This window comes from Actinomycetospora sp. NBRC 106378 (assembly GCF_030269685.1).
Classification (GTDB): Bacteria; Actinomycetota; Actinomycetes; order Mycobacteriales; family Pseudonocardiaceae; genus Actinomycetospora.
Map to the genome: position 1 here is coordinate 169,193 of NZ_BSTT01000009.1, position 57,671 is coordinate 226,863.

The window sequence follows — 57,671 nt, forward strand, 5'->3', positions numbered from 1 at the left end:
GCGGCGGGCGACATGATCATGCCGGCCCGGTCGGCGAGTGCCGCGGTGATCGGGGCGAACGGGCGGGCGAAGCGCAGGGTGACCCGGTCCGGCCCGTCGGCGGTGATCGTGCGCAGCGAGCCGAGCTCGGACTTGCGCTGCGACCCGGGGAGCGTGAGGTGCCGCTGCAGGCTGGTCACGACGGCGGCCGCGTCGAAGGGGGTGCCGTCGGCGAAGCGGACGCCGGTGGAGCGGACCGGGAAGGACACGGTGAGCCCGCCGTCGGTGACGGTCGGCAGGGCCGTGGCCAGCTGCGGCACCAGGTTCCCGGCCGCGTCGATGTCGAAGAGCTTCTCGCAGATGCTCGACATGACGTAGCGGGTGTAGAGCGAGCTCGACGTCGTCGGGTCCAGCTTGTCCGGCTCGGCGGACAGCCCCATGACGAGCTCGCCGCCGTGCCGGACCGCGCCGGGCGGCGCCGGGTCGCCGGGGACGTCGGCGGGGTCGACCTGCGCGCGGTTGTCGTACTGCGGCGCGACGCAGGCGGCGAGCAGGACCGCCACGGCCGCGAGCAGCGCGGCGAGGAGCGTCCGGCGCATGACCGCCCCCGATCGTGTACGCGGTATACCGAGTGGTCCGTACCTGAGGGAACCCGATCGGGTGAGTGATCGGAAGGGGCGCGGTGTCACGAGCACGTTTCGTCCTCGGCCCCGGGACTAGCGTGGGGGCGTGACCAGCACGATCGAGCCGCTGTCCGGGACCGTCGAGCAGACCGAGGTGGCGGCCCGCGCCGACGCCTTCGTCGCCGAGCTGTCGGAGTGGCTGCGCATCCCCTCGATCAGCGCCGACCCCGGGCACCACGGCGACGTGGCGCGCTCGGCGGAGTGGCTCGCGTCGACCCTGCGGCGCGACGGGTGGCCGGAGGTCGAGGTCTGGTCGGACACGGCGGCGCTGCCCGCGGTGTACGCGCACTGGCCCGCCGCCGACCCGGCGGCTCCGACCGTCCTGGTCTACGGCCACCACGACGTGCAGCCCGCCGATCTCGACGACGGCTGGTCCTTCGCGCCCTTCGACCCGCAGGTCGTGGGGGAGGAGCTGCGCGGTCGCGGCGCGTCCGACGACAAGGGGCACGTCGCGATGGTGCTGCTCGGGGTCCGGGCCCACCTCGCGGCCACCGGCGCGACCGCCCCGGCCGTGTCGCTGAAGCTGCTGGTCGAGGGCGAGGAGGAGTCGGGCTCCGCCCACCTCGCCGAGCTGCTCGCCGCGCACGGCGACGCCCTCGCGTGCGACGAGATCGTGGTGACCGACACCGGCATGGTCGACCGGGAGACGCCGACGGTCTGCTGCGGGATGCGCGGGCTGGTCGACCTGGAGGTCGTCTACCGCGGCGCCGCCGTCGACCTGCACTCCGGCCAGTTCGGCGGGGCGGTGCCCAACCCGGTCACCGAGCTCGCCCGGCTGGTCGCGACCTTCCACGACGTCGACGGGCGCATCGCGGTGCCCGGGTTCTACGACGACGTGCGTGAGCCGACCGCCGAGGAGCGCGCCGCCTGGGCCGCACTGCCCTTCGACGAGCCGGCGTGGCTCGCGGGCTCCGCCGCCGGGGCGATGGCCACGTCGGGCGAGGCGGGCTGGTCGACCTACGAGCGGCTCTGGGCGCGCCCGACCGCCGAGGTCAACGGTCTGCACGGCGGGTACGCCGGGCCCGGCCACAAGACGATCGTGCCGCACTCGGCGACGCTCAAGATGACGTTCCGGCTCGTCGACGCCCAGGACCCGGCGCGCATCAAGCCGCTGCTCGAGCGGTTCGTGGCCGAGCGGGTGCCGGCGGGCATCGACGCCGACGTGTCGACCGGCGGGCCCGGCGTGCCGCCGCTCATCTGCGACCTCGACTCGCCGCTGGTCGCGTCGATCCGCGAGGCGATGGGCGTCGCGCTGGGCGCCGAGGTGCTGCCGGCGCGCGAGGGCGGCAGCGGGCCGGAGGCGCTCCTGACGACGGCGCTCGACGCCCCGCTGGCCTTCCTCGGCGTCATGCTGCCCGGCGACCGGATCCACGCCCCGGACGAGCGGGCGGTGCTCCCGTTGCTGCTGCGCGGCGCCGAGTCCGTCGCCCACCTGTGGCGGCTGCTGGGGTCGCGCGCTGCTGCCTGACAGGAAAGCGTCGTTGCTGTCGGCCCGTGGCAGCAACGACGTCCTGCCACCGGGAGGTTGCCTTCGAGCGCACTCGAGGACCTAGCGTCGAACGCATGATCACAGCGCAGCAGACCCCGATCGGTTCCGGGTTCGGTGCGAGGACCACCGCGGCGGAGGTCGTGGCGGGCCTTGACCTCTCCGGGCGGCTGGCCCTCGTCACCGGTGGCTACTCCGGCCTCGGGCTCGAGGCCGTCCGGGCCCTCACGGCGGCAGGCGCCCACGTGGTCGTCCCGGCCCGTCGTCGGGACGTGGCGCAGGAGGCCCTGGCCGGTCTCGACGGCGTCACCACCGACGAGCTCGACCTGGCCGACCTCGACTCCGTCGCCGCCTTCGCGGACCGTCGCCTGGCCGCCGGCCACCGCCTCGACGTCGTCATCGACAACGCGGGGGTCATGGCCTGTCCGCTCGAGCGCGTCGGGCCGGGCTGGGAGCGCCAGTTCGCGACCAACCACCTCGGCCACTTCGCCCTGGTCAACCGGCTCGCGCCGCTCCTGGACGGCGACTCGCGGGTGGTCTCGGTGTCCTCCCGCGGCCACCACTTCTCCGACCTGCACCGCGACGACGTGCACTACGAGCACCGGGACTACGACAAGTGGCAGGCCTACGGCCAGTCGAAGACCGCGAACGTGCTGTTCGCCGTCGGGCTCGCCGCCCGCGGCGTCCGCGCGTTCGCCCTGCACCCCGGCGGGATCATGACGCCGCTGCAGCGTCACCTCCCGCTGGCGGAGATGGTCGCGCTGGGCTGGAAGGACGAGCAGGGCAACCCCGGCCCGGCGGCCGCGAACCTCAAGACGCCCGAGCAGGGCGCGGCCACCGAGACCTGGGCGGCCACGAGCCCGCAGCTCGCCGACCTCTCCGGGGTCTACCTCGAGGACTGCGAGGTGGCGATCGCCGTCGACACCTCCGTGCCGCCCGACTCGCGCGGTGGCTACCCGGGGGGTGTCATGCCGTACGCGATCGACGCCGACGCCGCCGAGTGGCTGTGGGCGGCCTCGGTCGAGGCGACCGGCGTGGACGGCTTCCCGCGCTGATCCCGGAGACAGCCGTGGCCCACCGCTGACACCCACCGTCAGTGGTGGGCCACGGCCGACCCGGTGGTGGCTCGGCCGGTCGGGAGCTCGGGACCGTGCCGGGCAGCGGGTCGGTGTACCAGCCGGTCGCGCTGGGTACTGCCCGGGGATCCCTCCATCGGGTGCGGCGCGGCGTGAGCAGAATGTCAGCCGTGTCACTCACGGTCGACGGCCTCCTGCCACGCGCCACCGCCTCCGCGCGTCCCCGGGTCGCCGAGAGTGATCACCGCTCCACCCGCACCCTCGTGCTGCTCGTCGCGCTCGCGCTGGGCGCCCTGGCCGTCGTCGCGCTCGTCGTGCCGAGGGTGCCGGCGCTCGCCCAGGCGGTCGGGCTCGGCCCGGCGCCCGCCGCGACGCCCGTGGCGCCGCCGGTGACGGTGACCGCCGTGGTCACCGCCACCGCGTCGTGCCTGTCCACCGACCCCCACGACCGGGTGGTCCTCGACGTGGCGGGCGCCCGCCGCGAGGCCGCCCTCGACGGCTGCGGGCGCAACGTCGGCTTCCCGGTCCCGGTGCAGGTGCCCGCCGACGGCGCGATCACCGGTCCCCTCGCCGTGGCAGGCATCGGCCAGGAGGGTGCGCGGACCGCCACCGACACCGCGGGCGACGCCGTGTCCCCGCTGGTGGCCCGCCTCGAGCTCGCGCTCGCGGTCGCCGCGGCCCTCGGAGCCGGCTCGCTGGTCGTCGCCCTGAGCCGGCAGCGTCGGCCCGCGCGCCGCCCTGCGGCGCGCGCCGGTGCCCGTCCGGCCGCCCGTGCCGCGGCCCGTCCGTCCCGCGGCCGCGCGTGTGCCGCGACCCGGCGTCCGGGGCACCGACCCGCCCGGGGCGCCGTCCCCGCCGTGCGGAACCGCCCGCGCCGTTAGGGTCGGGGGGTGAGTACGGCCCCCACCTCCGCGCCTCCGGAGCAGCGACAGCGCCTGACGCTCGACAACGGTCTGCGGGTGCTCCTCGCGCCCGACCGTTCCAACCCCGTCGTCGGGGTCGCCGTCCACGTCGACGTCGGGTTCCGCAGCGAGCCGGAGGGGCGCACCGGGTTCGCGCACCTCTTCGAGCACCTGATGTTCCAGGGCTCGGAGAGCCTCGAGAAGCTCGCGCACTTCCGCCACGTGCAGGGCTCCGGCGGCGTGTTCAACGGGTCGACCCACCAGGACTACACCGACTACTTCGAGATCCTCCCCGCGGGTGCGCTCGAGCGCGGCCTGTTCCTCGAGGCCGACCGGCTGCGCGCGCCGAAGCTGACCGAGGAGAACCTCCGCAACCAGATCGACGTGGTGAAGGAGGAGATCCGCCTCAACGTGCTCAACCGGCCCTACGGCGGCTTCCCCTGGATCCTGCTGCCGCCGGTGCTGTACTCGACCTATCCCAACGCCCACAACGGGTACGGCGACTTCCGCGACCTCGAGACCTCCACCCTCGACGACGCCGCGGCGTTCTTCGACGCCTACTACGCGCCGGGCAACGCGGTGCTGACCGTCGTCGGGGACTTCGACCCGGACGACGCCGCCGAGCTCGTCGGCCGCCACTTCGGGGACATCCCCGCCCGCCCGGTGCCCGCACGGCCCTCCTTCGGCGAGCCCGCGCCCGACGGCGAGCGGCACGAGTCGGTCGTCGACGCCCACGCACCGCTACCCGCGCTGGCCATGGGCTACCGCCTGCCCGACCCCGGCACGGACCTCCAGGGCTACCTCGCCCACGCGGTGCTGGGCAGCCTGCTCACCGACGGCGAGGCGGCCCGCCTCACGCAGCGCCTCGTCTACGGCGAGGGGCTCGTCACCGACGTGTCCGCCTCGGCCGGCCTGATGGGCGCGCCGCTGGACGCGCGGGATCCCGACACCTTCACGATCACCGCCGTCCACCCGGACACCGTCGACCCGCGCCGGGTCGTCGACGCGGTCGACGCCGAGCTCCTCGTCCTCGGCGAGCGCGGCCCCGACCCCGAGGAGCTGCGCCGGGTCACCGCCCGGTGGGCGGGCGCCCTGCACCGCGAGCACGACCGGCTGATGAACCGGATGCTCGCCCTCGGTTCGGCCGAGCTGGTCCACGGCCGGGCGGAGCTCTCCGACGAGCTGCCCGGCGCGATCGCGGCCGTGACCCCCGAGGCGGTGGCCGCCGCCGCGAACGCGCTGCGCCCCGACGCCCGCGCCCTGCTCGTCCTCACCCCGGGAGCCTCCGCATGACCGCCCCCACGGCTCCGTCGCCCGCCGAGCGCCGCTCCGCCGCGGAGATCGGCCGCACCCCGGCCGGCCCCCGCGAGCTGCCCCCGCTGCGACCCCAGCCGCAGGTCCCGGCCCCGGAGGAGGTCGACACCGTCCTGACGACGGGTCTGCGCGTCATCGCGGTGCGCCGTCCCGGCGTGCCGATGGTCGAGCTCCGCCTGCGCATCCCGTTCTCCGGCGAGGACGCCCGGCGCCCGATGCACGCGGCGGTCGCCGAGGTGCTCGCCTCCACCGTGCTCTCCGGCACCAACCGCCGCAGCCGGGTCTCCCTCGACGACGACCTCGCGGGTGTCGGCGGCGAGATCGGCTTCTCGGTCGACCCGGAGCGGCTCGCCGCCGCCGGGCACTCCCTGGCGGAGGGGCTGCCGACGCTGCTCGACGTCGTCGCCGACGTCCTCACCGGGGCGACCTATCCCGACGACGAGGTGGGCCGGGAGCGCGAGCGCCTCGCCGAGCGCATCCAGGTGGCCTCCGCCCAGCCGTCGGTGATCGCGCGCCGCGCGCTGCAGCGCCACCGCTACGGCGACCACCCGGTCACCCGGGAGATGCCCGACGTCGCCGACGTCGCGGCGGTCACCCGCGACGACCTGCTCGTCATGCACCGCCGTCAGGTGGTGCCGCGGGGCTCGGTGCTCGTGCTCGTCGGCGACCTCGACCCGGCCGGTGCCGTCGCCGCCACCGAGGCGGCCCTGGCCGCCTGGGACACGCCCGGCGAGGCCGGCCTGCTGCCGCCGCTGCCCGAGCTGCACGGCTCGGACCTGCTGCTCGTCGACCGCCCGGGCGCCGTGCAGTCGCAGCTGCGGCTCTCCGCGGCCGCGGTCCCGCGCACCGATGCGCGCTATCCGGCGCTGCAGCTGGCCAACCTGGCGTTCGGCGGCTACTTCTCCTCGCGACTCGTGGAGAACCTGCGCGAGGACAAGGGCTACACCTACCACGCGTCGTCGTCGCTGGAGTTCGACCCGTACGGTGCCGCGCTGCTCGTCGAGACCGACTGCGCCTCCGAGGTCACCGCGCCCGCACTGCTCGAGATGCGCTACGAGCTGGGCCGCGTCGCCGTGGTCCCGCCGACCGCGGCCGAGCTGGAGTCGGCCCGTCGCTACGCGGTGGGGTCGCTGCTCATCTCGATGAACACCCAGGCGGGGCTCGCCTCGACGCTGGCCGGGCTGGCCGGGGTGGGACTGGATCCGGAGTGGGTGCGGGAGCACCCGCAGCGCCTGGAGGCCGTGACGCTCGAGCAGGTGCACGCCGCGGCCGCCGAGTTCCTCGCCCCGTCGCGTTTCACCGGGGTGGTGGTGGCCGACGCCGCGACGTCGTCGGAGTCGTTGCGGGCGCTGGGTGGTATCAGGATCCCGTGACCACTGCACCCACGGCGGGCCCCGACATGCGGGCGGCGTTCCACCTCGACACCCTGCCGCGGCTCTCGCGGTCCACCGTCGACCGCCGGGAGCAGGTGCGCGACGACCCGGAGCACGTGACGTCGACCTGGCCGCTGGCCCGGGTGGTGCGGGTCGACCCGCAGGGGCGCACGCCGGTCGAGGAGCAGCCCGACGGGTCGCTGCGCGTCGCCGACGTCCCGTCCCGCGAGTTCGGCACGTCGATCCCGGACGGTGCGGTCCTGCTCGGCGAGGAGGACGGCACCGTCTACTGGGGCGTGCGGGTGCCCGACGCCGACGCCTCGAACGACGCCGGGTCGGGGTTCTCCTCGACCGAGCTGTGGCGGGACCTGCGGGTGTCCGGGGGTGACCTGGACGCGCACTCGGCCGGGTTGCTGACGACGGCGGTGGCCCTGCTGTCGTGGCAGGAGCGCGCCCGCTTCTGCACCCGCGACGGCTCCCCGATGCGCGCGATCAAGGCGGGCTGGGCGCAGCTGTGCGAGGCGAACGACCACGAGGAGTACCCCCGCACCGACCCGTCGATGATCTGCCTGGTGCACGACGGCGCCGACCGCGTGCTGCTCGCCCGCCAGCCGATCTGGCCCGCCGGCCGGTACTCCGTGCTCGCCGGGTTCGTGGAGGCCGGCGAGTCGCTCGAGGCGTGCGTGGCCCGCGAGTGCGCCGAGGAGGTCGGCGTCACCGTCTCGACCATCACCTACCTCGGCTCCCAGCCCTGGCCGTTCCCGCGCTCGCTGATGATCGGCTTCTCCGCGGTGGCCGACCCGGAGCAGCCGCTGCGCCTGCAGGAGGGCGAGATCGAGAACGCCCGCTGGGTCACCCGCGACGAGCTGCGCGCGGCGCTGGAGGCCGGCGACTGGATGACCCGCGAGGGCGAGGGCCCCCGGGGCGCCCACGGTGTCGGCGGCACGGCGTTCGAGGCCGGCGAGGACCGCGAGCTCATCCTGCCCGGCGGGGTGTCGATCGCCCGCGCGATGCTGGAGGCGTGGGCCGCCGCAGGCTGACCCTCCCCGTGGCAGGAAAGCGTCGTTGCTGTCACCCGGTGACAGCAACGACGCTTTCCTGCCACGGGGGAACGTCCGTCAGCGCGCGGCGTACACCGTGTCCGCGGCCTTGACGGTGCGGATCACGGGTGCCGACTCGACCTCCGTGACGCCGGGCAGCTCGGCCACCGTCGTCGTCAGGTAGCGGTAGAAGGCGGCGGGACCGGCGCTGGCGATCGACGCGTAGACGTTCGTCCGGCCCGTCGTGGCGGCGGCGAACGGCACCTCCGGGTGGGCCGCCAACGCGCGGCCCACCTCGTCGAGGTGCCGCGGGAGCACGGTGAGGTGGAGCATCGTGCGCATCGGCTGGTCGTGGACGGCCGGCGCCACGTCGACGTCGAGGTAGAGCACCCCGCCGGCCCGGAGGTCGGCGAGCCGGCGTCGCACGGTCGAGGCGGACGTGCCGCACGCGCGGGCCACGTCCTCGACCGGCGCCCGCCCGTCGACCCGGAGCAGCCGCAGGATGCGGCGGTCCAGGTCGTCGAGCGTCGGCGGCTCCCCCGGGGGCGGCACCGCGACGGAGAGAGCGGCGACCTGCTCGGCGGCGAGCGGGCCGACCTTGGCGTACGGCTCGCGCGCCCCGCCGTAGAACACGTGCAGCACCTGCTGGGCACTCACGTCGAGGATCCGCGGGGTCCTGGGCAGGCGTCCGAGCAGCAGGTCCCCGGCCGCGGCGGTGTCCGGCGCGCGCAGCGAGCACGTGATCTCCGTGCCGCCGGAGGTCAGGCTCACCCACGAGGTGTCCGGCCGCCGGGCGAGTGCGTCGGCGATCTCGGGGGCGGCGTCGGGAGCGCAGCGCGCGCGGACCATCCACTGGTCCTCCCCGAGCAGCACCGGGTCGCTCGCCCCGATCACGCGGAGGGCCTGGACCGAGCGCAGCCGGGCGTACCGCCGGGCCACCGTCTGGTCCGAGACCCCCAACACCTCCGCGACCCGGCGGAACGGGGCCCGGCCGTCGATCTGCAGCGCCTGGATGAGGGCGCGGTCCAGGACGTCGAGTTCCACCGCCCCGAGCCTGGCAGATGTCGAGGACCGCCGGAAGTGTGCGATCCGCTCGTCCTGACCGACGCGCCGTGTCGAGGATCGTCGGGAGTCGACGGCACCGGCCGTCGTGGAGACCGAGGAGAACCGACATGCGTCGCTGGTGGCCCCTGGTGGCGATCTGCCTGGGCACCTTCATGTTGCTCGTGGACGTGACGATCGTGAACGTCGCCCTGCCCGCCATGTCCGGGTCCCTGGGCTCGTCCTTCGCGGGCCTGCAGTGGGTGATCGACGGGTACGCGCTGGCCCTCGCCGCGCTGCTCATGCTCGCGGGCTCGGCGGCCGACCGCTTCGGGCGGCGCCGCCTCTACCTGGCGGGGCTCGTCGTCTTCGCCGTCGCGTCGCTGGCCTGCGGTCTCGCACCGACCGCGGGCGTCCTCGTCGCTGCGCGGGTGGTGCAGGGCGCGGGCGGTGCGGCGATGTTCGCGACCACGGCCGCCCTGCTCGCCGGCACCTATCACGGCCGCGACCGGGGGACCGCCTTCGGCGTGTGGGGCGCCGTCAACGGGCTCGCCGCGGCCTGCGGCCCCCTCGTCGGCGGCGTGCTCACCGAGGTCTGGGGATGGCGGGCGATCTTCCTCGTCAACCTGCCGGTCGCCGCTCTCGCCGTCGCCCTGACCCTCGCGGTCGTCGCGCGGGACACCCGCACCGACGGCACCGCCCGCATCGACCTCGGCGGCGCCGCGGCGTTCACCGTCGCCTCGACCGCTCTGGTCTACGGCCTGATCGAGGCGGGCGCCGCCGGCTGGTCGGCCGCCACGACGGTCGTCCCGCTGCTCGTCGCCGCCGTCGCGGTCGTGGTGTTCGTCGCGGTCGAGGGGCGGGTCGCACACCCGATGCTCGACCTCGCCCTGTTCCGCAACCGGTCGTTCACCGCCCTCATGGTCGCCGCGGCGGTCCTCTCCGGGGCGGCCTTCGCCCACCTCGCGCTGGTCTCCCTCTGGCTGCAGGAGGTGCTGCGACTGTCGCCGATCCGGGCCGGCCTCGCGGTGGTCCCGCTCTCGATCGCCGCCTTCGTGGTGTCCGCGGTGGCCGGTCGCTTCCTCCACGGCGGGTCGCCGGCTCGGCCGGTCGCCGGGGGACTCGCCCTGATCGGGCTCGGGGTGCTGCTCCTGACGGTCGTCGACGCCGGGTCGGGGCCGTGGGCCCTCCTGCCCGGTCTCGTCGTGAGCGGGCTCGGTGTCGGCCTCGCGACCCCGGTCCTCGTCTCGGCGACCCTCGCGGTGCTGCCGCCGGCGAAGGCGGGGGTCGGTAGCGCCGCGGTCAACACGTTCCGCCAGCTCGGGCTGGCCGTGGGCCTCGCGGTGCTCGGCACCGTGTTCACGGGCCACGCGGACCCGACGGCCCCCGGCGCGACGGGCTACGCCGACGGCCTCGACGCGGTCTTCCTGACGGCGGGTGTCGCCGCGCTGGCGGCGGCCGCGCTCGTCGTCGTGCTGGTGCGCCGCCCGGCTCCGGCGCCGGCCGCTGCCCCGACTGAGCGAAGGGCCCCGTCGGTCGGATAGGCGGGCCGCGGGCGCCCTTCGCCCACCGCCGCGAGGTACACGTGAGGCAGCGTGCGGGACGTCCGAGCGTGCCTGGTGTGCACCTCGTGGCGGCCCCGGAACGAGCGAAGGGCCCCTCCGGTCGATCTACTCGACCGGAGGGGCCCTTCGCTCGGAACGGGGTGGGCTCACGCGCCCGACGCGGCCTCCGCCTTCGCCAGCGCGGACTTGACCTCGGCGAAGCTCGGGTTCGTGGCGGCCGAGCCGTCGGGGTAGACGACGGTCGGCACCGTCCGGTTCCCGCCGTTGATGCGGGTCACGATGTCGGCGGCGTCCGGCGTGCGCTCGATGTCGACCTCGGAGTAGCCGATCCCCTCGCGGTCCAGCTGGCTCTTCAGCCGCCGGCAGAAGCCGCACCAGCTGGTCGTGTACATCGTCATCTGCGCCATGTGAGGCACAACGCGCGGAGGCGCGTCAGGCTTCCACGTGTCCGAAGCGGTGACGGGTCACACTCACGGCCTGCTCGCGCAGCACGGAGAGCAGTTCGCGGCGTCCGTCGGCGAGCACCGGGCCCTCGACGAGGGTCGCGCCCACCTCACCCGCCCGCCGGCGCAGCGCCTCCGTCGGCGCCTCGACCACCCGCAGGCGCTCGCCGGGCTCCGGGACGACCTCGGGCGTCACGTCGGCCACCGGGACCCCGGCACACGCCCCGGCGAGGCGCAGCCGCACGACGTCCCGGTCCGCCGCGCCGTCCCCGAGCACGACCCGCAGGCCCGGCAGCGGCCGGTAGCGGAACACGTTGGCCTCCGCGGCGATGCCGGTCGGGTCGTGCTCCACGCCGAACTCCTCGCGCCACCAGAACGCGTCCGACGCCGCCGCCGCGCGCAACCACGCGAGGTCGTCCGCCGGGACCGACGAGGCCACTGACGCCAGCAGCGCCGCGGCCTCGCGGCCCAGGGGCGCCGACTCCGGGACCGACGCGTCCGCCCACGTCCCGAACTGCGCCACGTAGTTCGGCCCCCCGGGCTTCGCACCGGGACCCACCACCGAGCCCTTCCAGCCCCCGAACGACTGGCGCTGCACGATCGCCCCGGTGATGTGCCGGTTGACGTAGGCGTTCCCGACCTCGACCCGCTCCATCCAGTGCTCGACCTCGTCCCGGTCGAGCGAGTGCAGCCCACCGGTGAGCCCGAAGCCGGTCGCGTTCTGCCACGCGATCGCCTCGTCCAGCGACCCGGCCGCCATCAGCCCGAGCACCGGGCCGAAGCACTCCGTGAGGTGGAACCACGACCCGGGGGACACACCCTCACGCACCCCCGGAGTCCACTGCGCGTCACCCGTCCGGCGGGGCTCGACGAGCCACGTCTCGCCGTCGGAGAGGGTGGTCAGGGCCCGCTCCAGCTTGGGCGAGAGGTCACCGACGAGCGGGCCCATCGTCGACGACAGGTCCGTCCCGGGCCCCACGCGCAGCGTCCGCACCGCGTCGACCAGCTGCCGGCGGAACCGGCGGCCGACCGGCGTGCGCGGGTCGCCGACCGGGCCCACCAGGACGGCCAGCGAGGCGGCCGAGCACTTCTGCCCGGCGTGCCCGAACGCGGAGCGCACGAGGTCGGCGACCGCCAGGTCGGGGTCGGCCGCCGGGGTGATCACGAGCGCGTTCTTGCCGCTGGTCTCGGCGAGGACCCCCAGGTCCGGGCGCCACGAGCGGAACAGGGCCGCGGTCTCGCTCGCCCCCGTGAGGACGACCCGGTCCACCGCGGGATGCGTGATCACCCGGCGTCCGGCGTCGCTCTCGTCGGTGTGGACGAGCTGCAGGGCGTCCGCCGGGATCCCCGCCCGGTGCAGGGCCGCGACCCCGACCTCGGCGCACGCCCGGACCTGCGGCGCGGGCTTGATGACGACGGCCGCCCCGGCCGCCAGCGCGGCCAGACACCCACCCAGCGGGATCGCCACCGGGAAGTTCCACGGCGGCGTCACGACGACGACCCGGTCCGGCGTGAACCGGGCGGGGTCGAGCTCCTCCGCGCGGTCGGCGTAGTAGGCCGCGAAGTCGACGGCCTCCGAGATCTCGGGGTCGGCCTCGGCGACCGTCTTGCCCGCCTCGTGCACCATCGTCGTCAGCAGCTCGGTCCGCGCCGCGGCCAGCGCCCGGGCCGCCCCGCGCAGCCGCCGCGCCCGTTCGCTCGGCGTCGCGGTCCGCCACGACGACGCCGCCGCGCGCTCCACCACGGCGTCGACCGCGGCCGGGTCGGTCAGCTCGGGTTCCCGGACGACGGCGGGTGCGGCGGCCACCGCGCGGCGCGCCCACTCCCGGTTCGCGCCGAGCGAGGGATCGGTGTCGGGCTCGTTGCGGAACCGCAGCGGGAACTCCCCGACCACCTCGGTCGTCCGGTCCTGCGTGCGCCGCGGGGTGTCGGCGACGGCGTCGCGCTCGGCCACCGAGGCGCGGAAACGGTCGAGGTAGGACTCCGGCCCCTCCGCGGAGAACATCGCGTACAGGTAGTTCTCCCGCCCGGCGTTCTCCTCCAGGCGCCGGACGAGGTAGCTGACGGCGGCGTCGAAGTCCTCCGCGTGCACCACCGGGGTGTAGAGCACGAGCCCGCTCTCCGGGAGGTCCGCGGCCACCGCCCGGGCCTGGGCGGGCGCCATGCCCTGCAGCATCTCGACGTCCATCTGCGCCGGGACCCCGCGGGCGGCCGCCAGCTCCACGGCGAGCGCCACGTGGTGCAGGTGGTGGCTCGCCACCCCGATCCGCAGGGCGTCCGCGAGGCCCGGCCGCAGCGCGTGCTCGAGCAGCCGCACGTAGTTGGCGTCGACCTCGGCCTTCGTCGCGTAGGGCGCCTGCGGCCAGTCGTGCACGGCCGCGTCGACCCGTTCCATCGCGAGGTTCGCGCCCTTGACCAGCCGGACCTTGACCGGCGCACCGCCGGCGTCGACCCGTCGTCGGGAAAAGGCGGCGAGGTGCTCCAGCGCCGCGACCGAGTCCGGCAGGTAGGCCTGCAGGACGATGCCCGCGGAGTAGCCGCGCAGCGACGGCCGGTCGAGCAGGGCGGTGAAGAGGGCGACCGTGAGGTCGAGGTCCTTGTACTCCTCCATGTCGAGGTTGAGGAAGACGCCGTGGTCGCGTGCGGTCTCGAACAGCGGCGTCAGGCGCCGCACGAGCCGGTCCCGGCTGCCCTCGAGGTCCCACGGCACGAGCTGGCTCGCCACCGAGGAGGCCTTCACCGAGACGTAGTCGACGTCGTCGCGGCGGATCAGCTCGAGGGTGCGCGCGAGCCGGCGGTCGGCCTCGTCCTCGCCGAGCACCGCCTCGCCGAGCAGGTTGAGGTTCAGCCGGAAGCCGTCGGCCCGGGCGGCGGCGAGGCGGCGGCCCAGGACGCGGCCGGACGCGTCCACCACGAGGTGCCCGACCAGCTGCTGCAGCCGGCGGCGGGCGAGCGGGACCACGACCCGCGGGAGCCGCGGGGCGAGCGCGGCGCCCGCCCGCAGCATCAGCCGGTCCAGGGCCGTGGCGAAGCCGGGCAGCGTCGCCCCGCGGCCCGCGAGCCGGGCGAGCTCCCGGGCGGCCACCGCGTCGTCCTCCGGGCGCGCGACCCGGTCGACGAAGTGCATCGCGAAGTCGACGCCCGCGGGGTCGTGCACGAGCGAGGCGAGCCGTCGGGTCGCCGCGTCGTGCCCCGCCTCGTCGCTCGCCGCGGCCCAGCGCGCCGCGCGGGCGACCGCCCGCTCGACCAGCGCCTCGTCGAGGCCCACCCCCGTCAGCTGCTCGCTCATGGGTCCACTGTGCACCCGGGGTCCGACAGTCCTCTTGTCCGAATCCGGCGCTCCCGGCGCCGCGCCCCGCCAACGAGGATGGGACCCGTGGACCTGCCCGCCGACGCCCTCGTCGCGCTCTTCGCCGAGCTCACCGGCGTCATGTTCTGCGCGAAGGACGCCGAGGGCCGCTACACCGAGGTCAACGACGCGTTCGTCCGGCGCGCCGGCCGCCGCGACCGCGCCGCGGTCGTGGGGCGCCGCGCCGGCGAGCTGTTCGTCCCCGCCCTCGCCGAGCGCTACGAGGAACAGGACGCGCGGGTCCTCGCCGAGGGCCGCACGCTGCGCCACGAGCTGGAGCTGATCCGTCGCGCGGGCGGCGTGCCCGGCTGGTTCCTCACGACCAAGGTGCCGGTCCACGCGGACGGGCGCGTGGTCGGCGTGGTCAGTGTGTCCGAGGACCTGCGCTCGGCCGACGAGGGCGATCCCGCGCTGCCCGCCCTCTCCCGCGTCGTCGACCTCGTGGCCGCCCGGGTCGACGACCCGCCCCGCGTCGAGGAGATGGCGGCGACCGCGGGGATGTCGAGCTCCGCCCTGGAACGGCGGATGCGCGCGGTCTTCGGGCTCGCCCCGACCCAGTTCGTGCTGCGCGCCCGCATCGACCGCGCCCGCTCCCTGCTCACCACCACCGGGCTCCCGCTCGCCGAGGTGGCGCTGGCCTGCGGGTTCTACGACCAGCCCGCCTTCACCCGGCAGTTCGCGCGCCTCGCGGGGGAGACGCCGGGGCAGTTCCGACGACGGGCCCGGCCGGTCGGGCCCCACGGTGTCGGACCCGCTTGAGACGATGGCTCCCGTGGCGGCGGACCGGAGTGCGACCGAGGCGATCGAGCACGGACTGGATCCCGAGCAGCGCGCGGCGGTCGTCGCCCCGCGCGGTCCGGTCTGCGTGCTCGCGGGGGCCGGCACCGGCAAGACCCGCACCATCACCCGCCGGATCGCCCACCTCGCCCGCACCGAGCAGGTCCGGCCCGGCCAGGTCCTCGCGGTCACCTTCACCGCGCGCGCGGCGGGGGAGATGCGGACCCGCCTGCGGGACCTCGGCGTCGGCGGGGTGCAGGCCCGCACGTTCCACGCCGCGGCGCTGCGCCAGCTCCGCTACTTCTGGCCCCGGTCCGTCGGCGGCGAGGCGTGGCCGCTGCTGGACAACAAGATGCGGTTCGTCGGGCAGGCCGCCCAGCGCGCCGGCGCCGCCACGAACCGGGAGTCGCTGCGCGACCTCGCGAGCGAGATCGAGTGGTCCAAGGCGTGCCTGGTGGCGCCGGACCACTACGTCGAGGCCGTCGCGAAGGTGCAGCGCGACACGCCCGCGCCCGCGGACCAGGTCGCGACGGTCTACGCGGGCTACGAGGAGCTGAAGAACCGCGCGGAGCAGCTCGACTTCGAGGACCTGCTCATCCACACGGCGGGCGCGCTGGAGGAGACCCCGGAGGTCGCGGACGAGTTCCGGGAGCGGTACCGCTGCTTCGTCGTCGACGAGTTCCAGGACGTCACCCCGCTGCAGCACCGCCTGCTCGACGCCTGGCTCGGCGGCCGGGACGACCTCACCGTCGTCGGCGACGCCAACCAGACGATCTACTCCTTCGCCGGCGCGAGCCCGTCCTACCTGCTGGACTTCCCCCGCCGGCACCCCGAGGCCCAGGTGGTCCGGCTGGTGCGCGACTACCGGTCCACCCCGCAGGTGGTGGCGGCCGCCAACACCGTGATCGGCGCCGCCCGCGGGCGCGCCGCGGGCAGCCGGCTGCGCCTCGAGGGGCAGCGGCCGCCCGGCCCGACGCCGGACTTCGCCGAGCACGACGACGAGCCCGCGGAGGCGACCGCGGTCGCGGAGCAGATCCGCGGGCTGATCGACGACGGGGTGCCCGCCGCCGAGATCGCCGTGCTCTTCCGGATCAACGCCCAGTCGGAGGTCTACGAGCAGGCCCTCTCCGACCTCGGGATCGCCTACCAGGTCCGTGGCGGCGAGCGGTTCTTCCAGCGCACCGAGGTGAAGAACGCGATCGCGGCGCTCCGCACGCTCGGCAACCGCCTCGAGGGCGGGCCCGAGGCCGTCGTCGGCGCCGACGTCGTCACCACGGTCCGGGCGGCGCTCGGGGAGCAGGGCCTCACCGACACCCCGCCCGCCGGCAGCGCGTCCGACGGCGCCCAACGGCAGCGCTGGGAGTCGCTGCGGGCCCTCGCGGAGCTCGCCACCGACCTCGTCGAGGCGCTCCCCGAGGCCACCTACGCCGCCTTCCTCGCCGAGCTGTCCACCCGGATGCAGGCCCAGCACCCGCCGACGGTGCAGGGCGTGACGCTCGCGTCCCTGCACGCGGCGAAGGGCCTGGAGTGGGATGCGGTGTTCCTCGTCGGGCTCGTCGACGGCACCCTGCCGATCCAGCACGCCGACGGCGACGACGAGGCGGTGGAGGAGGAGCGGCGCCTGCTCTACGTCGGCGTGACCCGGGCGCGCGTGCACCTGCGCATCTCCTGGGCGTTGGCCCGGCAGTCCGGCGGGCGGCGCTCGCGACGGCGGAGCCGCTTCCTCTACGGCCTGGTCCCCGACGACCACCCCGCCGCGCGCAAGCCCGGGTCCGGCGTCGACGGCGGGCCGAAGGCGAAGGCGGCCCGGGCGTCGTGCCGGATCTGCGGGAAGGCCCTCGGCGACGCCGCCGCCCAGAAGATCGGCCGCTGCACCGAGCACCCGTCCGACGTCGACGTCGAGCTGCTCGACGCGCTGCGCACGTGGCGGTCGAACGAGGCCAAGCAGCGGTCGGTCCCGGCCTACGTGGTGTTCACCGACGCCACGCTCGTCGCGCTCGCCGAGCAGCGCCCGCAGGACACGAAGGGCCTGGTCACGATCCCGGGGATCGGGGCGTCGAAGCTCGAACGCTACGGCGAGGACGTCCTGACGATGGTGCGCGAGCACGCTTCCTGAGATTTCTCCGGTTAATTCGATTGCGGCCCTCGCGGGAGGGCCCCTAGGTTCGACAGCACTCCGGCGCGCGTGGTGCCGGGGCGAGATCAGGGGGGTGTGCCACCGATGAAGCTCTTGCTCACGGGCATGCCCGTCTCACCGGCCGTCGCGGCAACAGCTGCGACGGCACACGTCTGCGCGTGGGACCGCGTGGCCACCGGTGCGTCGCTCACGCGCACCCGTGCGTTCGCGGACGTCCCGGTGGGCGAGTGGGGGATCCCGACGTCGGGTTCCTCCGGCTCCCGCCCGGGCGGCACCCCCGCCCCGCAGCGTCACGTCGATCTCGTCCCGTCCTGTCCGCGCCCGAGCGGTGGTCAGCCCCAGGACTGACCACCACGCCCACCAGGCCGCGGACCACTCGGTTCGCGGCCTTCGTCGTCCCACGAGGACGACGCCCTCCGCGGCCCGGGAGACCACCCCGAACACCCGCCGTTGGAGGTCCGACCCATGTATCCCGTCCCCGCCGTCCTCGACCAACCCGTGTCGGACTCCCTGCCCTGCCGCACGGAGCCCGACGACCTGTGGTTCTCCGACCACCCGTCCGAGCTCGAGCAGGCCAAGCTGCTGTGCGCCGCCTGTCCGATCCGGCGCGCGTGCCTGACCGGCGCGCTCGAGCGGCGGGAGTTCGCCGGGGTGTGGGGAGGCGAGATCCTCGACCGTGGAGCCGTGATCGCGCGCAAGCGCCCGCGGGGTCGGCCGTCCAAGGCCGACCTGGCGCGGGACGCCGAGATCGCGGCCGCCCGGGCGGGCGCCGGCGTGGCGTGACGCCCCGGCACCGCCCCCGCGTGAGGGGAACCTTCGAGCCGCAGGAGCGCTCGAGGGTTCCCCTCGCGCCCCCGCGAGACGCACATGGGGCAGGTTCCCGCGCCCGCGGACCGGCCTGGCGTGGCCCTCGCGACCTCGACGGAGGTCCTAGACGTCGAACCCCGGCTGCCAGTCCCGGAAGATCGACCGCAGCCCGATCTCGGCGTCGAGCTGGCACAGGACCGCCACCGACGCGAGCGTCACACGGTGGATGAGCAGGTACTGCGGCGGCAGGTTGAGCCCGCGGCCGGTCTCGAACTCCGGGCGCCGCAGGTCGCCGAGCCGCTCGGCCTGCCCACGGATCCACTCCCGGGTGAAGTGGAACTTCTCGGTGCGCAGCGGGTCGACCAGCGGGCCCAGGTAGGCCATCGCGCGGTCCGGGGTCATCTCGGTGTCCGGCAGCACGAAGTTCAGGTCGCGCAGCAGCTGCAGCAGCTCGTCCGACCGGTCCTCCACCGCGAGCGCGAGCATCTCGCCGAGCTCGTGGGGCAGCCCTTCGGGCAGCCGGGCGACGGCGCCGAAATCGATGACACACAGGCGGCCGTCGGGGAGCACCTGGAAGTTGCCGGGGTGCGGGTCCGCGTGCAGCATCCCGACCCGCGCGGGCGCCGAGAAGTGGAAGGTGGACAGCAGGGAGCCGACCCGGTCGCGCTCCTCGGGCTCCCCGGTGCGGATGATCTGCGACAGCGGCGTCCCGGTGATCCACTCCGAGACCATCGCCTTCGGCGCGGACGCGACGACCCGGGGCACCACCACGTGCTCGTCGCCCTCGAACGCGGCGGCGAACGCGCGCTGGGCGTCGGCCTCGTCGCGGTAGTCGAGCTCCTCGGCCATCCGGTCGCGCAGTTCCTGCAGGAGCGGCTTGATCTCCATCCCGGGCACCATCGGCTGGATGACGCGCGCGAAGCGCTGCAGCTGACGCAGGTCGGCCATCACGGCCTCCTCCGCGCCCGGGTACTGGACCTTGACCGCGACCTCGCGCCCGTCGCCCCACACCGCGCGGTGCACCTGGCCGATGCTCGCGGAGGCGGCAGGGGTGTCGTCGAACTCCTGGAACCGCTCGCGCCACCCGCGGCCGAACTGCTCGGCCAGCACGCGGTGGGTGCGCGCGGTCGGCATCGGGGGAGCGGCGGTCTGCAGGCGGGTCAGCGCCTCGCGGTAGGGCTCCGCGAGCTCGGGGGGCACCGCGGCCTCGAACACCGACAGCGCCTGCCCGAACTTCATCGCGCCGCCCTTGAGCTCGCCGAGCACGGCGAAGAGCTGTTCGGCGCCCTTGCGGGCCACGTCGGCGGAGATCTCGCCGGCGTCGCCACCCGCGAGTCGGCGACCCCAGCCCGCCGCCGTGCGCGAGGCGAACCCGAGCGGCAGCGACGCCAGGCGCGCGGAGCGTTGGACCGTGCGGCGCGGGATGTCATCGGACACGCCCCCGATTCTCCCCCGCCCCGACGCCGGGGGCGCGCGGAGGTGCGCCGCCGCACGGGCAGGCGGGATGGACCGGACGCGGACGACGGACCATCGAGCCGGCCGTCGCGTCGATCTCGTCCGCGGCCCCGAGCAGGCCGCACCGACCCTGCAGGAACGCGAGGACCTGGCCGGCGACGAGCCCCGCCACCGTCGTCGCGGCGGCGACCGAGACCCCGACGGCGGCCAGGTCCCCGGGGGCGGCCCGGTCCGCCCGGTGGCGCCGCGCGCAGCGCAGACACGACGTCCGCCCCGGCAGGACCAGCGGGCCGACGACGCCGACCGGGTCCGCCGCGCAGGCCGCGAGGTGGGGCTGGTGGCGGGCGTGGAGCGGACCGGTCACCCCCGGGTCGGCCAGCGCCGCCCCCGTGAGGACCACGAGATCCGGGCGGCGGCGCGACGGTTCGGAGACCGCGACGGCGGGGTCGGCGCGGGCCACGGCAGACGCCACCGCCAGGACGGCCGGGTGACCGACGTCACCGGGTTCCAGGCCGGTGCCGAGGTCGTCAGGGCCCACCGTCCCGGTGGCCCGGACGGCGACGCGGCCGACCCCGGCCCCCGCGAGCACCGTCGCGATCGCGACACCGAGCCGGCCCGCCCCGTGCACACGGACGTACGCCGCGCGGGGGCGCTCGTCGGGGTCCGGGCGCAGCAGCCCCGCCCCGGCGAGGTCGGCCAGCACGGCGGCGACGTCCTCGGGGCGGGCGCCGCGGGCCACGGCATCGGCCACCGGGGAGGTGCTCGGTGCCGTGGTGCCGAGCGAGGTCAGCAGGGCCCGCAGCGGGGGGTCGACGTCGTCGAGCTGCCAGCCCGGCCGGTCGCCGAACCGCGCGGTCGTCGTGTCGTGCCACCGGGGGGCCACCGTGAGCCGGGACGGGCGCGAGAAGGGGTCCACACCTGCTCGGACGCACGCCGGGGGCCTCCGGATCCATCTCGCCTACCGTGGGCCCCGTGGAGGAGCCCCAGGTCGTCGTGCGGCGCAGTGCCCGGCGGAAGCGCACGATCGGCGCCCGGCAGGAGGGCGACACGCTCGTCGTGTCCATCCCGGCGTCCGCGAGCAGGGCGCAGGAGGAGCGCTGGGTCGCCGAGATGATCGCGAAGATGCAGCGGTCGGAGGCCCGCCGTCGGCCCGGGCGCGCGGCGGGCGACGCCGAGCTCGCCGCCCGGGCGGACGCCCTCGCCCGCGACCACCTCGACGCGGCGGGGCCCGACGGCCGCTGGCCCCGGCCCGACGGCGTGCGCTGGGTGCCGCCGATGCGCACCCGCTGGGCCTCGTGCACCCCGACCGAGGGCACGATCCGCGTGAGCGAGCGGCTCCGTGAGGTGCCGGGCTGGGTGCTCGACCACGTGCTGGTACACGAGCTCGTCCACCTCCGCGAGCCCGGGCACGGCCCGGCGTTCCGGGCCCTCGAGGCCCGCTACCCGCGCTCGGAGCGCGCGATCGGCTACCTCGAGGGCCTCTCGGACGGTGCCGGGCTCGACATCGGGTCGGAACCCGACGAGGCCTAGCTCGTCGACCCGTCGTCGGGACCCTCGGGCTCCTCGGGCTTCCCGGGCTTCTCGGACGAGCCCTTCTCCCGCTCGGCCTTCATCTCCGCCTCCAGGCGGGCGATCGGGTCGTCGAGGTCGGCGAAGGAGCCCTCCCCGGCCTCGCCGGCGATCTCCGAGCGGCCGCGGACGAACGCGGCCGGGTCGTCGAGGTCCTCGGCGGTCGGCAGCAGGTCGGGGTGCGCCCACACCGCGTCCCGGCCGTCGACGTCGCGGGCCTCGCCCAGCCGGTGCCACAGCTCGGCGGCGTCGCGCAGCCGGCGGGGCCGCAGCTCCAGGCCGACGAGCGTGGCGAAGGTCTGCTCGGCCGGGCCGCCCGAGGCGCGCCGTCGGCGCATGCTCTCCCGCAGCGCGTCCGCGCCGGGCAGGCGGTCGCCGATCGCGGCGGCCACGACGTGGTCGACCCAACCCTCGACGAGCGCGAGCAGCGTCTCGAGCCGGGCGAGCGCGGCCTTCTGGGCCTCGGTGGTCTGCGGCTCGAAGAGCCCCGAGGACATCGCCTGCTCGATCGCGGCGGGGTTCGAGGGGTCGAGGTCGCGGGCGAGCTCCTCGATCCGCGAGGTGTCGATCGAGATGCCGTGGGCGAACTCCTCCACCGTGGCGAGCAGCCGCTGCCGCAGCCACGGCACGTGCCCGAACAGGCGGTGGTGCGCCGCCTCGCGGGCGGCGAGGAAGACGAGCACCTCGCCGGCGGGTCGGTCGAGGCCCTCGGTGAACCGGGCGATCGCGTCGGGCAGCAGTGCCGCCGTGCCCTCGGGGCCGAGCGGGAGGCCGACGTCGGAGGAGGTGAGCACCTCGCCGGCGAGCTGGCCGAGCGCCGAGCCGAGCTGCGAGCCGAACGCCATGCCGCCGACCTGGGAGATCATCCCGAGCATCGGCCCGGCCATCTCGCGCGCCTCGGCGGGCAGGCCCTCGACCCAGGCCCCGGCCACGCGCTGCGCCACCGGGTCGCACAGCCGCTGCCAGGTGGGGATCGTCGCGTCCACCCAGTCGTCGGGGGACCACGCGGTGACCGTCGAGGCGCCGGAGGGCAGCGTGGTGGCGTCGTCGAGCCAGAGCTCGGCGAGCCGCACCGACTCGACGATCGCGTTCTTCTGCTCGGCGGAGGGTGCGCCCTTCACGGTGATCTGCTGGTGCGCCATCTGCGCCGCCAGCTTGTAGTTCACCGGGCCGTTCCCGCCGCCCGGGCCGCCCGAGGCCGAGAGCATCTGGCCGAGCTGCGTGAGCATCTGCCCGAGCTGGTTCATGTCGAAGCCGCCGCCGGGGCCGCCCGCCCCGCCCAGGGCGCCGAACGGGTTGCCCCCCGGGCCGAAGCCGAAGCCGCCCGGGCCGCCGCCGGAACCCGAGCCGGACCCGGACCCCGAGGAGCCCCGCCGGTTCTCGTCGTCGGGGTCGGACGGGCCGAATCCGAAGGGCAGGTCACTCATGGCGACCACGGTACGCGGCCCGACCTGCCCCGGGACCCGTCTCACGGACCGCACCGCACGCCCACAGCGAACTATCAGGGGAGAGCCCGTATCCGCGCCCCACACGGTCGATCACTACCCTCGCGGCCCGTGACCCGGTTGCGCGCGACCCTGGCCCTGGGCCTCGTGCTCGCCGCGGTCCTGGGACTGACCGGGGCGACGGTGCGGGTCCCGTTCGTCGCCCTCGGCGACGGCCCCACCTTCGACGTCCTCGGCGCGCAGGACGGCCGCACCATCATCGACGTCTCGGGCGCCGTCCCCACCTTCCCGACGACGGGTCAGCTGCGGATGACCACGGTCGCGGTCACCAGCCAGGTGACGCTCTTCGGGGCGATCGCGATGTGGATCAGCGGCTCCCACGAGGTGGTGCCGCGCGAGCAGGTCTACCCGTCGGGCCAGTCCAGCCAGCAGGTCGACGCCGAGAACACGCGGCAGTTCACGCAGTCCGAGGACGACGCCCAGAACGCCGCGCTGCGCTACCTCGGCTACCCGAGCGCGGTGCAGGTCGGAGACGTGACCACGCCCGGTCCGTCGGTGGGGCTGCTGCGCCAGGGCGACCGCATCAGCGCCATCGGCGGCCGCCCGGTGACCAGCCCGCAGGACGTGGTCGACGCGGTCGGCGCCGCCCGGCCGGGTTCGCCGCTGGTCCTGACGGTGGTGCGGGGCGGGGTGACCAGCGACGTCACCGTCACCACCGCGCCCCGCCCGGGCGACGCGACGAAGGGCTACCTCGGCATCACCGCGGCGGCCGTGGTCGACGCGCCCGCCACGATCCGGATCGGGCTCGCCGACGTCGGTGGACCGTCCGCGGGCCTGATCTTCGCCACGGCGATCGTCGACAAGCTGACGCCCGGCGACCTCACCGGCGGCAAGGACATCGCGGGCACCGGCACCATCGACGCCTCCGGACGGGTCGGCCCGATCGGGGGAATCCGCTTCAAGATGGACGCCGCCCGCGACGACGGTGCGACGGCGTTCCTCGTGCCCGCGGGCAACTGCGCGGAGGCGGTGCGCTCGGCCCCCGCCGGGCTCACCCTGGCGCGCGTGTCCGACCTGCGCGAGGGTGTGGCCGCCGTCCAGGCCCTCGCGGCCGACCGGACACCGCCGACCTGCTGATGAAACCGGACGAACTCGTCCACAGGGAACCCACACGGGCTCAATAGAGTTGTCGCTCCGAGCCCGTCATCGAAATTCTGGAGTGTGACCGCCCGTGGCCAACCGGCCGGCGACCGGGAACCCGCAGCTCTCCCGGCGTACGAAATCACTGCTCGTCCTGGGCGCGGTCGTGCTCGTGGTCCTCGTCGGTCTGGCCCGGCTCGTCGACGTCTACGTCGATCTCGCCTGGTTCGGCGAGGTCGGCTACCGCAACGTCTTCACCACCGTGCTCGCCACCCGCGTCGTCCAGAGCGTCGTCGCCGCGGTGTTCATGGGCGGCCTGATCGCGCTCAACCTCTACATCGCCTACCGCACCCGGCCGGTGTTCGTGCCGGTCGCGGGGCCGGAGGACCCGGTCGCCCGCTACCGCACCGTCGTGCTCTCGCACCTGCGGCTGTTCGCCATCGGCATCCCGGTGCTGGTCGCCGTCATCGCCGCGCTCTCCGCGCAGAACGACTGGCAGACCACGCAGCTGTTCCTCAACCAGACCCCGTTCGGCATCGCCGACCCGGTCTTCGGCCACGACATCGGTTTCTACGTCTTCGCGCTGCCGTTCTGGCGCGCGGTGCTCTCGTGGCTGTTCGTCGGGGTCGGCGTCAGCTTCGTCGCGGCTCTCGTGGCGCACTACATCTTCGGCGGCATCCGGCTCGCGGGCCGTAACGGCTCGCTGGCCACGGCGGCCCGCGCGCACCTCGCGGTCCTCGTGGGCGTCTTCGTCCTGCTCAAGGCGGTCGGCTACTTCTTCGACCGCTACGAGCTGCTGTTCTCCGACCGCAAGGCCTCGATCGGCGGCGCCAACTTCTACGGCGCGAGCTACACCGACCTGAACGCGGCGATGCCCGCCAAGCTGATCCTGCTGGTCATCGCGGTGATCTGCGCGGCCGCGTTCTTCGCGGCGGTGTTCCTGCGCAACCTGCAGATCCCGGCGATCGCCCTGGCCCTGCTGGTGCTCTCGAGCGTCCTCGTCGGGGCCGCGTGGCCCGCCGTGCTGGAGCAGTTCTCGGTCCGTCCGAACGCGAACCAGCGCGAGGCGCTCTCGATCCAACGCAACATCGAGGCGACGCGGCAGGCCTTCAACATCACCGACCAGACGGTCAACCGGGAGCCCTACGCCGGGACCACCGACCAGAGCGCGGCGGCCGTCCAGCAGGCCATCTCGACCGACACCGCGACGGTGCCGAACATCCGTCTGCTCGACCCGAACCGGCTCTCGCGCACGTTCACCCAGCTCGAGCAGCGTCGTAACTTCTACGGCTTCCCGGCCACGCTCGACGTCGACCGGTACACGGTCAACAACCAGACCCAGGACTACGTGGTCGCGGCCCGCGAGATCGCGCCGGACAACCTCGCCGGCAACCAGCAGGACTGGATCAACCGCCACCTCGTCTACACCCACGGCAACGGCTTCGTCGCCGCGCCGGCGAACACCGTCAACGCCCCGCTGGACTCCAACGGCGGGCAGGGCGGCTACCCGCAGTTCCAGGTGTCCGACGTCGACAACCCGGGCCCGTTCGGCCTCCAGCAGCCCCGCATCTACTTCGGCGAGCTGGTCAACCAGCCGGACGACTACGCGATCGTCGGCGCCCCGCCCGGTACCCCGCCGCGCGAGTACGACACCGACTCGCGCCAGTTCACCTACGACGGCCCCGGCGGCGTGTCGCTCGGCAACCCGCTGAGCCGGCTCGCGTTCTTCGCCTACTACGGGTTCGAGCGGAACATCCTGTTCAACTCGTCCATCGGCGACGACTCCCGGATCATGTACAACCGCGACCCGCTGACCCGGGTGCAGAAGGTCGCGCCGTGGCTGGAGCTCGACAACGACGTCTACCCGGCGGTGGTCGACGGGTCGATCAAGTACATCGTCGACGGCTACACGACGCTGCCGCGCTACCCGTACGCCCAGCAGGTGGGCCTCGGGGACGCGACCCGTGACTCGGTGAACAACGCGACGCTGCGCCAGGAGACCGCCGGCTACATGCGGAACTCCGTGAAGGCGACGGTCGACGCCTACACCGGGCAGGTCGACCTCTACGAGAACGACCCGACCGACCCGGTGCTGCAGACCTGGGAGAAGGCGTTCCCGGGCGTCGTCAAGCCGGCCGCGGAGGTGCCGCCGGCGCTGCGGGCGCACTACCGGTACCCGGAGGGCATCTTCAAGGTCCAGCGCGACCTGCTGACCCGCTACCACGTGTCCGACCCCGGCGAGTTCTACTCGACGGTGTCGTTCTGGGACGTCCCGTCCGACCCGACGAGCGACGCGGCGGCCGCCGCGGGCGACCCGCAGCCGCCGTACTACCTGCTCGCGGACGACCCCCGGCGCGGCACGTCCAACGTGCCGCAGTTCCAGCTGACGACCGCGCTGGTCAGCCTGCGCCGTGAGTTCCTCTCGGCATACCTGTCGGTGAGCTCCGACCCGGGCACCTACGGGCAGATGACGCTGCTGCAGCTGCCGGCGGACACGCAGACCCGCGGTCCGCAGCAGGTGCAGACGCAGTTCCTGTCGTCGCCGCAGGTCTCCAGCGAGCTGAACCTGCTGCGTCAGCAGGGCACCCAGGTGCTCTACGGCAACCTGCTGACGCTGCCGGTGGCGGGCGGTCTGCTCTACGTCGAGCCGGTCTACATCGAGCGGTCCAACCAGGAGTCCTCGTTCCCGCAGCTGTCCCGCGTGCTCGTCAGCTTCGGCGGGCGGATCGGCTACGCACCGACCCTCCCGGAGGCCCTGACCCAGGTGTTCGGCTCGGCGGGCACGGCGACCTCGACGCCGGGCAGCACCGGGCAGACGCAGCAGCCCACGACGGGGCAGACCCCGACGACGGGTCAGACGCCCACGACCGGCCAGACCCCGACGACCGGGGGAGCGCCGGCGGCCGGCAACTCGGCGGCGGTCACCTCCGCGGTCACCGCCATGAACTCGGCGCTGGACCGGCTGCGGACCGCCCAGCAGCAGGGCGACTTCGCCGGGATCGGTCAGGCCCAGCAGGACCTGGCGAACGCGATCAACCAGTACCGGGCCGCGACCGGGGGCACCCCCGGCTGATCCACTCCACCCCGCGTCGCGTACTGTTGGTGACACGACGCGGGGTGGAGCAGCTCGGTAGCTCGCTGGGCTCATAACCCAGAGGTCACAGGTTCGAATCCTGTCCCCGCTACTCGCACGAAGGGCCCCTCACTCCGGTGAGGGGCCTTTCGTCGTTCCGGCCCGACGGCGGGTCGTGCCGCCTTGCTCGGCGAGATGCACGTGGTGCAGGTCCGGGGGCCGTGGGGCCTGCCTGGTGTGGTTCTCGGGGTTCCCGACGGCGGGTCGTGCCCCCACCCCCCTGCGAGCCATCGGTTCACCGCCCGGTAGTGTTCCTGTCATCGCCGGAAAGCACGGCGACGGCGCGGGGTGGAGCAGCTCGGTAGCTCGCTGGGCTCATAACCCAGAGGTCACAGGTTCGAATCCTGTCCCCGCTACCACCACGAAGGGCCCCTCACTCCGGTGAGGGGCCCTTCGTCGTTCCCGGGCCGCCCTCGTGTCGTGGGTGCCCACCGACCCGGGCCCGTCTTGTCGTTGTGAATCACTGCGACAAGGTGTGCGGGGTGGTGCGGGAGGCCGCGACAGGTGGCCGCCGGGTCGGGGTGGCCAGCTCGTTCCCGGGGCTGCCCTCGTGTCGTGGGTGCCCACCGACCCGGGCCCGTCTTGTCGTTGTGAATCACTGCGACAAGGTGCGCGGGGTGGTGCGGGAGGCCGCGACAGGTGGCCGCCGGGTCGGGGCGGCCAGCTCGTTCCCGGGGCTGCCCTCCTGTCGTGGGTGCCCACCGACCCGGGCCCGTCCTGTCGTTGTGAATCACTGCGACAAGGCGTGCGGGGTGGTGCGGGAGGCCGCGACAGGTGACCCGCCGTCGCGACCCGCCGTCGTGACCCTCAGCCCTCCCCGAGCGAGGCCAGCGAGGCCGGCAGCCGGAAGGTCCCGTCCGCCTCGGGCGGGAACGGGTGCACGCCCACGACGGCGGCGACCGGGAGCGGGCCGTACACGTGCGGGAACCACGGGCCCGACGTCTCCACCCGGCCGTCGCTCACCCCCGGCTCCCAGCGCACGGGCGCCCCGCAGCGGCCCGGGTCGACCTCGAGCAGGAGGAGGTCCTCCCGGCCCCGGTAGAGGCGCGTGGCGGGCAGGGCGACCGTGCCCGGATCGGAGCAGTGCACGAAGCCCTCGCTCGCCAGCGACGGCGGCTCCAGCGCCGTCCCGGCGGCCTCCCAGTCGGGGCGGGGGCAGATGTGGAGGATCATGACCCGGGATCCTGGCCTTCACGCGGAACAGGGGACACTGGGGGCATGTCGAGCCCGACGGACACGATCCTGCTGGTCGTCTACTACGTCCTGTTCGTGTTCTACCTGTTCATCATCGGGCGCCTGGTCGTCGAGGTGGTACGGGGCTTCGCGCGCGAGTGGCGGCCGGCCGGGGGCACGGCTGTGAGCCTCGAGCTGATGTACCGGGTGACCGACCCGCCGGTGAACCTGCTCAAGCGGCTCATCCCGGCCGTGCGCATCGGGAACATCAGCCTGGACCTCTCGATGATGATCCTGCTCCTCGTGGTCTACATCGTGATGCGCGTGGTCGACCCACGGTGAGATGAGACGACTTCCGGTGGTCGCCCGGCGGACGACCTGCCACGCTGCCTGGCGTGACGGCTGCTCGTGACCTGCTGACCTTCGTGTCCTCCGCCGTGCGGAGCCCGGGGGTGATCGGCGCGGTCGCCCCCAGCGGTCGCGCGCTGTCCGACCTCCTCGCGTCCGTGGCGCCGGCGGACACGGCGTCGACGGTCGTCGAGCTCGGACCCGGCACGGGCGTCGTCTCCGAGGCCCTGCGCCGCCGGGTCCCGCCGGAGTCGCGGCACGTCGCCGTCGAGCTCGACCGCAGCATGGTCTCCCTGCTGCGACGCAACCTGCCGTGGCTCGAGGTCATCGAGGGCGACGCGAAGAACCTGCAGAAGCTGCTGGCCGACGTGGGGATCACCGCCGTCGACACGATCGTCAGCGGGCTGCCCTGGACGCTGTTCAGCCGCGAGGCGCAGCGCGGGATCATGGAGCAGGTCAACCGCGTGCTGGTGCCGGGCGGCGTGTTCACCACCTTCGCCTACGCGCACGTGATGAACCTCCCGACGCAGCGGCGGTTCCGCGACCTGCTCCAGGAGAGCTTCGACGTCGTCGAGGTCACGCCGATCGTCTGGCGCAACGTGCCGCCGGCGCTGGCCTACCAGTGCCGCAACGTCTGACCCCTCACCCCACCAGCTTGGCGCCGATCACCGCGGCCGACATCTCCCCGGGCTCCGTGGTCGCGCAGAACCCGGTCAGCAGGTCGACGAAGCGCTCCGGCTCGTCGCAGTGCGGGAAGTGCCCCGACCCGTCGAACACCTCGAGCCGGGATCCGGGCATGAGCGCCGACGCCCGGTAGGCGTGCCCCACCGGGATGATCGGGTCGCGGCGGCCCCAGACCACCATGGTCGGGAGGCCCTCGGTCAGGTAGAGCCGGTCGGTGCCGCTGACCCGCTGGCCGGACGGGCCGATGACGCCGCGGATGGTGTCGACGAAGGCGTCGGCGTGGGCGCGCTCGGTCAGCGATCCGACGTGGCGGGAGTACTCGACCAGCGACACCTTCTCCGCGGGCGGCAGCGGCAGGGCGGCCGCGGCCCGCAGCGCGCTCACCCCCAGCCCCAGCAGGCCGGTACGGGCCAGCAGCGGCAGCACCACGCCGGCGCCGGGCAGCGCAGCCAGCCGCAGCGTCGGGCTGACTCCGCGTCCGAGCCCGCCCGAGGACACGAGCACCAGCCGCGAGCACATCTCCGGGAACTGGTAGGCGAACTGCATCGCGACCCCGCCCCCGAGCGAGTGCCCGACCACCGTCACGCGCTTGTGCCCGAGCGCCGCGAGCAGGTCCCGCAGGCCGTTCGCGTAGGCGCCCATCGAGAAGTCGCCGCTGGGGCCCGCGGACTCACCGTGCCCGAGCAGGTCGGGCGCGATCACGAGGTGCGGACAGCCCTCCTGCTCCAGCCGGTCGATCACCGGCTGCCAGGTGGAGGAGCTCCCGGCGACGCCGTGGAGCAGCACCAGCACCTCCGGCTCGTCGGCGGACGCCGTCGGGCACGCCTCCAGGTACGACATCCGGTGCCCGTGGAGCGTGACGGCCCGCCGCGTGGTGCCCATGAAGGCATCGTGTCCCATCGACCACGCCGTTGCCCACCCGTGTCCCTTCCCGGCACCCACGCGGAGCCCGACCCGCCCGATCCCTACCCTGACCCGCGATGTCCCGTTCCGGTCTGGTCGCCTCCTTCTCCGCCCTCGCCCTGCTGACGGGCTGCGGCGCCGCGCAGGCCCCGGCCGCGCCGCCCCTTCCCACCGGGTCGAGCGCCGCGGCCGCGCCCACCACCACGGCGGCCCCCGTCTCCTGCGCCACGGCGACCTACGACCGCCTGAGCGAGCGGCAGCGCTACGCCCAGCTCGTCGTCATCGGGGTCCCGGCCGGTGGCGTCAGCAGCGCCGCGCGGACCGCCCTGGGGCTCGAGCCCGGCGGGATCATCCTCACCGACGGCGGGTCGGCGAGCGCCGACGCGGTGACGAAGGTGGTCACCAGTGCCCAGGCCACGGGTGGTGCCGAGGTCCCCCTGCTCGTCTCGGCCGACCAAGAGGGCGGTCAGGTCCAGGAGCTGGAGGGCCCCGGCTTCCCGACGATGCCCTCGGCGCTGGCGCAGGGTCGCGACCCGAACGGCCTGCGGGCGGACGCGAAGGGCTGGGGCCAGGCCCTGCGCGACGTGGGCGTCACCGTGAACCTGGCTCCGGTCGCGGACGTCGTCGACCCGTCGTTGGGCACGCAGAACGCGCCGGTGGGCCGGTACGACCGGCAGTACGGCGACGACGCCGCGACCGCCTCGGCGGGCGTGCGGGCCTTCGTCGCCGGCATGCGCGACGCCGACGTCGCCCCGACGCTGAAGCACTTCCCGGGACTCGGCGAGGTCCGGCAGAACACCGACTTCGCCGGGGGAGTGGTCGACTCGACCACGACGACGGACTCGCCGACGCTGCAGTCGTTCGCGGCGGGGATCCGCGCGGGGGCGCCGTTGGTGATGATGTCGTCGGCGCGCTACAGCCGCATCGACCCCGGGAACCAGGCGCTCTTCTCCTCGCGGGTGATGAACGACCTGCTCCGCGGACAGCTGGGGTTCCAGGGCGTGATCATGACCGACGACGTCGGGGCGGCGGCCGCGCTCGCCGACACCGCCGTCGGTGCGCGGGCGACGAGGTTCCTCGCCGCGGGCGGCGATCTCGTGCTCACCATCCGGCCGGGTGACCTCGCCCCGATGCTCGACGCGATCACCGCGGCGGCCCGCGAGCCGGCGTTCGCGCAGCGTGCGCAGGACGCGGTCCGGCGGGTGCTCACGTTCAAGGAGCAGCAGGGCATCCTCCGCTGTTGACGGTCGCTCGCGGTCGCTACCCGGCGGTAGTGCGCCCCGCTGCGGGACCTGCGAGAGTGCGGGCCGTGGACCTGACCTACACGGCCGAGGAGGAGCAGTTCCGACAGGAGCTGCGCACCTGGCTGGCCGAGAACATCCCCACCGAGTGGACCGTTCCGGGCTACTGGGCGACGCTGTCCGACGAGGAGTCGTTCGAGAAGCGCCGGGAGTGGGAGGCGCGCAAGACCGCCGCCGGCTTCTCGGGCATCCAGTGGCCCGTCGAGTACGGCGGCCGGGGCGGCACCCCCGCCATGAAGGCCATCTACGACGAGGAGACGGTGCGGGCCCACGCCCCGCAGACCGTCAACGTCCTGGGCCTGACCTTCCTCGCCCCGACGATCATGGCGATCGGTACCGACGAGCAGAAGGCCGAGATCATCGGCCCGATGCTGCGCAACGAGGTCATCTGGTGCCAGGGCTTCTCCGAGCCCGGCGCCGGGTCCGACCTCGCGGCGGTGGCGACGCGCGGTGTGCTCGACGGCGACGAGTACGTCGTCAACGGCCAGAAGATCTGGACCACCAACGCCATGCACGGCGACAAGATCTTCACCATCGTGCGCACCGAGGCCGGCTCGGAGAAGCACAAGGGCCTGTCGATGCTGCTGATCGACATGAACCAGCCCGGCGTCGAGGCCCGCCCGCTCAAGCAGATGAGCGGGGCGAGCGAGTTCGGCGAGGTGTTCTTCACCGACGCCCGTGTCCCCGCCAAGGACTGCCTGGGCGAGATCGGCCAGGGCTGGCGCACCGCGATGCTGCTGCTCTCCTTCGAGCGCGGCGCCTCGGGCGTCGGGCAGTACACCGAGTTCCGCCGCCAGTACGACGAGATCGTCGCCGAGGCGAAGCGCTTCGGCCGGGCGGACGACCCGGTGGCCCGCCAGGAGCTCGCCCGCTGCCTGGTGGAGCTGGAGTGCCTGCGCTACCACGCGATGCACATCCTCACCCAGGTCGAGCAGGGCAAGGACCTCGGTTCGGAGTCCTCGATGACCAAGCTGCAGTGGTCCGAGGCGTTCCAGGACCTCTGGGAGGCCTTCGAGCACGTGCTCGGCCCGGAGGCGACGCTGTCGGCGCCGCGCCCCGACGTCGACCTGTCCCCGTTCCACGCGCAGGACCACTGGTCCCGGTCGGTCACGATCTGGGGCGGCTCGTCGCAGGTCCAGCGCAACATCGTCGCCGAGCGCGTGCTCGGCCTGCCGCGGTAGAGGAGAGGCACGTGTTCTTCGCACTGACCGACGAGCAGCAGGCCTTCGCCTCGACGGTGACCGAGTTCCTCGCCGACCGCTTCGACCTCGAGGCCGTCCGCGGCGTCGTCGAGGACCCGGAGGGTGACGGCCACCCGGTGACCCTCTGGAAGGGGCTCGCGGACCAGGGGACGCTCGCCGTCCTCGTCCCCGAGGAGCACGACGGGCTCGGGCTCGGGCTCGTCGACGCCCAGGTGGTCGCCCGCGCGCTCGGCGCCGGCGTCGCACCCGGACCGTGGCTCGCGACCGTGCTGGCCGCCGAGGCCGTCCGGATCGCCGGGTCGGCCGAGCAGCAGTCCCGGTGGCTCCCGGCCCTCGCGGCGGGCGAGACGGTCGGCACCGTCGCGCTGCGCGGCGAGGGGGGTGCCTGGGACGGCTCGGGTATCACCGTCGACGCGAACGACGGCCGGCTCAACGGGTCGGCCTCCCCGGTCGACTACCCCGCCGTCGCCGGGCTGATCGTCGTGGCGGCCACGGACGCGTCCGGCACCCCGGGGCTGTACCTCGTCGAGGCGGGCGCCTCCGGGCTGACCGTCCGCGACCAGCACACCTACGACGGCACCGCCCGCGTGGGCGCGGTGGAGTTCGCCGACACGCCGGCCGAGGCGCTGCCGAACGGCGACGCGGCCGCCGTGCGGGCCCTGCTCGCGCGGGGTGCGGTGCTCAACGCCGCGGACCTCGTGGGCGTGGCCCGCGAGGCCTTGACCCGCACCGTGGCCTACGACCGCGACCGCAACCAGTTCGGCGTCCCCGTCGGGTCGTTCCAGGCGCTCAAGCACGCCCTGGCCGACCTGCACGTCGCGGTCACCATGGCCGAGCACGCGGTGCTGTTCGCCGCGCACGCGGTGGACACCGACGACGACGGGGCCGCGATCGCGGTGGCCGTGGCCGGCTCGAAGGCCTCCGACGCGGCGTGGAACGCGACCGGCGCGATGATCCAGTTCTTCGGCGGGATCGGGTTCACCTGGGAGCACGAGGCGCACTTCTTCTACAAGCGCGCCCGCCGTCGGGCCCCGCTGTTCGGCTCCGCCGCGGAGCACCGCGAGGCGCTGGCGGCGCTGACGATGTGACTCCGTCAGGTGAGCACTTCTCCGTGTCCTGGCACGGATAAGTGCTCACCAGGGGCGGAGCCCCACCCAACGGATAGGTGGGGCTGCGCGCGGGGTAGTGGGGTGATGGCATGACCGGCGTCACCCCCTCACCGACGAAGGAGAACCCCGTGGCCAGCACTCCGACCCAGGACGACCGCAGCCTGCTGACGGTCGTCGCCCGTATGACGGCGAAGCCGGGCAAGGAGGACGAGCTCCGCCAGGGGCTCGAGGCGCTGATCCCGACCACGCTCGCCGAGGACGGCAACGTCAACTACGACCTGCACGTGGCCGAGGACGACCCGGCGACCTTCTTCTTCTACGAGAACTGGACCTCGGGCGAGAAGCTCGACGCCCACCTCGCCGCGCCGCACCTGGTCGACTTCGCCGGCAAGCTCGACGACCTGCTCGTGAACGGCTCCGAGGGTCTGGTCATCCAGCGCCTGAAGCGGATCGCGTGACGGCGACCCCCGCGTCCGTCGCCTCGGCCATGGCCGAGGCGGCGGCGGCCTGGCAGGAGACCCTCGACGACGAGCAGTCGGCGCAGGGCGTCTGGGACTGGCCCGGTTCGAAGGCCGCCGAGGCCGAGCGGCTGAACTGGTACTACACGCCGACCGACCACGGCGGGCTGACGGTGCACGAGCAGCTGCCCCACCAGCAGCGGGCGGCGATGAAGCTGCTCGCCACGGGGCTCTCGGAGCCCGCGTACGTCACCGCGACGACGATCATGGGCCTGGAGAACGTCCTCGACCGCACCGAGGGGTTCGCCACCGGGTTCGGCCGCGACCGCGGCCGCGACCCGGGGATGTACTACCTGCGCGTGTTCGGCGACCCCACCGGCGACGCCCCGTGGGGATGGCGCTTCGGCGGGCACCACGTGTCGGTCAACCACCTGGTGGTCGACGGCGAGGCCGTCGCGGGCTCCCCGTGCTTCCTCGGCGCCGACCCGATGGTCTCCCCGCTGCTCGGTGGGCAGGAGCTGCGTCCGCTGGGCGGGATCGAGGACACCGGGCGGGCCCTGCTGCACGCGCTCGACCCCGGACAGCGCGAGCAGGCCATCCTGACGCCGACGGCCCCGGCGGACATCATCGGCGCCAACCGGACGCACACCGGCCCCGGCGACCGGCTGATCCCGCTGCCCGACCTCTGGCGCGGCCACTTCGACGACCAGGCCCTCGAGGACCGGCTCTGGTCGATGCACGACGGCCTCGAGGCCCAGCTCGGCGTCACCGACGCCGACCGTGCCGCCACCGAGCTGTCCGCGCAGCCGAAGGGGATCGCGGCGAAGGACCTCTCGCCCGGGCAGCACGAGCTGCTCCGGGCGGTCGTCGGGGTGTACCTCGACCGCATGCCGCCCGGGCTGGTGGAGCGGGAGTACGAGCGGCTCGACCTCGACGGCGTGCACTTCGCCTGGGCGGGCGGCCTCGAGCGCGGCGACCCGCACTACTACCGCCTCGAGGGCCCGGGCCTGCTCGCCGAGTGGGACAACACCCAGCGCGGCGTCAACCACGCGCACAGCGTGTGGCGGGTGCCCGGCCAGGAGTTCGGCCGGGACGTGCTCGGCGACCACCTGCGCGCCCACCACTGAGGGCATGCGTTCCCGACGGCGGGTGCACCGCACCCGCCGTCCGGAAGGCCCCGTGAACGCGGGATTACCCTGGACCCGTGGACGACTCGACCGCGACCCAGCTCAAGGACCTCGCCGCCAGCCTCGATTCGGTGGAGGCGGCGATGGACCTGGACGGTCTGCGGCGGCAGGTCGCCGAGCTGGAGACGCAGGTCGCGGCCCCGGACCTCTGGGACGACGTCGAGACCGCGCAGAAGCTGACCAGCGAGTTCACCCACAAGCAGGCCGACCTGCGCAAGGCGGAGTCGCTGCGCTCGCGCCTGGACGACCTGTCGACGCTCTACGAGATGGCCGACGAGGAGTCGGGGTCCGACGCCGCCGACCTCGTCACCGAGGCCGACGCCGAGCGGGCGTCGCTGCAGACCGACATCAGCGCTTTCGAGGTGCGCACGCTGCTCAACGGCGAGTACGACGAGCGCGACGCGCTGGTCACGGTGCGCGCGGAGGCGGGTGGGGTGGACGCCGCCGACTTCGCCGAGATGCTGATGCGGATGTACCTGCGGTGGGCCGAGCGCCACGGCTACCCGACCGACGTCTACGACACCTCCTACTCCGAGGAGGCGGGCATCAAGTCCGCCACCTTCAAGGTCAGCGCGCCCTACGCCTACGGGACGCTGTCGGTCGAGCAGGGCACCCACCGGCTCGTGCGCATCTCGCCGTTCGACAACCAGGGGCGGCGTCAGACGAGCTTCGCCGGCGTCGAGGTCGCGCCCGTCGTCGAGTCGACCGACCACGTGGAGATCGACGAGAAGGACCTCCGCGTCGACGTCTACCGCTCCTCGGGCCCCGGCGGGCAGGGCGTCAACACCACCGACTCCGCGGTGCGGCTGACCCACATGCCCACCGGCATCGTCGTGAGCTGTCAGAACGAGCGCTCGCAGCTGCAGAACAAGGCGACCGCCATGACGGTGCTCGCGGCGAAGCTGCTCGAGCGCCGCCGGGCCGAGGAGCGGGCCCTGCTGGACTCGCTCAAGGACTCCGGCTCGTCGTGGGGCAACCAGATGCGCTCCTACGTGCTGCACCCGTACCAGATGGTCAAGGACCTGCGGACCAACCAGGAGACGTCGCAGACCTCCCAGGTACTCGACGGGTTCATCGACGACTTCCTCGACGCCGGGATCCGGTGGCGCAAGCAGACCGGGGCCGCTGCGTAGCGGGTCCGTGGGGGCGTTCGCCCGTCCGGGAAGATCGACACCGCCCGCGTAGCATCGCGCCTCGTGCTCCGGCTCGAGAACGTCTCGAAGATCTACCCGACGTCCGCGCGGCCGGCGCTCGACGACGTGTCGATGGACGTCGAGCCGGGTGAGTTCGTCTTCCTCATCGGGCCCTCCGGTTCCGGGAAGTCGACGCTGCTGCGCCTGCTGCTGCGCGAGGAGACCCCCACCCGCGGGAGCGTCTACGTCGCCAACTGGAACGTCGCGCGGCTGCCCAACCGCAAGGTGCCCAAGCTGCGTCAGCGGATGGGCTGCGTGTTCCAGGACTTCCGGCTGCTGCCCAACCGCAGCGTCGCCGACAACGTGGCGTTCGCCCTCGAGGTGACCGGCAAGTCCGAGCACACCATCCGCACCGTCGTGCCGGAGATGCTCGAGCTGGTCAACCTCACCGGGAAGGCCGACCGGATGCCCGCCGAGCTCTCCGGTGGCGAGGCGCAGCGGGTCGCGATCGCGCGGGCGCTGGCCAACCGGCCGCTGGTGCTGCTCGCCGACGAGCCGACCGGCAACCTCGACCCCGAGACCAGCGACGACATCATGCTGCTGCTCGACCGCATCAACCGCGCGGGCACCACCATCGTCATGGCCACCCACGACCGGCAGATCGTGGACGCGATGCGCCGTCGGGTGGTGGAGCTGCACCTGGGCCGGCTGGCCCGCGACGACGCCCGCGGGGTCTACGGGGCGCGCCGGTGAACGGGCTCGGCTTCGTCTGGCGGGAGGCGGTCGCCGGTCTGCGGCGCAACGTGACCATGTCGGTCGCGATGATGCTGACGACGGCGATCTCGCTGGGCATGCTCGGGGCCGGCCTGCTCGCGGTCCGCACCATCGACCGCACCCAGGACCTCTACTACTCCCAGCTCGCCGTGCAGGTCGCGCTCGACGAGCCCACCAGCGCGGGCGACCCGGACTGCACCAGCCCGACGTGCGCGGGGCTGCGGCAGGAGCTGCAGGCCGACCCGCTGGTCGCAGGGGTCACCTACGAGTCCCGCGACGCCGCCTTCCAGCGGTTCCTGCGCATCTACGCCGGTCAGTCGATCCTGCAGCTGGTGCGGCCGCAGTCGCTCCCGGCGACGCTGCGGGTCACGCTGAAGGACCCGACCCGCGGGGACGCCCTCGTGGGTGAGTACTCCGACCGACCCGGCGTCCGGAACGTGGTGGACCAGCGTCGACTCGTGGAGGACCTGTTCACCTTCCTCGGCAGCGTGCGCAACGGCGCCTTCGGGCTCGCGTCGGTGCAGGCCCTCGCGGCGCTGCTGCTGATCTCCAACACCATCCAGGTCTCGGCGTTTACCCGCCGCACGGAGGTGGGGATCATGCGGCTGGTCGGCGCCACCCGCTGGTACACCCAGGTGCCGTTCCTCATCGAGGCGGTGATCACCGGCGTGGTCGGGGCGGTCCTCGCGACCGGCGGGCTCGTGCTCGGCAAGCTCTTCTTCATCGACCGGCTGCTCTCCGGGCGGTTGATCTCCAACGCGATCCCCGCGGTCGGAATGAGCGACGTGCTCCTGTTCGTTGCACCCTTGCTGATCGTGATCGGCGCCGTCATCGCGGCGGCGACCGGGTATGTCACGCTTCGGCTGTACGTACGGAGCTGAAGGACAGGAGGCCCTCGTGGCCAAGACGGCCGTCCCCACGGACTCGGGCCGCTCCAAGGAGAAGGCCCAGAAGAAGGCCAGCTCCAACCGGCCCGAGGAGCGACGCAAGGTCGTCGCCACCAACCGCAAGGCCCGGCACGACTACTCGATCATCGACGTCTACGAGGCCGGCATCGCCCTGCAGGGCACCGAGGTGAAGAGCCTGCGCGCCGGCCGCGTCTCGCTCGCGGACGCGTTCGCCACCGTCACCGACGGCGAGGTGTGGCTGCGTGGCCTGCACATCCAGGAGTACGACTACGGCTCCTGGACCAACCACGAGCCCCGTCGGCACCGCAAGCTGCTGCTTCACCGCGCGGAGATCGAGCGGCTCATCGGCAAGACCCGCGAGGGCGGCATGACCCTCGTACCGCTGTCGGTCTACTTCTCCGGCGGCCTGTGCAAGGTCGAGCTCGCGCTGGTCAAGGGCAGGGCGTCGCACGACAAGCGCCAGGCCATGGCCGAGCGCGACGCCAAGCGCGAGGCGGAGCGGATCGTCGGTCGCCGGATCAAGGGGTGGTGACGCCGGCGCTCGAGGCCCCGTTGGTCTCGGACGACGACGTCGCGCCGTGGGTCCGCTCGCTGGAACTGGGTCCCGACGGCAGGTCGGGGCTGGTGGACGTGCACGTGCACTTCCTGCCCGACCGGATGCTGCAGAAGGTCTGGGCCTACTTCGACGACGCCGTCGAGCACTACGGCTACGACTGGCCGATCCACTACCGCCTGCCCGAGTCCGAGCGGCTCGCCCGGTTGCGTTCGTTCGGGGTGGAGGCGTTCGCCCCGCTCGCCTACCCGCACAAGCCCGACATGGCGGCGTGGCTGACCGGCTGGGCCCTCGACTGGGCGGCGGAGGTCCCGGAGGCGGTGCCCACCGCCACGCTGTTCCCCGAGGAGTCGGTGACGACCTATCTCGGGGACGCGGTGGAGCGCGGGGCGCGGCTGGTCAAGGCCCACGTGCAGGTCGGCGGTTACGACCCGCGCGACGAGCTGCTGGACCCGGCCTGGGGGCTGCTGGCGGAGGCCGGCGTCCCGGTGATCGCGCACTGCGGCGACGGCCCGATCCCCGGGCGGCACACGGGCATCGAGATCATCGGCGAGGTGATGGACCGGCACCCGCGCCTGCCACTGGTGCTCGCCCACGCGGGCCTGCCGGACTACGACGCCGCATTGGCGCTGGTCGAGCGGCACCCGGCGGTCCGCCTCGACACGACGATGGTGGGGACGCCGTTCACGGAGGACTTCGCGCCGCTGCCGCGCGACTGGGCGGCACGGCTCGCCGACCTCTCGGGCGCCGGCCGCGTGGTCCTGGGGACCGATTTCCCCAACATCCCCTACGCCTACTGGCGCCAGCTGGAGGCGATCCGCGGCTGGGCGGCGGCCGACGACCGCCTCGGGGAGCCGTTCCTGCGCAGCGTGCTGTACGACGCACCCGCCGCGCTGGTCGGGCACGGATGATCCACCGACGCGCGGACGTTATGATGGGCAGTCTCACCGGACAACACTGTCCCTGCCGGTGGGAGAAGGGGGTGACTGGTTTCGACTCCGAGCGGTTGATCAGGGGAAGCGTGCCGAGGAAGGCGACGATGATCTCGATAACCACCCGTCGCAAAGAAATAAGCGCCGAGAACAGTACTCAGCGCGAGTTCCAGCTCGCTGCCTAAGTAGCGAGGTTGGACTCTGTCGGCCCGGGTTCGTTCCCGACCCGGTCGCCGGCATCAGCTAGGGGACTCCACCTCCGGGCCCGGTCGCGGGGCCCGGTGGGACATCGAACAGCGACTGGGGTCGTCACACCGGTGTGTCTGCGCATCCGGTGGACCCGAGCAGAGACGGAGCAGACTGCGCACGGAGAAGTCCTGACAGGTGTTCGGAGGACCCGGGTTCGATTCCCGGCACCTCCACCCCCACGACGAGGCCGGAGAGCGAGTCGCTCTCCGGCCTTCGTCATGAGACGAGCGTCATGACGCCCGATGACGGCGCTCGCGCCGAGATCCTCGTCGCGCCCCTAGAGTCGACGAACGGTGTCGACCACCACCCACCCGGGGCGATACGGTCACCCGGCCGAGTGAGCTGGTTGGCACCAGTGCTGCACGCCGTGAGCTAGGGGGAGCGTCGTGACCGCCGAGGACACGGTCCGGACGACCGAATCGACCCGTCGCGGTGACGACAGCCTCGACTCCGACACCGTGGGTGTGCAGGCCGACACCGAGCGTGTGGACGCGGTCGACGACGCCGACGCCCCCACCGAGGCGTTCGTCGGCGGCGCCGCCGACGCCGCCGTGCGGGGGGTCGACGAGATCCTCGGGCGCGAGGTCCGCCTCGTGACGCTGCCGCCCGCCACGGGCGACGCGCTGTCCGAGCGCATCGAGCAGGTCCGCCACCTCGCCCGCCTGCACCACCCGCACCTGCTCGAGGTCTACGACGTCGACGGCCTCGCGCCGGACACCGAGAGCACGCTGGTCCTGGAGAGCGTGGCCGGGGAGCCCCTGCCGCTCGTGCTGCGCGACGGGCCGGTGCCGGCCGCCGACCTCGCCCGCATGGGCGCCCAGCTCGCCTCGGCCCTGGCGCACGCCCACGCCCACCACGTGGAGCACGGCGCGATCGGCCCGTCCAGCATCCTGGTCAACCGCGCCGGGGCCGAGGCCTGGTTGGTCGGTCTCACGGCCTCGCTGTCCGGGCCGTTGCCCGTCGTCACCGAGGTGGATGACGCCGCGGCGCGCCGGGCCGCCGACGTCCGGGCCCTCGCCCGCACGCTCTCCGACGTGGCCGCGCACGGCGACGGTGCCGACGACCCCGGGGCGGCCGGGCTGCTGGGCCTCCTGCACGACGCCGACACCGAGGTGCCGCCGTCCGCCGCGGCCCTCTCCGAGCGCCTGGTGCGGCTCGGGCGCGACGACACCCCGGTCACCGACGACGCGGTCGCCGCCCGGCTGGTGCCGGTGGTCGCCTCCTGGCCCGAGAGCCCGTCGCTGCCCGGGGACACCGGCCCGACCGTCGGGACCCCGGTCGCGGTCGGCCCGGCCGTGCGCGCCCACGGGACGTCCGGCGTGACGCCCTTCGCCGTCGTCCCCGGGCAGCGGGCCCGGCGCGCGGGGGTGCTCGCCGCCGCGACGGCGACGTTGGCGCTGGCCTCGGGCCTCGTCATCTGGGCGGGGGAGTCGCACGTGGTGCGCTCGATCCCGCAGGCCGAGGTGGGCACCGGCTCCCTGATGCCCGCGGGCGTCCCCGGGTTCCCCGCCCTCGCCCCCGCGCTGCCGGCCTCGATCGGCGACTCCGCCGACTCCGGCGACTCCGGGGGCTCGTCCGGCTCCGATCCCGACGCCGGCGACCGGACGCGCACGGCCGAGTCCTCCACCTCGCCGGTCGATCCCGCGCCGCCGAGCACCGGGGAGTCGACGACGGGCCCGACCACCCCGCCCGGACCGCCCGTGGTGCCGCCGACCGGGCCCACCGGCCCGACCGGTCCGACCGGCCCGACCGGCCCGACCACGGCGCCGCCGACCACCACCGAGCCCCCGACGACCGTCCCGCCGACCACCGTCCCGCCGACCACCGTCCCGCCGACCACCGTCCCCGGCACGACGATGCCGGGCACGCCGACGACCACCGCGCCGCCGACCACGGTGCCGCCGACCACGGTGCCGCCGGTCACCACCTCGGCACCGACGGGTCCGACCGGTCCCTCGGGCTCGACGGGCGCGGAGCCGCCGGCGCCCCCGGTCACGACGACGACCACCACCCCGGTGCCCGCGCAGGCGGGCGCGCTGCTCGCGTTCGGGCTCTGAGGCGCCCGCACCCGTCGTCGGGACGGGCACCGGCGTAGCGTCCTCCGCCGTCGGGTGAGGGCGGGTGCCCCGCCGGGGAGGACGTCGATGTCCGTCGCGGCCGAGCGGCGTGCCGCGTTGCCGTGGGAGGTCTGGGCGCTGCTCGCGGGCAGCTTCCTCGTGGCCGCCGGCTACGGGATCGTGGCGCCGGCCCTGCCGGTGTTCGCCCGCAGCTTCGGTGTCGGGGTGACCGCGGCGGCCGCCGTCGTCAGCGCCCTGCCCGTCCTGCGGCTGCTGTTCGCGCCGGTGTCGGGGCGGCTCGTGGCCCGCGTGGGCGAGCGCTCGATGTACCTGACCGGCCTGCTCGTGGTCGCCGCCTCGACCGGCGCGTGCGCGCTCGCCACGAGCTACCCCCAGCTGCTGGTCTACCGCGGCCTCGGCGGGATCGGGTCGACCATGTTCACCGTCTCGGCGTTCTCGCTGATCTTCCGGCTGGCGCCCGAGGGTCGCCGTGGGCAGGTCAGCGGCCTGTTCACCGGGTCGTTCCTGCTCGGCGGCATCAGCGGGCCGGCCCTGGGCGGCGGCCTCGTCGCGTGGGACCTCCGGGCCCCGTTCCTGGTCTACGCCGCCGCGCTGGTGGTGGCGACGGCCGTCGTCGGGACCCTCCTCGCGCGCTCGACCGGCCTGCGCCGCCGTCGGGACGACCCGGCGGTCACCCCGCTGACCCTGCTCGGCGCGCTGCGCTCCCCGACCTATCGGGCGGCGCTGGCGTCCGGGCTCGCGACCGGGTGGGCGGTGCAGGGGGTGCGGGTGGCGCTCGTGCCGCTGTTCGTGGCCGTGGCGCTCGGGCGGGAACCGCTGTGGGCCGGGATCGCGCTCACCGTGTTCGCCGTCGGCGACGGTGCGATGCTCCTCGCCACCAGCGGGCTGTCCGACCGCCGGGGTCGGCGGCCGGTCGTCGTCGCCGGTCTCGCGACGGTGGCGGTGGGCACGGCCTGCCTCGGGGTGCTGCCCGACCTCGTCGTCCTGCTGGTCGCGTCGTTCGTCGCGGGCGCCGGGGCCGGCCTGCTGCAGCCGGCCCAGGGGGCGGCCGTGGCCGACGTCGTCGGGTCGCGGCGCTCGGGCGGGCCCGCGCTGTCCGGGTTCCAGATGGCCTCCGACGTCGGCGCGATCGTCGGTCCGATCGGCGCCGGTGCGATCGCCGAGCGGTTCGGCTTCGGCGCCGCGTTCGGCGTCTCCGGAGCCGTCGCCGCACTCGCCCTGGTCGTGTGGCTGCTGCTCGGTTCGCGTCCCCGGGAGCCGGGCACCCGCCCCGCATGAGCATCGGGCCGCGCAGCGTGCCGGACGGCGTCACCACGATCTACGGCGACGCGATCGACGCGGCCCTCGACGGTGTCGACCCCGAGGCGCCGCTGTGGTGCTTCGGCGACCAGCTCGGCCCCGCCGTGTACGGCCTGCCCCAGCACGCGCAACGCGAGGTCGTGCTCGTGGAGTCCTCGGCGGTGCTGCACCGTCGCCGCTACCACCGCCAGAAGCTGCACCTGCTGATCTCCGGCATGCGCCATCTCGACGACCACCTCGGGGACCGCTCCACCTACCACCGGACGCGGACCTACCGGGAGGCCCTGGAGAAGGTCGACCGACCCGTCGTCGTGCACGAGCCGACGTCGTACGCGGCCACGGAGTTCGTGGACGCCCTGCACGCGGAGGGCCTCGTCGCGGCGGTGCTGCCCACCACGACCTTCGCGCGGCCCAAGACGGAGTTCGCGGCGTGGGCGGGGGAGGGCGCCGACGCCCGGGGACGGTCGGGGAAGACCTCCTTCACGATGGAGAACTTCTACCGCAACCAGCGGCGGCGCTTCGACGTGCTGATGGAGGGCACGGACGCGCCGGTGGGCGGGAAGTGGAACCTCGACCACGAGAACCGGGAGGAGCCGCCGAAGGGCACCACGCTCGGCGTCAAGGAGCCCTGGTGGCCCACCGAGGACGAGATCGACGAGCGCGTGCGCCACGACCTCGACGCGATGGACCTGCCGACGGTCGGCGCCGACGGGCCCCGGCTCTTCGCCGTCACCCCCGACGAGGCCCGCCACGCGCTCAAGCGCTTCGTCGACCACCGGCTCGACCCGTTCGGCCCCTACGAGGACGCCGTGCTGGCAGGGGACTGGACCATGGCGCACTCGCTGCTCTCGGTCCCGCTCAACCTCGGGGTGCTGCACCCTCTCGACGCCGTCCACGCGGCCGAGGAGGCCTACCAGGAGGGCCACGCCCGGCTGAACTCGGTGGAGGGGTTCATCCGGCAGATCCTCGGCTGGCGCGAGTACATCTGGCACCTGTACTGGCACTTCGGCAAGGGCTACCACCGCAGCAACGAACTGCAGGCCCGGACGAAGCTGCCGCAGTGGTGGACCGAGCTCGACGGCGACGCGGTCACCGCGGCCTGCCTCGGACACACGCTGGGCGAGGTGCGCGACCGGGGGTGGACCCACCACATCCCCCGCCTGATGATCCTCGGCAACTTCGCCCTGCAGCGGGGCTACCGGCCGAGCGCGCTGTCGGAGTGGTTCACCACCTCGTTCGTCGACGGCTTCGCCTGGGTGATGCCGCCCAACGTGGTCGGGATGAGCCAGCACGCCGACGGCGGGCGCCTCGCGACGAAGCCCTACGCGTCCGGCGGGGCGTACCTCAACCGGATGACCGATCACTGCGGCGGCTGCGCCTTCGACCCGAAGGTGCGGGTGGGGGAGAAGGCCTGCCCGTTCACCGCCGGGTACTGGCAGTTCGTGCACCGTCACCAGGACCTGCTGCGGGCCAACCAGCGCACCGCCCGCGCCGTCGCCACGATGGACCGGCTGAAGGACCTGGACGCGTTGCTGGAGCAGGAGAAGGGCCGTACGGAGTTCTGATCGCGCCTGGCTACGGTTGTGCCATGGCCAAGCAGCGCGCACGGGGTCGCGGCAGTGCCCCGACGGTCGGTCGGTCCCGGACCCCCACGATCATCGCCGTCGTCACCCTCCTGGTGCTGGTCGGGGTGATCGCCGTGGCGGTCATCTCCGCGCAGTCGAACAAGAACGCGGCGCTGCCGGTGAACCAGCCCGTCACGCCGGTGAACGCGACGTACCAGACCACCGTGCAGAACGGGGTCATCGTCGCCGGGTCCGGGCGCACCACCCTCGACGTCTACGAGGATGCGCTCTGCCCGGCGTGCAAGCAGTTCGAGTCGGTGTACGGCGAGCGGATCACGAACGCCCTCAACAGTGGGCGGATCACGGTGCGCTACCACATGGTCAACCTGCTCGAGCAGAGTTCGACCCCGCCCGGCTACTCGACGCTCGGGGGCAACGCCCTGATCTGCGCCGCGCAGAACGGCGCCTTCCCGACGCTCCACAAGACCCTCTACGACCGCCAGCCCGAGGAGGGCGGCGCGGGTTACACCGTGGACGACCTCGTGACGCTCGGGAAGAACTCCGGCGCCGGCGGGGACTACGAGAGCTGTGTCCGGGGCGGCACCTACAGCGCCGCGGTGGCGCAGAACTACCAGCAGGCCTCCACGAACCCGGCCCTGCAGCAGACCTCCGGCGGCAGCACCGGCTTCGGCACCCCGACCATCGAGCTGGACGGCAAGCTCGTGCAGCCCAACGACCCGGCGTTCGCCTCGGCCCTCGGCTAGGCCGGACGATCACCCCACCCCCCTGACCGCGGGCGTTCACCCGCCGTGTAGCATTCCGTCGCGTTGGGGCTGTGGCGCAGCTGGTAGCGCATCACACTGGCAGTGTGAGGGTCAGGGGTTCGAGTCCCCTCAGCTCCACCCACGGACACGAAGGCCCGTCGACCACCCGGTCGGCGGGCCTTCGTCGTCCGTCCGACCATCCCCGCCCGGCTGTCGTACGACAGGGTGTCGGAGATACTGTCTCCCGGTGAGCCACCAGGCTCCCCGGCGGTTACGATCGCCGGGTCGAGGACGGCGCATCCAGGTGCCGTCGATCAGGAGGCAGTAGCCGTGGGCAGGAGGCAGACGTGACGGCCGTCGCACCCAAGCCGATCGCGACCACGCCGTACCCGGCGCGGGAGACCAAGCGCGGTTCGTTCATCGGCCGGATGCTCAAGACGACGGATCCCAAGGACATCGGGATCCTCTACATGATCACGTCCTTCGCGTTCTTCCTCATCGGCGGGCTGATGGCCCTGCTGATGCGGGCCGAGCTCGCGCAGCCGGGTCTGCAGATCCTGTCGGTCGAGCAGTACAACCAGCTGTTCACCATGCACGGCACGATCATGCTGCTGCTGTACGCGACGCCGATCCTCTTCGGCTTCGCGAACTACATCGTGCCGCTGCAGATCGGCGCGCCGGACGTGGCGTTCCCGCGGCTGAACTCGTTCTCGTACTGGCTGTTCCTCTTCGGCGGCACGATGGTCGTCTCCGGGTTCTTCACCCCGGGCGGCGCCGCCAGCTTCGGCTGGTTCGCGTACTCGCCGCTGTCGGACTCGCTGTACACCCCGGGCTACGGCGCCGACCTCTGGATCGTCGGCCTGGCGGTCTCCGGTCTGGGCACCATCCTCGGCGGCGTCAACTTCGTGACGACGATCGTCTGCATGCGCGCCCCGGGCATGACCATGTTCCGGATGCCGATCTTCACCTGGAACATCCTGGTGACGGTTGTGCTCGTGCTGCTCGCCTTCCCGATCCTCACCGCGGCCCTCTTCGGTCTGCTGGCGGACCGGCACCTCGGCGCCCACATCTTCGACCCGGCCAACGGCGGGGTCATCCTGTGGCAGCACCTGTTCTGGTTCTTCGGGCACCCCGAGGTCTACATCGTCGCGCTGCCGTTCTTCGGCATCGTCACCGAGATCTTCCCGGTGTTCAGCCGGAAGCCGATCTTCGGTTACAAGACGCTGATCTACGCGACGCTGTCGATCGCGGCCCTGTCGGTCGCGGTGTGGGCGCACCACATGTACGCCACCGGCGCCGTGCTGCTGCCCTTCTTCTCCTTCACCACGTTCCTCATCGCCGTGCCGACCGGCATCAAGTTCTTCAACTGGATCGGCACGATGTGGAAGGGGCAGCTCACCTTCGAGACGCCGATGCTGTTCTCCATCGGCTTCCTGGTGACGTTCCTCTTCGGTGGCCTGACCGGGGTGCTCCTCGCGTCGCCGCCGCTGGACTTCCACGTGTCGGACTCGTACTTCGTGGTGGCGCACTTCCACTACGTGCTGTTCGGGACGATCGTGTTCGCCACCTACGCCGGCATCTACTTCTGGTTCCCGAAGATGACCGGCCGGATGATGAACGAGCGCCTGGGCAAGTTCCACTTCTGGGCCACGTTCGTCGGCTTCCACACGACGTTCCTCGTGCAGCACTGGCTGGGCAACGAGGGCATGCCGCGTCGCTACGCGGACTACCTGCCCTCGGACGGCTTCACCACGCTGAACACGATCTCGACGATCGGCGCGTTCATCCTCGGTGCCTCGACGCTGCCGTTCATCTGGAACGTCTTCTCGAGCTACCGCTACGGCCGTCCGGTCGAGGTGGACGACCCGTGGGGTCACGGCAACTCCCTGGAGTGGGCGACCTCGTGCCCGCCGCCGCGGCACAACTTCACCGAGCTGCCCCGGATCCGGTCCGAGCGTCCGGCGTTCGAGCTGCACTACCCGCACCTCACCGAGCGCATCCGGCTCGAGGCGCACATCGGTGGTGGTCACTCCAGCATCGGTGAGGCCGCCACGGGCAAGGTCGGTCAGGAGAACCTCCCCGGCAGCGACCCCCGGAACAAGTGAGCCGTCCGTCGGGGGACGGTCAGGTCGTCGGCGCCGCCGCGACGGACAACGGGTCCGTCTCGGCGGCGCTCGCCGCGTCACGGACCACGCTGCTGGTCACGGTCACCGGGCCGGACTTCCCGGGCGTCTCGGCCACCCTCTTCACGGTGCTCGCCGAGCACGGCGCCGAGATGCTCGACGTCCAGCAGGCGACGATCCACGGTCACCTGACGCTGTCGGCGCTGGTCGGGGTCGCGGGTGACCCGACACGGCTCGCGCAGAGCCTGGACCTCGCGATCCCCGCCCTCGGACTCGCCGTCACCGTCGAGACCGGCGGGGACGCGTCGTCGGTGCACCCCTACTCGACCCACGTGGTGTCGGTGCTCGGGCGTCCCATCGCCGCGGCGGACTTCGCGGAGGTGGCGCGCACCCTCGCGTCGCTGCGGGTCAACATCGACCGGGTGCGTCGGGTCGCCGACTACCCGGTGACGGGGCTGGAGCTGCGCATCTCGGTGCCCGGGGTGTCGCCGCCCACCGACGCCGCCCTGCGGCAGGCCCTGGTCGGGGCGTCGCAGCGGGCCGGGGTCGACGTCGCGGTGCAGCGCGTCGGCATCGCCCAGCGCGCGAAGCGGCTGATCGTGTTCGACGTGGACTCGACCCTGGTGCAGGGCGAGGTCATCGAGATGCTCGCGGCCCACGCCGGGCGGGAGGCCGAGGTCCGGGCCGTCACCGAGGCGGCGATGCGCGGCGAGATCGACTTCGCCGCGTCGCTGCACCGCCGGGTCGCCACCCTCGCGGGGCTCCCGGCGTCCTGCCTCGACGACGTGGCCGCCCAGATCCAGCTGACCCCGGGTGCCCGCACCACGGTGCGGACGCTCAAGCGGCTGGGTTTCCGCTGCGGTGTCGTGTCCGGCGGGTTCACCCACGTCATCGACTACCTGGTCGCCGACCTCGGGCTCGACTACGCCGCGGCCAACGAGCTGGAGATCGTCGACGGCCACCTGACGGGGCGGGTCGTCGGCGAGGTGGTCGACCGCGCGGGCAAGGCGCGCGCGCTGCTCGACTTCGCGGCGCGTTACCAGGTGCCGGTCGAGCAGACGGTGGCGGTCGGCGACGGTGCGAACGACCTCGACATGCTCGCCGCAGCCGGGCTCGGCATCGCGTTCAACGCCAAGCCCGTGGTGGCGGCGGCCGCCGACACGGCGCTGTCCTCCCCGTTCCTCGACGCGGTCCTGTTCGTGCTCGGGGTGACCCGGGACGAGATCGAGGTGGCGGACGCCGCCGAGGGCCTCCTGCGCCGTGTCCCGCTCTGAGTCCCTCGCGGCCCTCGCGCCGCTCGCCGACCGGGTGTGTCCGTGGGCCACGGACCGGCCGGCGCCCTCGCTCGACGAGGACCCCGACGGGCCGGTGCGGGCGATGCCGGTGATCCTGCGCATCGAGCGCCAGGAGCCCCCGACCCCGACGGCGCTGCTCGAGGCGGCCGCCGCGGCCGCCCTCGCGCTGTGTCTGGACGAACGCTCCGCTCCGGGTGGGGAGTGGTTCGACGCCGTGGCCGCGTGGTGCGGGGCCGGGCGCATCCGGAAGCTCGCCCGCCGGGCGCGGACGGCGCACTGGCGGGCGGTGCAGGACGTGCCGGGTGTGACGGTGTCGGAGCTGGTCCGGGCCCTGGTCCCGGGGCCGGTGGACGACGTGCCCCACGAGGTGCGGCGGCTGCAGATCGGGGGGACGGATCTTCCAGGCGGGGCGAGCGGAACTGGGGAGGATGACGACGAGCCGGGACCCGTCGAGACCGGGCAGCCAGTCATCTGGCTGAACCCGCGCGTCGAGCAGTCCACCGGGAAGGCCGGCGCTCAGGTCGGGCACGCGAGCATGATCCTCGCGACCGTCGTGTCGTGGACCGGAGGCGACCCGACGGCCGTGACCACACCCGCCGTCCGGACGGCCTCCACGTCGGACTGGGACGTCTGGTGCGCGGCGCTCGACGACCCGCAGGCCGCGTGGGAGCGGCACGGCGTCGCCCCCGTGCGCGACGCGGGGTTCACCGAGGTGGCGCCGGGCACCGTGACCTGCATCGGACAGGTGGCTGCGGGAAGCTGATCATCATGCCCACCGTGATCGTCGCCAGCACCCGGGTGCGCTCGGAGCGCATCGACGCGGAGAACCAGCCCCTGGTCGCCGCCCTGACCGAGCGCGGGGTCGAGGCCCGGGTCGAGCCCTGGGACTCCCCGGACGACGTCGCGGGCTGGTCGGCCGCCGACCTCGTCGCGGTGCGCACGACGTGGGACTACTCGGGGCGCCGCGACGAGTTCCTGGCCTGGGCCCGCGCAGTGGCCGCGCGGACGGCGCTGCAGAACCCGCTCGAGGTCCTGGAGTGGAACTCGCACAAGCGCTACCTGGTGGAGCTCTCCGGGGCCGGGGTGCCGGTGGTGCCGACGCGCCTCGTCGCGGCGGGGTCGACGCCGGAGCCGCTGGGCCCGTCGCGGGTGGTGGTGAAGCCGGCCGTGTCGGCGGGTGGGCGCGAGACGTTCCGGGGGACCGGGCCGGAGCTCGACGAGACCCTGGCGGGGCTGGCCGCGGCCGTGGACGTGCTGGTGCAGCCGGCGGTCGAGTCGATCGGCACCGAGGGCGAGGTGTCGCTGATCCGGCTGGGCGACCGGTGGTCGCACGCGGTGCGCAAGTTCCCCGCGGCCGACGGGTTCCTCGTGCACGAGCGCCACGGCGGGCGGCTGGAGGACCACGAGCCGACGCCGCGCGAGCTCGCCGTCGCCGAGCAGGCCCTGGCGCAGGCCCCGGCCCCGGTCCACGCCGCCCGGGTCGACCTGGTGCGCATCGACGGCGAGCCGGTGGTGATGGAGCTCGAACTCATCGAGCCCGAGCTGTTCCTGCGCCGGGCCCCTGCGGCCGCGGGCCTCCTCGCGGACGCGTTGCTGGCGACGCTGTAGGTCGGTCCTGCGCCCGGCGCGGGAGCGGCTCAGTCGCCGCGCAGGCGCTCCAGGGCCCCCCGGACGACGGCGGGGTCGTTCGTCGTCCAGAACGGCGGCAGGGACCCGCGCAGGAAGCCGCCGTACTGCTTCGTCGCGACCCGGGAGTCGAGGACCGCGACGACACCCCGGTCACCGGTGCCGCGCAGGAGCCGGCCGGCGCCCTGGGCGAGCAGCAGCGCGGCGTGCGTGGCCGAGACGGTGAGGAACCCGTTGCCGCCGCGGGCGTCGACGGCGCGCTGGCGGGCGGCGACGAGCGGGTCGTCGGGCCGGGGGAACGGGATGCGGTCGATCATCACCAGCTGCAGCGACTCGCCAGGGACGTCGACGCCCTGCCAGAGCGAGATCGTGCCGAACAGGACGCTGCCGGTCTCGGCGGCGAACTTCTGCACGAGCGTGTTCGTCGAGTCCTCGCCCTGGCACAGGACGGTGCCGTCCCAGCGGCCGCGGAGGTCCTCGGTGGCCTGCTTCGCGGCGCGCATCGAGGAGAACAGCCCGAGCGCCCGGCCCCCGGCGGCGCGGACCAGGCCGTCGATCTCGTCGAGCACCGCGCCGGAGAGTCCGTCGCGTCCCGGCGGTGGGAGGTGCCGGGCGACGTAGAGGATGCCGGCCTTGGCGTGGGCGAACGGCGACCCGACGTCGAGGCCGTGCCAGACGAGGTTGGTGGCGGGGTCGTTGCCGTGGCCGGACCCGTCGTCGGGCGGGGCCTCGACCTTCGCGCCCTTCACCGGCAGACCCCATTGGCGGGCCAGCGCGTCGAAGGACCCGCCGAGGACCAGCGTGGCGCTGGTCAGCACGACCGTGGACTGGCCGAACAGGCGGTGGGCGAGCAGGCCCGCGACCGACAGCGGCGCGACGTGCAGCGCGCGCACGGTGCTCGAGCCGAGCTCGCGCTCGGAGAGCCACACGACGTCGGGGCGGGTCGCCGGGTCCTCGCGGTCGAACGCGGTCAGCAACCGGCCGGCGACGTCGTGGACCTCCTCGACCATCGCGCTGGCGAACCGTCGGTTGGCCGCGTCGGTGTCGTTCTCCTTCGGCCCCTTCTCCCGCTCCGGGCCGAGGGCCTGCTTGCACGCCCAGGCGGCGTTGCGGATCGCCGACAGCATCCGGCCCACCGGCTCCGGGAGGTGCTCCCAGCGGCCGACCGGGGTGTCCAGCAGCACCGCGTCGAGCCCCTCGCCGGCGTCGACCAGCTGGTCGGCGAGCGCCTGGTCGACGAGCTTCGCGCAGCGCCGGGCGGCGGCGGTGGCGCTCGAGCCGGTGAGCTCGCCGGTGGCGACGGAGGTGACGCGGTCGACCAGGTTGTGGGCCTCGTCGACCACGACGACGTCGTGCTCGGGCAGCACCGCGCGACCCTCGATGGCGTCGATCGCGAGCAGCGCGTGGTTGGTGACGACGACGTCGGCGGCCCCGGCCTTGTGCCGCGCGAGCTCGGAGAAGCAGTCCTCGGCCACGGGGCAGCGGGACGCGCCGAGGCACTCGCGGGCGGTGACGCTCACCTGCCGCCAGGCGCGGTCGGGCACCCCGGGGACCAGCTCGTCGCGGTCACCGGTGTTCGTCTGCTCGGCCCACTCGTGCAGCCGCGTGACCTGACGGCCCAGCGCCGAGACCTGGAACGGGTCGAAGAGCTGCTCGTCGCCCGGGTCCTCGGCCTGCGCCCCGGACTCGATCTTGTGCCGGCACAGGTAGTTCCCGCGGCCCTTGAGGATCGCGAAGGTGGGCTTCCGGCCCAGGACGGGCTCCAGCGCCTTCGTCAGCCGGGGCAGGTCGCGGTCGACGAGCTGGGCCTGCAGGGCGATGGTGGCGGTGGACACGATGACCGCCTGGTCGGCCTCCAGGGCGTGCCGGATCGACGGCACGAGGTAGGCGAGCGACTTGCCGGTGCCCGTCCCGGCCTGCACCGCGAGGTGCTCCCCGGTGCGCAGGGCCCGCTCGACGGCGGCCGCCATCTCCTGCTGGCCCGTCCGCTCGGTCCCGCCCAGAGCCTCGACGGCGGCGGCGAGCAGCTCCGCCACCGGGGCGGTGTCGGTGACCGACTCCGACAGCTGTGCCATGCCCGCACCCCCTTCGCGGGCTCAGACTACGGAGGCGCTCCGACGGTTCCGGGCACCGCCACGATTGCTCCGGACGGTCCAGTCACGTGCGCAGGGGCGCGGACACCTCGTGGAGGTGGCGGAGGACCTGGCGGTAGGAGTCCAGCGGGCCCGTGCGGGTGTAGGGCAGGTCGTGCTCCCGGCAGAACGCCTCGACGAGCACCCGCGCGCGCCCCAGGTTCGGCCGCGGCATCCGCGGGAAGAGGTGGTGGGGCACCTGGTGCTCGAGCCCGCCGAGCAGGTAGCCGAGGACACGGCCGCCGCGCACGTCGCGCGACGTCAGCACCTGCTTGTGCAGGTGGTCGAGCCGGGTGCCGGGGTCGAGCACCGGCATCCCCTTGTGGTTCGGCGCGAACGCCAGGCCCATCGAGAGGCCCCAGACGCCCTGGTGGACGAGCACGAAGACGACGGCCTGCCCGGGTGTGAGCACCAGCAGGACCGCGGCCAGGTACCCGACGACGTGCAGCGAGAGCAGCGCGACCTCCAGCCGGGGCCGGGGCACCCGCCCGTGGAGGGCCTCCTGGAACGCGACCAGGTGCAGGTTCCACCCCTCCAGCAGCAGGAGCGGGAGGAACAGGACGGCCTGGTGCGCCACGGCCCACCGGGCGAACCCCCGCCGGGTGGCCGCCTGCTCGACGCTGAACGCCAGCACCGGGATGTCGATGTCCGGGTCCGCGTCGGCGTGGTTCGGGGAGGCGTGGTGGGTGTTGTGCTTGACCACCCACGCCCCGAAGCTCATCCCGACCAGCGCCCCGTGCAGGTGACCGACGACGTCGTTGGCCCGCCGGCGCGCGAAGATCTGGCGGTGCCCGGCGTCGTGGCCGACGAAGGCGAGCTGGGTCGTGACGAGGCCGAGGGCGACGGCGGTGAGGACCTGCCACCACGACGGGCCGAGCAGGACGAAGGCGGTGACGGTCGCTGCCAACAGGAGGAAGTTGCCGGCGAACACCGTCGCGTAGACCCCGGGGCGGCGACGCAGCAGGCCGGCCGCCTTGATGCGGTCCGTGAGGTCCGCGAACGTCGGGGCGGTGCGTGCGTCGTCGCGGTGGACGGTCATGGGTCCTCGTTCCGGTGGCCGTCCGGCGGGGCCGGCGCGGTCGTTCCTGGTCGTCGAGGAGGCCGTCGACCTCTCACAGGGGACCCGACGAGGTCGTCGGCATCCAGGGTGCCTCACGAGGTCGGATCGCACGCGGCGAGACCTCCGGCCCCCACGGCAGGAAAGCGTCGTTGCTGTCACCTCGTGACAGCAACGACGCTTTCCTGCCACGGAGGAGTCAGGACGCACGGGCGAGCGCGACGCCCGCCTCGCGCATGGTGCTGCACGCCGTCTCGGTCGTCTCCGGGGCGACGCCCGCGGTCAGGTCGAGCAGCACCGTCGTCGAGAAGCCCTCGGCCGCGGCGTCGACCGCGGTGGCGCGCACGCAGTGGTCGGTGGCGATCCCGACGACGTCGACGAGGTCGACCCCGCGGTTGCGCAGCCAGTCCACGAGCCGCTCCCCGGACTCCGACGTGCCCTCGAAGGCGGAGTACGCGGCGGTGTGCCGGCCCTTCGAGAACACCTCCTCGATGCGCGACACGTCGAGCTCCGGGTGGAACGCCGCCCCCGGCTCGCCCACCCGGCAGTGGACGGGCCAGCTGTCGACGAAGTCCGGGTGCTCGGCGAAGTGCGCGCCCGGGTCCTCGTGGTAGTCGCGGCTGGCGACGACGTGCGCGTAGCGGCCGTGCTCGGCACCGAGGAACCGGGTGATCGCGGCGGCCGTCGCCGCCCCGCCGGCGACGCCCATGGAGCCGCCCTCGCAGAAGTCGATCTGGACGTCGACCACGATCAGCGCGCGGGTCATGGCGTCACCCTATCGGGGGTCGGGGCCGTCGTTTGCCCCTCGCGGGGGCCCGTGATCTGCTCGCCGGGTGACTCTCGCCGTCAGTGCCTGGCTGAACACCACCTGGTCGACGACGGACATCGTCGCCGTCGCGCACGAGGCGGAGTCCGCCGGTTACGACGGACTCTGGGTCGCCGACCACTTCATGGGCAACACCGGGACCGAGGAACGCTCCGACGTCGCGCTCCGCGACTGCTTCTCGGTGCTCGCGGGTCTCGCCACCGTCGTGCCGCGCCTGCGGCTCGGCAGCATGGTCGCGGGGATCACCTACCGGCACCCCGCCGTCCTGGCCAACATCGCCGCGACGACGTCGGACCTGTCGGGCGGGCGCCTCGTCCTCGGGGTCGGAGCGGGCTGGCAGCTCAACGAGCACGCCGCCTACGGCATCCCGCTCGGGCCGGTCCGGGAACGGATCGACCGCTTCGAGGAGGGCCTGGCCGTGCTCGACGGCCTGCTCCGCCGCCCCCGGACCACCGTGTCGGGTCGGCACTACGCCGTGACGGACGCCCCGCACGTCCCGGCGGCGGACCGGATCCCGCTGCTCATCGGGGCCTCCGGCGAGCGGCGCATGCTCGGCGTGGTCGCCCGCTGGGCCGACGAGTGGAACACCTGGTCCACGCCCGAGGTGTTCGCGCACAAGTCCGCCGTGCTCGACGAGCACTGCGAGCGGATCGGGCGCGACCCGGGGGAGATCCGGCGGTCCACCCAGGCTCTGTTCCTGATCGACGGCACGGCCCCGGAGTCCCGCTCCCCGGTCGTCGCGGGTTCCGCGGCGCAGATCGTGGACACGATCGGCCGGTGGCGCGAGGCCGGCCTCGACGAGCTGATCGTCCCGACCAACCGGGGCGACGTCGCGGAGGGCCGCGAGCTGCTCGGTCGCTTCGCCACGGAGATCCGTCCGCAGCTGGACGAGTAGGTCAGGGGACGAACGTCGTCGGGACGGCCGGCTCCCCGCGGGAGAGCTTGAGGCCCTCCCACGGGATGGCGACGAGGTTGCGCCGCAGGTGCTCCCGGGCGTCCGCGAGCGAGGGCAGGCCCGACACCGTCTCCCCGGCCTTGACCAGGTCCACCGGCACGACGCGGTCGTGCTCGCCGACCTCCACGGGGTGGTCGATCCGGTGCACGACCTCTTCCACCGCGGTGCCGGTCGGGCGGTGGCGGCGGACGGCGGACTTCGCGCCGCCACGGGACTCCTTCGACGACGAGCGCTTCGCCACCGGACGGCCGTCGACCTCGACCAGCTTGTAGACCATCCCGGCCGTCGGGGCCCCGGAACCGGTGACGACGGAGGTGCCCACGCCGTAGGCGTCCACCGGTTCGGCGCGCAGCCCGGCGATGGCGTGCTCGTCGAGGTCGCCGGAGAGCACCACGCGCGTCCTCGTGGCCCCGAGCGCGTCCAGCTGCTGGCGCGCCCGCTGGGCCATCACCCCGAGGTCGCCGGAGTCGATGCGCACGGCGCCGAGTTCCGGGCCGGCGACGCGCACCGCGGTCTCGATGCCCTCGGTGATGTCGTAGGTGTCGACGAGCAGGGTGGTCCCGACGCCGAGCGCCGCGACCTGCGCGCGGAACGCCTCCTCCTCGGTGTCGTGCAGGAGCGTGAACGCGTGGGCCGAGGTCCCCGTCGTCGGGACCCCGTAGCGGGCGGCGGCCTCGAGGTTGGAGGTGGCGTCGAAGCCCGCGAGGTAGGCCGCGCGGGCCGCGGCGACCGCCGCCTCCTCGTGCGTGCGCCGCGAGCCCATCTCGATGAGCCGCCGGCCCGCCGCGGCCGTCGCCATGCGGGCAGCGGCGGAGGCGATGGCGCAGTCGTGGTTGAGGATCGAGAGCACGAGGGTCTCGAGCAGGACGCACTCGGCGAAGGTCCCGGACACCGAGAGCACCGGGGAGCCCGGGAAGTACAGCTCGCCCTCCGGGTAGCCGACGACGTCGCCCGCGAAGCGGAAGCCCGCGAGGTGGTCGAGCACGCGCTCGGAGAGCGCGCCGGTCGCGCGGAGCGCCGCGAGCTCGTCGTCGCCGTAGGAGAAGCGCGTGAGCGACTCGAGCACGCGCGCGGTGCCCGCGACCACGCCGTAGCGGCGCCCGTGCGGCAGCGAGCGCGCGAACACCTCGAACGTGGCGCGCCGGTCGGCGGTGCCGTCGGCCAGGGCCGCGTCGAGCATCGTCAGCTCGTACTGGTCGGTCATGAGCGCGGTGCCGCTGGTCACCCCGCCAGCGTAACCAGGCCCCGTCGTCAGGACGGCCGCAGCGCGCCCCGCAGGACACGCCGCACGTCGTCGGCCATGTGGGCGCTCGTGTGGGCTCCCTCGACCCAGGTGCGGGCGGCCGCGCCCATGCGCCGGGCCCGGTCGGGGTCGGCGAGCAGAGCGGCGACGGCGTCGCCGAACGCCGTCGGGTCCCCGGGCTCGACGAGCAGCCCGCGCTCGCCGTCGGCGACCAGCGCGGCCATCGCGGGTGTGCGGGTGGCGACGACCGGCCGCGCGGAGGCAGCCGCCTCGAGCACCACGCTGGTGCCGCTGCCGCGCGTGGTCGGCTGCAGCGCCACCGCGACCACGCTCGCCCGGCGGTAGAGGGCCCGCATCCCGCCCTCCATCCGGCGGCGGTGGAGGACGCCGAGGCCGGCCGGTACCTGCGCGTCCGCGAGGGTCGTCGCCAGCTCCAGCCGCACGGGCAGCCCCCGGCGACGCAGCCCGTCGAGCGCGGCGACGAGGGTCCCGTGGTCGCGGAACCGGTCGTCGCCGGCGCTGACGACGACGGGCGTCGGGTCCGGGGAGGTCTCGTCGGTCGACGTCGGGAAGGGCTGCGGGGGGAAGAACCCGGTGTCGATCCCGGGACGGACCGCCACCACCCGCGACGGATCGAGATCCCAGGCCGCGAGCAGGTCGTCGCGCAGGCTCGGCGTCGTGGTGAAGGCCCCGGCGAGGCGGTCCAGCGCGCGGTGCACGACGGCGCGACGGGCGCGGCCGTAGGAGTCCGGACGGCCGACCCAGATGAGGTGGCTGACGACCGGCGGGCCGGGCCCGAGGGCGGCGGGGAAGCCGGCGCGCTCGTCCATGCACAGCACGACGTCGGCCCGCGCGCGGTCGCGGTCGAGGGCACCGGCGGTCGCGCCGACGACGTCGTACCCGCCGAGCCGGTTGCGGACGACCCGCGAGAGCGTCCGGGCGGCCGGCGGCAGCGGCGGCCGGAAGACGACGTCGACGTCGCCGGTCGCGACCCGGTGGAGGCCGTAGGGCGTGCGGTCGGGCAGACGGTCCGCGGCGTGCTCCCGGGCGTGGGCGCGGGCGTCCTGCTGCTCGGACAGC

48 protein-coding genes, 3 tRNA genes and 1 other RNA gene (2 of these 52 running past the window's edge) are annotated in these 57,671 nt (G+C 74.0%); 38 read left to right on the top strand and 14 right to left on the bottom strand.

The genetic code is table 11. The features are described 5' to 3' along the window. Positions 1-578 carry the start of an ABC transporter substrate-binding protein gene (locus QSK00_RS20150; protein ID WP_285593393.1) on the bottom strand. Its footprint begins 1,042 nt before the window's first position, so the window shows 578 of its 1,620 coding nt (coding positions 1-578); its start codon is at positions 576-578; its stop codon lies off the left edge, out of view. 130 nt (positions 579-708) lie between these two features. Here QSK00_RS20150 and QSK00_RS20155 point away from each other — a divergent pair, with 130 nt between their 5' ends. From QSK00_RS20155 to nudC, 6 genes are all read left to right on the top strand, one after another. Further along, entirely contained in the window at positions 709-2,130 is a 1,422-nt protein-coding gene (locus QSK00_RS20155) for a M20/M25/M40 family metallo-hydrolase (protein ID WP_285593394.1), read from the top strand. Positions 2,131-2,228: 98 nt separating this feature from the next. Next, a complete protein-coding gene (locus tag QSK00_RS20160; protein ID WP_502872058.1) occupies positions 2,229-3,203 on the top strand; it encodes an oxidoreductase in 975 nt (324 codons plus the stop codon). Between the two features lie 191 nt (positions 3,204-3,394). Continuing rightward, positions 3,395-4,105, top strand: coding sequence for a hypothetical protein (locus QSK00_RS20165; RefSeq protein ID WP_285593398.1), 711 nt, complete (start codon positions 3,395-3,397; stop codon positions 4,103-4,105). Between the two features lie 9 nt (positions 4,106-4,114). Then, positions 4,115-5,419 carry a M16 family metallopeptidase gene (locus QSK00_RS20170; RefSeq protein ID WP_285593400.1) on the top strand — a complete coding sequence of 435 codons (1,305 nt, stop codon included), beginning with the start codon at positions 4,115-4,117 and terminating at the stop codon, positions 5,417-5,419. Continuing rightward, positions 5,416-6,813 (top strand): M16 family metallopeptidase, encoded by a 1,398-nt coding sequence (locus QSK00_RS20175; protein ID WP_285593402.1) that lies wholly within the window; start codon positions 5,416-5,418, stop codon positions 6,811-6,813. Before QSK00_RS20170 ends, QSK00_RS20175 begins: the two co-directional genes overlap by 4 nt. A 26-nt stretch (positions 6,814-6,839) precedes the next feature. Further along, positions 6,840-7,853: an NAD(+) diphosphatase gene (nudC, locus tag QSK00_RS20180; protein ID WP_285593533.1), complete on the top strand. Its 1,014-nt coding sequence runs from the start codon at positions 6,840-6,842 to the stop codon at positions 7,851-7,853. Positions 7,854-7,931: 78 nt separating this feature from the next. Here the strand turns inward: nudC and QSK00_RS20185 are convergent, their stop codons facing one another. Next, entirely contained in the window at positions 7,932-8,897 is a 966-nt protein-coding gene (locus tag QSK00_RS20185; RefSeq protein WP_285593405.1) for an Lrp/AsnC family transcriptional regulator, read from the bottom strand. Between the two features lie 128 nt (positions 8,898-9,025). On the opposite strand from QSK00_RS20185, the gene QSK00_RS20190 reads away from it, so the two are divergent. Then, a complete protein-coding gene (locus QSK00_RS20190) occupies positions 9,026-10,438 on the top strand; it encodes a DHA2 family efflux MFS transporter permease subunit (protein WP_285593408.1) in 1,413 nt (470 codons plus the stop codon). Between the two features lie 167 nt (positions 10,439-10,605). Here QSK00_RS20190 and QSK00_RS20195 read toward each other — a convergent pair whose 3' ends face one another. Next, complete coding sequence (locus QSK00_RS20195; RefSeq protein WP_285593410.1) at positions 10,606-10,857, bottom strand: mycoredoxin; 252 nt, start codon at positions 10,855-10,857, stop codon at positions 10,606-10,608. Positions 10,858-10,891: 34 nt separating this feature from the next. After that, positions 10,892-14,191 (bottom strand): proline dehydrogenase family protein, encoded by a 3,300-nt coding sequence (locus tag QSK00_RS20200; RefSeq protein WP_285593414.1) that lies wholly within the window; start codon positions 14,189-14,191, stop codon positions 10,892-10,894. A 78-nt stretch (positions 14,192-14,269) separates the two neighbouring features. Between QSK00_RS20200 and QSK00_RS20205 the strand changes: the two genes are divergently transcribed. The 3 genes from QSK00_RS20205 to QSK00_RS20215 all read left to right on the top strand — a co-directional run bounded on the left by QSK00_RS20205 (position 14,270) and on the right by QSK00_RS20215 (position 17,948). After that, entirely contained in the window at positions 14,270-15,010 is a 741-nt protein-coding gene (locus QSK00_RS20205; protein ID WP_285593417.1) for a helix-turn-helix domain-containing protein, read from the top strand. Positions 15,011-15,014: 4 nt separating this feature from the next. Continuing rightward, positions 15,015-17,144 carry an ATP-dependent DNA helicase UvrD2 gene (locus QSK00_RS20210; RefSeq protein ID WP_285593419.1) on the top strand — a complete coding sequence of 710 codons (2,130 nt, stop codon included), beginning with the start codon at positions 15,015-15,017 and terminating at the stop codon, positions 17,142-17,144. Positions 17,145-17,630: 486 nt separating this feature from the next. Further along, the gene (locus QSK00_RS20215) at positions 17,631-17,948 is read left to right on the top strand and encodes a WhiB family transcriptional regulator (RefSeq protein WP_285593422.1); all 318 of its coding nucleotides are present in this window, start codon (positions 17,631-17,633) and stop codon (positions 17,946-17,948) included. Positions 17,949-18,095: 147 nt separating this feature from the next. On the opposite strand, the gene QSK00_RS20220 is transcribed toward QSK00_RS20215, so the two are convergent. After that, the gene (locus tag QSK00_RS20220) at positions 18,096-19,409 is read right to left on the bottom strand and encodes an ABC1 kinase family protein (RefSeq protein WP_285593424.1); all 1,314 of its coding nucleotides are present in this window, start codon (positions 19,407-19,409) and stop codon (positions 18,096-18,098) included. After that, positions 19,399-20,343, bottom strand: coding sequence for a ThiF family adenylyltransferase (locus tag QSK00_RS20225; protein ID WP_285593426.1), 945 nt, complete (start codon positions 20,341-20,343; stop codon positions 19,399-19,401). Before QSK00_RS20225 ends, QSK00_RS20220 begins: the two co-directional genes overlap by 11 nt. Before the next feature lie 56 nt (positions 20,344-20,399). Between QSK00_RS20225 and QSK00_RS20230 the strand changes: the two genes are divergently transcribed. Beyond that, a complete protein-coding gene (locus QSK00_RS20230) occupies positions 20,400-20,957 on the top strand; it encodes a M48 metallopeptidase family protein (protein ID WP_285593428.1) in 558 nt (185 codons plus the stop codon). Here the strand turns inward: QSK00_RS20230 and QSK00_RS20235 are convergent. Next, on the bottom strand, positions 20,954-22,423 hold the full coding sequence (locus tag QSK00_RS20235) for a zinc-dependent metalloprotease (RefSeq protein ID WP_285593430.1): 1,470 nt from the start codon (positions 22,421-22,423) through the stop codon (positions 20,954-20,956). The two genes, QSK00_RS20230 and QSK00_RS20235, sit on opposite strands and share 4 nt — an antisense overlap. A 129-nt stretch (positions 22,424-22,552) precedes the next feature. On the opposite strand from QSK00_RS20235, the gene QSK00_RS20240 reads away from it, so the two are divergent. From QSK00_RS20240 to QSK00_RS20255, 4 genes are all read left to right on the top strand, one after another. Further along, positions 22,553-23,578 carry a YlbL family protein gene (locus tag QSK00_RS20240; protein WP_285593433.1) on the top strand — a complete coding sequence of 342 codons (1,026 nt, stop codon included), beginning with the start codon at positions 22,553-22,555 and terminating at the stop codon, positions 23,576-23,578. A gap of 94 nt (positions 23,579-23,672) precedes the next feature. Further along, complete coding sequence (locus tag QSK00_RS20245) at positions 23,673-26,654, top strand: UPF0182 family membrane protein (protein ID WP_285593435.1); 2,982 nt, start codon at positions 23,673-23,675, stop codon at positions 26,652-26,654. Between the two features lie 38 nt (positions 26,655-26,692). Continuing rightward, a tRNA-Met gene (locus QSK00_RS20250) sits at positions 26,693-26,766 on the top strand. Positions 26,767-26,996: 230 nt separating this feature from the next. Further along, positions 26,997-27,073 (top strand) — tRNA-Met (locus QSK00_RS20255). Positions 27,074-27,521: 448 nt separating this feature from the next. Here the strand turns inward: QSK00_RS20255 and QSK00_RS20260 are convergent. Next, entirely contained in the window at positions 27,522-27,887 is a 366-nt protein-coding gene (locus tag QSK00_RS20260) for a DUF952 domain-containing protein (protein WP_285593437.1), read from the bottom strand. 45 nt (positions 27,888-27,932) lie between these two features. On the opposite strand from QSK00_RS20260, the gene QSK00_RS20265 reads away from it, so the two are divergent. Next, complete coding sequence (locus tag QSK00_RS20265) at positions 27,933-28,229, top strand: YggT family protein (RefSeq protein ID WP_018335123.1); 297 nt, start codon at positions 27,933-27,935, stop codon at positions 28,227-28,229. A gap of 53 nt (positions 28,230-28,282) precedes the next feature. Further along, complete coding sequence (locus tag QSK00_RS20270) at positions 28,283-28,873, top strand: class I SAM-dependent methyltransferase (RefSeq protein ID WP_285593441.1); 591 nt, start codon at positions 28,283-28,285, stop codon at positions 28,871-28,873. A gap of 4 nt (positions 28,874-28,877) precedes the next feature. Here the strand turns inward: QSK00_RS20270 and QSK00_RS20275 are convergent, their stop codons facing one another. Continuing rightward, the gene (locus QSK00_RS20275) at positions 28,878-29,801 is read right to left on the bottom strand and encodes an alpha/beta fold hydrolase (RefSeq protein WP_285593442.1); all 924 of its coding nucleotides are present in this window, start codon (positions 29,799-29,801) and stop codon (positions 28,878-28,880) included. Between the two features lie 98 nt (positions 29,802-29,899). Between QSK00_RS20275 and QSK00_RS20280 the strand changes: the two genes are divergently transcribed. The 20 genes from QSK00_RS20280 to QSK00_RS20375 all read left to right on the top strand — a co-directional run bounded on the left by QSK00_RS20280 (position 29,900) and on the right by QSK00_RS20375 (position 50,360). After that, on the top strand, positions 29,900-31,066 hold the full coding sequence (locus QSK00_RS20280) for a glycoside hydrolase family 3 N-terminal domain-containing protein (protein ID WP_285593443.1): 1,167 nt from the start codon (positions 29,900-29,902) through the stop codon (positions 31,064-31,066). Positions 31,067-31,131: 65 nt separating this feature from the next. Then, the gene (locus QSK00_RS20285) at positions 31,132-32,304 is read left to right on the top strand and encodes an acyl-CoA dehydrogenase family protein (protein WP_285593444.1); all 1,173 of its coding nucleotides are present in this window, start codon (positions 31,132-31,134) and stop codon (positions 32,302-32,304) included. An 11-nt stretch (positions 32,305-32,315) separates the two neighbouring features. Continuing rightward, complete coding sequence (locus QSK00_RS20290) at positions 32,316-33,413, top strand: acyl-CoA dehydrogenase family protein (protein WP_285593449.1); 1,098 nt, start codon at positions 32,316-32,318, stop codon at positions 33,411-33,413. Between the two features lie 149 nt (positions 33,414-33,562). Beyond that, a complete protein-coding gene (locus QSK00_RS20295; RefSeq protein WP_285593451.1) occupies positions 33,563-33,892 on the top strand; it encodes a putative quinol monooxygenase in 330 nt (109 codons plus the stop codon). Beyond that, the gene (locus QSK00_RS20300; protein WP_285593453.1) at positions 33,889-35,019 is read left to right on the top strand and encodes a DUF3500 domain-containing protein; all 1,131 of its coding nucleotides are present in this window, start codon (positions 33,889-33,891) and stop codon (positions 35,017-35,019) included. The genes QSK00_RS20295 and QSK00_RS20300 overlap by 4 nt, the downstream gene beginning before the upstream one ends. 77 nt (positions 35,020-35,096) lie before the next feature. Beyond that, positions 35,097-36,212: a peptide chain release factor 2 gene (gene prfB, locus QSK00_RS20305; RefSeq protein ID WP_285593455.1), complete on the top strand. Its 1,116-nt coding sequence runs from the start codon at positions 35,097-35,099 to the stop codon at positions 36,210-36,212. Between the two features lie 63 nt (positions 36,213-36,275). Further along, positions 36,276-36,965 carry a cell division ATP-binding protein FtsE gene (gene ftsE, locus QSK00_RS20310; RefSeq protein WP_285593460.1) on the top strand — a complete coding sequence of 230 codons (690 nt, stop codon included), beginning with the start codon at positions 36,276-36,278 and terminating at the stop codon, positions 36,963-36,965. Continuing rightward, entirely contained in the window at positions 36,962-37,867 is a 906-nt protein-coding gene (gene ftsX / locus QSK00_RS20315) for a permease-like cell division protein FtsX (RefSeq protein ID WP_285593461.1), read from the top strand. The genes ftsE and ftsX overlap by 4 nt, the downstream gene beginning before the upstream one ends. Before the next feature lie 16 nt (positions 37,868-37,883). Next, positions 37,884-38,426 (top strand): SsrA-binding protein SmpB, encoded by a 543-nt coding sequence (smpB, locus tag QSK00_RS20320; protein ID WP_285593463.1) that lies wholly within the window; start codon positions 37,884-37,886, stop codon positions 38,424-38,426. Then, entirely contained in the window at positions 38,423-39,358 is a 936-nt protein-coding gene (locus QSK00_RS20325) for an amidohydrolase family protein (protein ID WP_285593465.1), read from the top strand. The genes smpB and QSK00_RS20325 overlap by 4 nt, the downstream gene beginning before the upstream one ends. Positions 39,359-39,425: 67 nt before the next feature. Continuing rightward, positions 39,426-39,804: a transfer-messenger RNA gene (gene ssrA, locus QSK00_RS20330) on the top strand. Positions 39,805-40,014: 210 nt separating this feature from the next. Next, positions 40,015-41,685: a protein kinase family protein gene (locus QSK00_RS20335; RefSeq protein ID WP_285593467.1), complete on the top strand. Its 1,671-nt coding sequence runs from the start codon at positions 40,015-40,017 to the stop codon at positions 41,683-41,685. An 87-nt stretch (positions 41,686-41,772) separates the two neighbouring features. Further along, positions 41,773-42,984, top strand: a complete 1,212-nt coding sequence (locus tag QSK00_RS20340) for an MFS transporter (protein WP_285593469.1) — start codon at positions 41,773-41,775, stop codon at positions 42,982-42,984. Beyond that, positions 42,981-44,570, top strand: coding sequence for a cryptochrome/photolyase family protein (locus QSK00_RS20345; protein WP_285593470.1), 1,590 nt, complete (start codon positions 42,981-42,983; stop codon positions 44,568-44,570). Before QSK00_RS20340 ends, QSK00_RS20345 begins: the two co-directional genes overlap by 4 nt. A 23-nt stretch (positions 44,571-44,593) precedes the next feature. Then, a complete protein-coding gene (locus tag QSK00_RS20350; protein ID WP_285593471.1) occupies positions 44,594-45,334 on the top strand; it encodes a DsbA family protein in 741 nt (246 codons plus the stop codon). Between the two features lie 65 nt (positions 45,335-45,399). Beyond that, positions 45,400-45,472, top strand: a tRNA-Ala gene (locus QSK00_RS20355). 209 nt (positions 45,473-45,681) lie between these two features. Then, positions 45,682-47,439, top strand: coding sequence for an aa3-type cytochrome oxidase subunit I (gene ctaD / locus QSK00_RS20360; protein ID WP_285593472.1), 1,758 nt, complete (start codon positions 45,682-45,684; stop codon positions 47,437-47,439). Between the two features lie 89 nt (positions 47,440-47,528). After that, positions 47,529-48,731: a phosphoserine phosphatase SerB gene (gene serB / locus QSK00_RS20365; protein ID WP_285593536.1), complete on the top strand. Its 1,203-nt coding sequence runs from the start codon at positions 47,529-47,531 to the stop codon at positions 48,729-48,731. Beyond that, complete coding sequence (locus QSK00_RS20370) at positions 48,718-49,515, top strand: aminoacyl-tRNA hydrolase (RefSeq protein ID WP_285593473.1); 798 nt, start codon at positions 48,718-48,720, stop codon at positions 49,513-49,515. Before serB ends, QSK00_RS20370 begins: the two co-directional genes overlap by 14 nt. A gap of 14 nt (positions 49,516-49,529) precedes the next feature. Further along, entirely contained in the window at positions 49,530-50,360 is an 831-nt protein-coding gene (locus QSK00_RS20375; protein WP_285593475.1) for an ATP-grasp domain-containing protein, read from the top strand. Positions 50,361-50,389: 29 nt separating this feature from the next. Here QSK00_RS20375 and QSK00_RS20380 read toward each other — a convergent pair whose 3' ends face one another. The 3 genes from QSK00_RS20380 to QSK00_RS20390 form a co-directional block, all read right to left on the bottom strand. After that, positions 50,390-52,453: an ATP-dependent DNA helicase gene (locus tag QSK00_RS20380; RefSeq protein ID WP_285593476.1), complete on the bottom strand. Its 2,064-nt coding sequence runs from the start codon at positions 52,451-52,453 to the stop codon at positions 50,390-50,392. An 82-nt stretch (positions 52,454-52,535) separates the two neighbouring features. Beyond that, positions 52,536-53,549, bottom strand: coding sequence for a fatty acid desaturase family protein (locus QSK00_RS20385; RefSeq protein ID WP_285593477.1), 1,014 nt, complete (start codon positions 53,547-53,549; stop codon positions 52,536-52,538). Between the two features lie 217 nt (positions 53,550-53,766). Next, positions 53,767-54,333 (bottom strand): isochorismatase family protein, encoded by a 567-nt coding sequence (locus tag QSK00_RS20390; RefSeq protein ID WP_285593478.1) that lies wholly within the window; start codon positions 54,331-54,333, stop codon positions 53,767-53,769. A gap of 67 nt (positions 54,334-54,400) precedes the next feature. Here QSK00_RS20390 and QSK00_RS20395 point away from each other — a divergent pair, with 67 nt between their 5' ends. After that, on the top strand, positions 54,401-55,288 hold the full coding sequence (locus QSK00_RS20395; protein WP_285593480.1) for an LLM class flavin-dependent oxidoreductase: 888 nt from the start codon (positions 54,401-54,403) through the stop codon (positions 55,286-55,288). 1 nt (position 55,289) lies between these two features. Here QSK00_RS20395 and QSK00_RS20400 read toward each other — a convergent pair whose 3' ends face one another. Together QSK00_RS20400 and QSK00_RS20405 are read right to left on the bottom strand one after the other, a co-directional pair. After that, positions 55,290-56,552 (bottom strand): nicotinate phosphoribosyltransferase, encoded by a 1,263-nt coding sequence (locus QSK00_RS20400; protein WP_502872059.1) that lies wholly within the window; start codon positions 56,550-56,552, stop codon positions 55,290-55,292. Between the two features lie 47 nt (positions 56,553-56,599). Then, positions 56,600-57,671, bottom strand: the 3' portion of a protein-coding gene (locus tag QSK00_RS20405) for a glycosyltransferase family 4 protein (protein WP_285593484.1). It continues 17 nt past the right edge of the window; 1,072 of the gene's 1,089 nt are visible here — the last part of the coding sequence; its start codon lies beyond the right edge, outside the window — the gene reads right to left on this strand; the stop codon is at positions 56,600-56,602.

Excerpts from the sequence above, each read along its gene's own strand:
- QSK00_RS20175 (WP_285593402.1), top strand. The coding sequence starts at position 5,416 with ATGACCGCCCCCACGGCTCCGTCGCCCGCCGAGCGCCGCTCCGCCGCG.
- nudC (WP_285593533.1), top strand. The coding sequence starts at position 6,840 with ATGCGGGCGGCGTTCCACCTCGACACCCTGCCGCGGCTCTCGCGGTCC.
- QSK00_RS20190 (WP_285593408.1), top strand. The coding sequence starts at position 9,026 with ATGCGTCGCTGGTGGCCCCTGGTGGCGATCTGCCTGGGCACCTTCATG.
- QSK00_RS20195 (WP_285593410.1), bottom strand. The coding sequence starts at position 10,857 with ATGACGATGTACACGACCAGCTGGTGCGGCTTCTGCCGGCGGCTGAAG.
- QSK00_RS20200 (WP_285593414.1), bottom strand. The coding sequence starts at position 14,191 with ATGAGCGAGCAGCTGACGGGGGTGGGCCTCGACGAGGCGCTGGTCGAG.
- QSK00_RS20205 (WP_285593417.1), top strand. The coding sequence starts at position 14,270 with ATGGGACCCGTGGACCTGCCCGCCGACGCCCTCGTCGCGCTCTTCGCC.
- QSK00_RS20210 (WP_285593419.1), top strand. The coding sequence starts at position 15,015 with ATGGCTCCCGTGGCGGCGGACCGGAGTGCGACCGAGGCGATCGAGCAC.
- QSK00_RS20215 (WP_285593422.1), top strand. The coding sequence starts at position 17,631 with ATGTATCCCGTCCCCGCCGTCCTCGACCAACCCGTGTCGGACTCCCTG.
- QSK00_RS20235 (WP_285593430.1), bottom strand. The coding sequence starts at position 22,423 with ATGAGTGACCTGCCCTTCGGATTCGGCCCGTCCGACCCCGACGACGAG.
- QSK00_RS20260 (WP_285593437.1), bottom strand. The coding sequence starts at position 27,887 with ATGATCCTCCACATCTGCCCCCGCCCCGACTGGGAGGCCGCCGGGACG.
- QSK00_RS20265 (WP_018335123.1), top strand. The coding sequence starts at position 27,933 with ATGTCGAGCCCGACGGACACGATCCTGCTGGTCGTCTACTACGTCCTG.
- QSK00_RS20275 (WP_285593442.1), bottom strand. The coding sequence starts at position 29,801 with ATGGGCACCACGCGGCGGGCCGTCACGCTCCACGGGCACCGGATGTCG.
- QSK00_RS20280 (WP_285593443.1), top strand. The coding sequence starts at position 29,900 with ATGTCCCGTTCCGGTCTGGTCGCCTCCTTCTCCGCCCTCGCCCTGCTG.
- QSK00_RS20340 (WP_285593469.1), top strand. The coding sequence starts at position 41,773 with ATGTCCGTCGCGGCCGAGCGGCGTGCCGCGTTGCCGTGGGAGGTCTGG.
- QSK00_RS20345 (WP_285593470.1), top strand. The coding sequence starts at position 42,981 with ATGAGCATCGGGCCGCGCAGCGTGCCGGACGGCGTCACCACGATCTAC.
- QSK00_RS20350 (WP_285593471.1), top strand. The coding sequence starts at position 44,594 with ATGGCCAAGCAGCGCGCACGGGGTCGCGGCAGTGCCCCGACGGTCGGT.
- QSK00_RS20380 (WP_285593476.1), bottom strand. The coding sequence starts at position 52,453 with ATGGCACAGCTGTCGGAGTCGGTCACCGACACCGCCCCGGTGGCGGAG.
- QSK00_RS20385 (WP_285593477.1), bottom strand. The coding sequence starts at position 53,549 with ATGACCGTCCACCGCGACGACGCACGCACCGCCCCGACGTTCGCGGAC.
- QSK00_RS20390 (WP_285593478.1), bottom strand. The coding sequence starts at position 54,333 with ATGACCCGCGCGCTGATCGTGGTCGACGTCCAGATCGACTTCTGCGAG.
- QSK00_RS20400 (WP_502872059.1), bottom strand. The coding sequence starts at position 56,552 with ATGACCGACCAGTACGAGCTGACGATGCTCGACGCGGCCCTGGCCGAC.